The organism is Maribacter sedimenticola, from assembly GCF_900188415.1.
Taxonomy (GTDB): Bacteria; Bacteroidota; Bacteroidia; order Flavobacteriales; family Flavobacteriaceae; genus Maribacter; species Maribacter sedimenticola.
Window position 1 is genome coordinate 692,055 of record NZ_FZNV01000003.1, and the last position, 57,671, is coordinate 749,725.

Here is a 57,671-nt window from a genome sequence, read left to right on the forward strand (position 1 = left end):
CGCTGATTGGCTATCGAAAATCCAAAATTCCCTTTGTTTTTTTCTCCGATATTTTTGTAATCGAAAATATCATTTACATGTACTTCAATCTCTTCACCATTTTTGGCTTGTCCTGTTAAAACATATTTAACTCTTACTAATTTACTGGCATTGTCATAAAAATTGAAGGCGCGCAATGGAATACTATACTTATAGTTATATAACTCAATTATCTCATGTTCTTGGCTGTTTTTACATTCGATGGTCGCCTCCACTGAAATTGCAGAAGCTTTATTATTAAAAAATACAATAACGGCATTGTTTAAAATTAGATTTTCTTTTTGATGAGTATGTGTTGTATCTACATTTCGATAATATTTTTGCCTTTCGAATTTGGAGGGAGAATTAATTAGAAATTTCGTTTTATCCTTTAAAACTATGGTTGCAGCATCTTCATCAACAAATTTATCAACGCCTTCTGTAGTTTTTTGGACCTCTGATTTATCATTTTCTATTAGACTATTTACTTTATCCAATAATTGTTCTAGATAAACCCTTTCTTCTGGTCTAACCAAACTGTCATTATCGAAGGCGCTATCAACACCAGATTTAATTGTAAAATCAATAATTGCATCAGCTAACATTTGAGGAAGTATTTTATGATTAAAGCCTTGTGTTGGACCATGACAACTATCTATAGTGCTAGTGCAAATTTTCGCCTTAAATTCTCTTTGAAAATTTTTAACTTTCACCTTATATACACGTTTGTTTAATGAAATGTTGTCTACGGTTATATACTCATCTTTTTCTTCTGTAGATTGGGCCGCTATTAAAATGGGAATTAATAATAGGATAATTGTTATACGCTTAACCATAACTGATTTAAATAATTATTATGCTAAAATTATATTGAACAATATTTTTTAACAATACCCACTAATAGGTATTTTTAATCCAAATAACTGTTAATTAGTTAGTTGCATAAGAAATGCTTAATGCCAATTAAAAATGAATTGTGAGCTTTTATTTTTAGTAGCTTATAAAACCTCCAGCACGAATACCAAAAAGCAATCAAAATTCTTTTCCCCGAAAACGGTATCTTCGAGAGCCATACCTAATGCATTATGCCCAAAAACACTACATCGCAATCTTGGGTTGCTACATTAATTGAACTGGTGGAAGTCTTTTTTACCAGTTTTCGCCAAAGTAAAAGAGGTAGAACGTGGCACCAACATGTGGTGCCTTATAAAAATGCTTGGGCCGTACGGCGCGAAGGGAACAAACGTATTACCTCCAAGCATAGGCTACAGCTTACGGCAATCAACAAAGCCAAGCGATTGGCTCGTAAATACAAGGCAGATGTGATTATCCATAGAGAGGACGGCACCATACGAGACCGTATCAACTATGAGTAATTGGGCATAGAATAAAAGGGAGATGAGAAGTATTTTACAATCTCAAATTTTATACTTAGTTCTGCTTTGCATAGCCCAAAAACAATGTCTTTATAAAGAGGCCGCTGAAACTCCCTTTGGGTAAAAAATAGATGTGTTTAATAAAATGGTTTTCTATCCTTATTTTAGGTTGTCCGCTTATTATAAAACTATGTCCCCTTGTATGAGGTAGTCGGTCAGCAAGGAGCGCATGGCGTTCTGGTCCAAGCCTACCGGAGTTTCGGTACGATAGAGGGTCTTAATGATCTCCTGGTCAAAGGTGTTAAATTGGTCCGCCGGCCCGGAGCACATAACACTGGTTGCCTCGGTGTCGCAGTATTGGTCCGAGGTATGTCCCAAACCAATTATATGGCCAAACTCATGTTTAAAGAGGCCTTCATCTGGACCACGCATCCATATTCTACCTTTATAAATTTGGTAATCACTATCCGTGTTATAAAGTGCATAACCACCAAAATTTCCATCACTGATCAAGTCGTACATATCGGGCCAAATGGTCACAACAGCGCTAGTTGGACCCATAATTAGATGTACATTGGATTCTTCTGGAGTAGCCACCAATTCAATTGTAGTGCCATCTGTCATCAATACTCTAAATTCTTCCAAATAGTTCTCAACAGTAGCGGCATAATCACTTGGCAAATCTCCTTCAATATATAATTGTACCGCTCCTTGCCATTTTTCACTGAGATTGCCACCACTGGCCGTGGGTGATAATTTATACGTTAAATAAATATATTCGTTTATAAAACTTTTTTGAAAATTGGTCAATGGTCCGTCATCTTTGTCCAATATATCTATGGTAACCGTCGCAATAGTCTTATTTCCTTTTATGTCCTTAGCGCTTACATTAAACGATATTGATTGTGTGGTTTCATAATCAAAAATGGGCGTTCTTTTTGTCCAAATCTCACCTGTGTTAGCACTGACGGTCAGTTCAATATCCGATTCCAATGCATATGTAATTTTATCCCCTTCAGGGTCCTGCGCAGTAACGCTTCCAATGGAAGTTAGCTCAAAAGGGTTTTCATAAATAGTAAACTGCTGATCCGCCATTATAGGACTAGCATTAACCGGAACAGGCTCTTCAATATCCGCTACTTCATCTTTGGCACAAGAGAACATGAACAAAAGACCCACTACGCTAAGAACGTTATACACTTGCTTATTGATTCTCATATACTGTTTTATTACGATTACTATTTATGCTAACTTTCTAAAACTCATACTTCTTCTCTACCGCATACCTCAACAATTCCCCTGCACCGCTCAAACCCAATTTACGGATCATGTTCTTACGGTGGGTGTCTACGGTACTTTTGCCAATAAAGAGTTCGTCCGCAATTTGATGGCTGGTATGGCCTTTGGCAACCAATTGTAAAATTTCGCGTTCACGGGATGAAAGCACACTTTTAGAGCTGTTCCTTTCCGCATCCGGTAAGTGAATCTTTTTATCGAAATAGGTTCTGCCATCGGCAACGGTGCGTATGGCTTCCAATACCACCTCTAAACTACTATTCTTTAAAATATAGCCTTGCGCCCCGGCCGCCAGCATCTGTTTAACGGCATCATCTTGGTCAAACATCGTAAAGGCCACTACTTTGGTATGGGGCAACTCCTTTAATATAATTTTGGTGGCCTCTATACCATCTAGTTTAGGCATACGAATATCACAGAGCACAACCTTGGGCTGCCTTAACCTCACCAACTTCAACAACGCTTCTCCATTATTGGCATGGCCAATTACCGTAATGTCATCCTCATATTTTACATAGGATTTAATGCCGTCTATTAGGGCTTGGTGGTCTTCGGCTATGGCTACGGTGATCATATGGGTATATCTATTAAAATGGAAGTGCCCTTGCCCAATACACTATCTATGGTGAAATGGCCCTCTAAATGTTCTATACGCTTTTCTATATTGGTCAATCCCATACCGTTTTTGCCCTTTACGGCGTTGGTACGGTCAAAACCTTTGCCATTGTCTTCTACAATGATGTTCAAGGTGTCCTTATGTTGGGTTAATTGTATATTTAACGTTGTGGCTTCGGCATGTTTAATGGCATTGGCCACCAATTCCTGTACCGTTCTAAAAAGGCTTAGTTCCAATGAATTTTCAAGTCGGTCGCCCATGCCGAAATCTTCCACGGTTACCTGTAGCGCATTGGTTTCGGTAATTACCTGGGCCATTTTTTTTATGGCGGGCAATAGACCTTGGTCGCTCATTACGCCAGAGTTTTTGCTATGGGCCATACCCCTTACTTTTTGATAGGCCTCTTCCAATAAGGTTTCCGCTTGGTGCAAGGCCGGGTCCTTAAATTTGCTTTTCACGGTGTTGAAATGCAGTTTTATCGTTGCCATTAGACTGCCCAAATCATCATGTAGTTCATTGGCCACCCGTTGTCGCTCCTTTTCCTGGCCCTCTATCATGGCATCTATACTAACGAGCTCTTGCTGCTTTAATAGGTTGTCTACCCGTTCTTGTTTTAGTTGGGTTTCCTGTTCTGCCAATAACCGTTTTTTGGTCGTGTTCTTCTGAAGTAATAGGGCAAAACCAGCACCAAAAACCAATGCAAGTGTAGTAACTATTAGCCAATTCTGAGTTGATTTTCGCTTGTTCTCACTAATAATTTGATCTAATTTTAATTTATCGGTTTGATTTTCGACTGCTAACAAAGAGGATTCCAGTGTATTGTTTTTATACCCTAAGTTATATTCGGCAACTAATGAACGATTTAAATAAAAATAAGCCGAGTCATGTTTAGCTTCAGTTGCAAAAATATCTGCAGCTAGTCTATCGTCATAAAATTGATCTTTTAAATCTTTACTTGTAGTTCTAGATTGCTCTAAGTATTTTTTAGACGCCCTTAAATCCCCTTGCAGAAGTTTGGTGTCTGCCAATTGCCAAATGTTTGAGTTTTTCAAAGACTTAAAATCAAGTTTACTTTTACATAAACTATTTGATTTAATGAAATAATACTCCGCCAAACTATAGTCTCCTTTAATTTTAGCTTCAATTCCTTTTTCATGAAAATAAACTGGATAAAGTATATGTGTATCCGACAATTGATTAAAAATAGAATCTAATTTCAGCACATAATCAAAATAATTAAAATCCACCTTTAATTCTTGGTTTGCCTTCGAGTAAAAAACCAATTGATAAAGCAATAGTATAATTTCATCTTCGATATCTGCCTTAATATCATCGAAATAATTTAGATATAGTTCAAATTGTTTACTGCCGATAAAGATTTCCTCTTTCAATAAATCTAATATGCCAATAAGTGCAGTTTTGGTATAAGCAATGTTTCCTAAGCTTTCAGAGATAGCCAAAGCTTTTGAAAATTCTTGGTAGGCAATAATCGTTGAGTCACCGCCTAATAATTGAGCATTATAGCCAGCTATCATCTTTTTTAGAAATAAAACATCTTTATTTTTAGATGTATTGGTACCTAAATCGACGGGCTTTTTGTGTATACGTAAATTAGATAATTTAATACAATAGCTTCTTACAGAATCGTTCTTTATTTTTTCCGAAATTTTCAGTGCGTTTTCATATTGCCTGTTTTTAAGATTTACTAAAACTGTCTCCGTTGTAATGTCTTTTTCACCTTGTTGAATAAAAATAAACATCAAGAAAATGATTAGACTTTTACACATTATCAATACAATTTATTGTACCCTGTTTTACACCTTAATCCTGGTCTTAAAAAAAAAGAATCAATATTTACTTGAGAACTTCTTTCTTCATAATTTTCTTTTTGAACAATATGGGTTAGGCCATCAAATGCAAAAAACTCCGTATCTACAATGAAATTATTGTGAGGTTTAATTTTAAATGTTCCCAAATCATTTTTAAATGTAAAATCTCCCTGAACATTTTCAAAATCTTCTACTTGACTTTCAATGAACATTGGCATCAGATACTTTTCTGTAACTACAATACTGTTTTGTTTTAACTTTATAATCTCGTCAGTTAACGGTATCTGGCATGAAACTTTTGTAATTGCTTTATTAAATTTTTTTGCTCTCACATATATCTTAAACTTTAAAGAATCGCTCTTAATAGAACAACTGTCTAGAACGGCTTTCTCTATTCCCATAAAAATTTTTGATTTATAATTCATTATAATGAATTCTGCTCCTAGTAATTGTCTGACGCTAGCCTCATCAGTTTCTTTTGATATTAATTTACCATGAATTCCATAATTTGAATTATAGTTCTGGCTTGACATAAATGGCTGAAACTCTTCTGAATTCATAACTAGCGTTCCGTTCAAATTTATTGTTTCTTCTTGAGCACAAATAAGATTAACAATAAGCAAGAAGGAAATTAAAGTCTGTAGTTTTTTCATGGCTTTTGTGTTTTAGTGATTCTTAGTTTTTTGGTTTGGTTAAAATTGAAATAAATTATAAAGAAATAGCATCCCTATAAGTGGGTATTTTAAAACCGCGGTACTTATCATTCATCAATATGAAAAAGACGGCATCACTACAAAGTAGCTATCAAGCAGGGGGAAGGATGATAGGCGTTGCTACTCAATTCATTAACAATTTAATGTTTTATCCGGATATATCACAACGGAAAACACAGTAATCAACTGACCAACAACCCTTTATCGCAATAAACTTTTAGACCACATAGAAAAAGCCCCTATCAAGAGTTCTTGATAGGGGCTTTTTTTATCATATCTAAGATAACGTACTACTCCGCTGCTCCTTCATAAATGGTGTTGAAGATCAATTTGTACGTACCACGGGGCTGTGCCCTAAACTGGGGCCTGAAAGCAAATAATACTACAGAGCCCTTGCCATATTTTGCCTTTACCATGGCCGGTTTCTTGGCAATATATTTCTTTTCGCCCATGGCCCAACCGCTCATAAGCAGGTCTTTTTCCGCATAATTGGCAATTACCTCAATTTCCGGTGCGGGAGCATCGGCTATTTCTTCGGTGCCGCCTTCTCCCTTTTTCCTCTGCTTGATAATCTCAAAGGCACGGCTTTTATTGAACGATACCGCAACGGTATCCTGCATACCAAATGCCAAGGGGTGCGAAGTATCAAAACCTGTCTTGATCAACGATCCCGGTATAAAGAATTGCTTACTACTGGCGCCTTCCGTAGCATCCTTTAAAGGCAGTCCAAATTGCTCGATCACAAAATTACTGGCCTCATCGAACGCCATAAGGGTACCTCCATTTTTTACATAATTGCTCAGTGCCAAGGAACCTTCAAGACCCAAGCCTCCAGTAAACTTTTCTGGCATGGAGAGGGTCGTATGCCCATGTAACAATGATTTTACACGTTGTGACGGTAATATCAGCACATCATACTTGGATAGGTCCGCCGTTTGTATATCCCGGTCATGTAGGGTATCCGTCTCAAAGGTATATTCGTCCATTACAAAGCGGGTCCAGCCTTCATCCATATTGGACACCCAAGATTTATACAGTCCCACTTTAGGGGTGTGTATCTTGACCATATCTACCTTAGGTTTTGAGGATAGGGCCGTAAACTCCAATCCGTATGTATTTGCCAATTCATCTACAGAGGCCGTACCTCCAGAAACTACATAGGAACCTGCCGGATGAGTGGTCTTGCCCAGCTTTAATGCTGCCTTGGTCCTATATGCCGTTCCTCCTCCTTTTAAAATTTTGTTGGTAGCAATGACGGATGCATTGGAATTGGCGCTCAATAGATATCCAAAATCAGCCTTTTTAGGACCGTCCGGTGCATAATACGGTACCAACCCGTCCACTTTCTCCGTAGCAATATCCATGGCCGTAGCAATTCTATCTACAGACACGCCCATTTGTAAGGGCAATGTCCACCCTGCCAAATCATAAGGGGTATCCGGTGGGCCACCGGGATATTGAAAACGGGTAGGATAATTCTGTTTTTCCAAAAGATCCATTAAATAGGGTCTAAATGCCTGTCCGCCATAGATTACATAGGACCCTGCATCATATTTGGTGCCGTCCACTTCAAAAGGTTTGGTAGCTTTTTCAATCTCTATACCGCCCCGCAACAATACGTTCACCAAATTAACGGACTCAAAAGTATCCCATTGGTCCTTACCGATGACATAGGCATAGGGACCTTCCGTTTTTGCCTTTTCAATGGCCGAAGCTCCCATTTTGTAAATATTATGTAGATAATTGCTCTTGCGGTCCGCAGCCAGGTCCAATGTGGCCCAGGTGGCGGTCAACATATAATCTACCGCATCCCTAAAATGTGATTCCCCACCTTTCCATGGGTCGGGATACATGATATCCGTACCGTCCGTAGGTGTACCCCCCGCTACGGTCTTGGGCAATTTCTTTGGGTCATAGAACCGTGGAGTTGGAGTTGTGTGTCCGGTTTCGGTCAAAATACCGATCATATTATGGTAGTAAGGCACGGTACGCCCACCGCCGTTCCAGAACATGGTATAGAAATTATCCGCTATGGCACCCGGCATGTTTTCCAATGAAAAACGCTTGGTCATGGCAGAACCCACCTCACTTACCGCAGCGGTTATGGCCGGGTGGATCTTTGGGTTTACGGGATCTGCATAGGGCGGTAAGGAAATCTTGGTCCACGATGGCGAGGACTGGTGGTGGTTGTATACTATTTGTGGATACCATTCATTGTACAATATCTTGGTTACATTATAGGTTTCCGGCATGGTGTTCATGAACCAATCCCTATTGTTGTCATGGCCCATATAATAGTGGTACAAAATGGGTGGGCGAGAGGTTTCATAGGCGGTACCCAGATTCTTTTTGTACCAGTCCACCACTATATCCAACCCATCTGGGTTCATGACCGGCATTAACAATGTAATGACATTTTCCCTGATTTTTTTCATTTCTGTAGACTCCGAAGTGGCCAAGGTATAGGCCAGTTCCGAGGTCATTTGCCCGTGTGCCAACTCGGTAGAATGCATACCACCATCTATCCAGACAATAGCCTTGCCCTCTTCGGACAAACGCAAGGCTTCCTGTTCATTTACCTGTACCCGTGCCAGTTTGGTGCTGATATCCTTCCATTTATCCAACTGTTGCAGATTCTCTTCGCTAGATATAAAAAGTACGTACATTTTTCTGCCCAAAACGGTTGTACCAATCTCTATTTTTTGCACCCTATTGGATGCCGCATCGAGCTGGGATAAATAATCTTCGATCTGTGAATAATCCGCAAGCTTATAATCATCGCCTACGTTAAAACCATACACATCTTTTGGAGCAGGGACATTTTGCGCCACCGCTAAGGATACACAAAACAAGGCCATTACAACAGCCAACAGTTCGACTTTGCAACTTGTAATTTTTGAAATCATTTCTTTGAGTAGTTTGTTTGGACTAGTAAATTAAGCATTACCACAGAGGAAATTAAATATTACTCAGCAAGAAAATGTTAAAAGAACTGTTAATTTCCATCTGCGTAATTTGAAGGGCGTTTAATTGCCGATTTGAAAGGTCAACCCCCCTCATTAACATTTTGTCAACCAAAGCCCATACACCCTTTAGACGTAATTTTATCTTTTTAAAGGCCTAAAAAAAATTGATGATAGAGGACTTGCCACTGCATATACCTGAGCTTTTAATATGTCCTAGATTGTTAAAACCTATACCAACCCTAAAATAAAATCTTACTTTTAACGGTACCAACAACCATAAAACCAACCAATGACAACAAAGACCAAAACCAAAAGCCTGCTTCATGTAGGTGCTTTTGCAATACTGGTATTCTTTACAGGATGCAAGGACGAAACCAAAACCCCTGAAAAAAAGGCAACCAATAACACAATTCTTAAAGCTCCGAGCGGATTTTCAGTAGAAGAGATAGGGAAAGATTTGGGAGCTGTACGCCACTTGACCGTGGCCAGCAACGGGGATATCTATGCCAATAGGTCCGTGCTTAACGAAGGTAAGGCCATTATTGTTCTGAAAGATACCGATGATGATGGTACCGTGGACACACAGCATGAATTCGCAGACCTGCCCGGTACCGGAATACTGGCTACGGATAAATATCTCTACGCTTCTTCAAATGCTGCCATATTCCGATATGCGTTCAATGATGATCTAGAACTAATGGATACCGATAATCCTGAAAAAATAGTGGACGGCCTTATTGATATGGGTGCGGACAATGCTAAGCCTTTTACCATAGACAAGGACAATACCCTTTATGTGACCATTGGTTCCTGGAACGATGCCTGTAGGGATAACGAAACACAGGAGGGAATGATTCCTTGCCCCATTTTAGAAACCGCCGGAGGTATTTGGAAATTTCAGGCCAATGTTCCTGACCAAACCTTTACAGATGGGGAACGGTATGCAACGGGACTTAAAAATGCGGTGGGTATTACATGGAACCAAAGCACAAATTCATTGTTCGCCACTGATCACGGCCGTGGTGGCCTGCACAATTTTTATCCGGACCTCTATTCCAAAAAACAGGATGGGGAACTACCGGCGGAAACTTTGTACGAAATAAAGGAAGGTGATAATGCCGGATGGCCTTCTACCTACTATGATCCAATACAGAACAAACGTGTACTGGCACCGGAATATGGCGGGGACGGTGATAAAGAGGGAGAAATAGACGCTATTGAACCCCTAATGGCCTTTCCAGCTCACCTAGGCCCCAATGATTTGCTTTTTTACACCGGGAATATGTTTCCGGAAAAATACAGGAACGGCGCCTTTATAGCCTTCCACAACCAATCTCCAGAGCTTAAAATTGGTTTTTTGGTTGCTTTTGTGCCCTTTAAAGACGGTAAACCTAGCGGAAAATGGGAAATATTCCTGGATAATTTTGCAGGATATGACCTAAAAAACCCTGAGGGAGGAACTTTGCTACATAGACCTTGTGGACTGGCTCAAGGTCCCGACGGCGCCCTTTATGTCTGTGACGATTTTGGCGGTAGCATATTTAAAATCACTTATTAAGTATCAACTAAAAAACGAAATCATGAATCAATTAATGAACAAAACGCTAGTATGGGTCGTATTGGCCATGGCCCCCAGTTTGGTGGTTGGCCAAGATGCATCCATCGCCAGTACGTTTATATCCACCTTGACCCATTCTCAAAAAGAACAAACCGTATATCATTTTAAGGCCGAAGATCGGGATGATTGGCATTTTTTACCGTGGAGTTCCTATAAACGCCAGGGCATCCCCCTAAAAGAACTGAATACGGCGCAGAAGGATTTGGTGCATCAGCTTTTACAATCTTCGCTTAGCGATACCGGCTATCAACAGACAACTGAAATTATTGCGTTGGAGCATGTATTGGCCGCAAGTTCCGGTGACCCTGTTTATAGGGACCCCGAGCAGTACTATATTGCCATTTATGGAGACCCGGCCCAAGATGATGTTTGGATGTGGAGTTTTGAAGGCCACCATGTAGCGCTACAATTCACTACCGTTGGTGATACCGTTTCCTATACCCCAAGGTTTTTTGGTTCAAACCCCGGTAGGATCATGGAAGGTGATCGCAAAGGTTTTAGTCCGTTAATCAACGAAGAGGATATGGGCCTGCAACTGATACATATGCTTACCGATGAACAGCAGAAGGTAGCTATTGTCAGCGAAAGGACCTATAATGACATTATTAGCTTTAACACCCCTGTGGCCAAAAAACCGGATTTAGAAGGTATATTGGTCCAAGACATGACGGAGAAACAGAAAAAATTATTGATGGATATTATTTACGAATATGCCTCTACCATACCTGCAGATCAGGCCATGCAACGTATGGGCAGTATCCGCAAAGAGGAGCTTGAAAACCTACGGTTTGCATGGGCCGGTGCCACCGAACTTGGTAAGGCACATTATTACCGTATTCAGGGAAATACCTTTATGATCGAGTTTGATAATAGTCAAAACAATGCCAACCACATACATACCGTATGGCGCGATTTTGATGGTGATTTTGGTAGGGATATCCTAAAGGAACATTATAAGAGCCATACCCACTAAACCTCTACTACATTTTAAAAACCCCTTAAATAACACATTTAATTTATAGGGTTGATGATATATAAAAGGCTGGATGTAAAACAAAAAAACCCTTCAATTGCTTGAAGGGCTGTCCTCGAAGGAAGTGGTCCCACCTGGGCTCGAACCAGGGACCCCCTGATTATGAGTCAGGTGCTCTAACCAGCTGAGCTATAGGACCCGCGAAATGCGGATGCAATATTACTACTTATTTTTAACTGTCACAAACAAAATAAGCGTTACTCTTTAATTTCTTGGCACAACTCTACCAGCACCCCATTGGCGCTCTTAGGATGAACAAAGGCTACCCATTTATTATCCGCACCTTTTTTGGGCTTCTCGTTCAACAATGTAAATCCTTCGTGCTTTAAACGTTCCATCTCCGCTTTAATATCATCTACCTCAAAAGCAACATGATGTATACCCTCGCCCTTCTTTTCCAAAAATTTGGCAATTGGTCCGGTAGGATCCGTTGCTGCCAAAAGCTCGATCTTATTAGGTCCGTTTTGAAAGAAAGAGGTCATTACCCCTTCACTGGCAACTTCTTCCTGTTTATAGGGTGCAACGCCCAATAATTTCTCAAAAAGTTTATTGGAATCCTGCATGTTGTGCACTGCAATTCCCAAATGTTCTATCTTTTTCATGCCTAAATTGCTTCAGAGTGCATTCTATAGGGCTTAAGATACATTTTTCTATGTACTTTTGCAGTATGGAAACGCAAAGACAACGTAAAATAGCTGGGGTCATTCAAAAGGATATTGTCGATATTCTACAGAAGGCCGCCATAGATGGGGGACTACGAAATACGCTTATTTCGGTTTCCAAAGTTTCCGTTACGACAGATTTGTCCATCGCAAAAATTTACCTGAGCATTTTTCCCAATGATAAGGCCGGTGAACTTATGGAAGGCATAAAATCTAACCAGCCTTTAATTAAGCACGAACTATCACAGCGTACCCGAAATCAATTACGCAGGGTTCCAGAACTATTGTTCTACCTTGATGATTCTTTGGACTATATAGAAAATATTGAAAAATCGTTAAAACGCGAGGAAAACCCTATTGAAAACAGGGATTTATTGCCCAAGCGAAAAAAGTCCTGATCGTTTGAATTTTCCCTTATATATCGCCAAACGATATGTGCGTTCCAAAAGCTCACAGAACGCGGTCAACATTATTAATTTTATTACTTTTTTGGTAATCGTTATCGGTTCTGCCGCACTGTTCATTGTACTGTCCGCATTTGCCGGATTAAAAACTTTTAGCCTTTCGTTTACCGAATCCTTTGATCCACAACTAAAAGCCTTACCCATTACGGGAAAGACATTTTCATTGACCCCGGAACAGGAACAAAAATTGCTGGCAATAGATGGCCTGGCACACTATTCCAAAGAACTGGAGGAAAAAGTTTCCTTGGAACATAAAGGGAAGAACCATATTGCGTACATAAAAGGAATAGACAGTAATTATACCAAAGTAACGGGCGTAGATAGTACCTTGTACATTGGTGACTGGACAATTAACGACACCCAAGTGGTATCTGGGTTGGGTATCGCCAATATCCTAGGGGTAACCATAAACCAGTTTAGAAGCCCATTACAGATTTATGCCTTTAAACCGGGTAAGGGCTCTATTTCTCAACAACGCATTTCATCGCTCTATAATCAACTGCCAATGGTAATTGGTGGGGTATATGCGGTGGAGGCAGACCTGGACAATAAATATGTTTTTGCCGATTTACGCCTTACACAGGCCTTATTGGAGAAAGATTCGCTACAGGTATCTGGGGTAAATTTTAAAATGGACGAGGGTATTGACCCCAATACCGTGCGCCCTGCATTACGTGCCGTTTTAGGCCCTAATGTGGTGTTGAAGGATAGGCAGGAACTTAATAGTACGCTGTATAAAATGCTGAATACCGAAAATGTTGCCACATACCTTATTTTCACCCTTGTACTGATCATTGCCCTGTTCAATGTGGTGGGTGCCATTATCATGATGATCTTGGACAAACAACAGAATTCTAAAACATTATACAGTCTAGGAACAACGATAAAGGAATTGCGACACATTTATTTTGTCCAGGGAATATTGGTAACCGGTTTTGGAGGGTTGATCGGAGTTTTAATCGGAGTGCTCCTAATATGGTCCCAACTAACCTTTAGCTGGCTTATGATTACACCTTCTCTTGCCTACCCGGTTAAATTTGAGTTTATCAATATCGTCATTGTACTGACTACAATAGTGGTATTGGGCATCATTGCATCCAAGGTGGCGAGTAGTCGCATCAACAAAAAACTAATTGAAAGCTAGGAAAGGGTAAATTCGTGGTCTCCAAATTTTTCCAATACCTCATCAAAGGCCTCAAATACCGAAGCAGAATCGTCACTAGTGACCATTTTCATACGATACTCCTTAAAATTGGGAATTCCTTTGAAATAATTGGTATAATGCCTTCTGGTCTCGAACACACCCAATGTCTCTCCTTTCCAATCAATGGACATCTGTAAATGACGGCGCGCGGCATCTACACGTTCTTCCATGGTTGGCGGGGCCAAATGTGTGCCCGTTTCAAAAAAGTGCTTAATTTCCCTAAATATCCAAGGATATCCAATACTAGCGCGACCGATCATAGCGCCGTCCAGACCAAATTCATCACGCATTTTCATTGCCGCTTCCGGAGAATCCACATCACCATTGCCAAAAACGGGAATATGCATTCTTGGGTTGTTCTTCACCTCTCTAATGGGGTTCCAATCCGCATTACCCTTATACATCTGCGCACGGGTTCTACCATGTATTGAAATTGCCGCACAACCTACATCTTGTAATCGTTCTGCAACCTCAACGATTTTTATAGAATCATCGTCCCAGCCCAATCTTGTCTTCACAGTAATGGGTAAATTGCTGTGCTCTACCATGGCCTTAGTCAAGGATACCATTAAATCAATATCCTTTAGAATACCTGCACCTGCGCCCCTACTTACTACTTTCTTTACAGGACAACCAAAATTAATGTCTATAATGTCCGGGTTGGATTTTTCAACAATTTCCACGGACTGTAGCATACTCTCCAGATTGGCACCAAAAATTTGAATACCTACCGGGCGTTCCTTTTCATAAATATCAAGCTTCATCACGCTCTTTGCCGCATCACGTATCAACCCTTCTGACGATATGAACTCCGTATATACGACATCTGCTCCCTGCTCCTTGCAAAGGGCACGAAACGGGGGGTCGCTTACATCTTCCATAGGAGCTAAAAGCAACGGGAACTCCGGTAATTGTATGTCTCCAATCTTTGGCACGGTACCTTATATTTTAAGGATGCAAAGTTATATAAAATTACGAGATGCACCTTGGAAAGGATTTGACCACTACCCTAATTGCCAGAACCCTACTTGAGCAGCATGCACGCTCAATTTAAAAGAAAGCGTGTAAATTAGTACTCCTAATTGCTCATAACCGGGCGTACAACTATTAGAATCCATTTTTATTGGACAATACTCCTATGAATAATTCCTTGCTTGTTGTCCCTATCCCTTTTGAGCCTACCGTTTTTGGCGTTACGTTGAACATGCATTTGATTTTGGAATATTTGGCCTTTTTTATCGCCTTTAGGTATTATATCATCTTACGCAAAAAAAAGGGGGATGCCATTTCTTCGGAAAACAGGCTTTCCATAATAATCGGTGCTGTGTTTGGGGCCTTGCTCCTATCAAGACTGGTAGCCTTTTTAGAAAACCCCAACTTACATTTTGAGCAAGGTCTACTTTTTAACCTGAACAACAAAACCATTATGGGCGGCCTTTTTGGCGGATTGTTGGGGGTAGAACTGGCTAAAAAGATAATTGGAGAACAACGTTCTTCTGGGGACCTTTTTACCTTGCCTATACTTTTTGGAATTATCATAGGTCGGTTAGGATGTTTTCTGGCCGGTGTAAAAGAGTTTACCTATGGTAAAGAAACTTCTTTTTTTATGGGGATGGATTTGGGTGACGGGGTTACAAGGCACCCTATCGCATTGTACGAAATTCTTTTTTTGTCCGTACTTCTGATAGTCATCAAAAAACTACAAAAAAACAACGCATTACCTACTAACGGCGACTATTTTAAACTATTTATGGTTAGCTATTTTGTATTTCGTTTTGCCGTGGAATTCTTAAAACCCAACCAGTTTTATATCCTTGGCCTAAGCAGCATTCAAATATTATGTTTAATTTGTTTCCTATACTACCACAAGTTCATTGTTCAAGGAATTGTCTATGCCCGAAAAAAGTTACACGTATTATGATTTTACTATAAGCCTATGCCCAGAATGTCTTAGAAGGGTAGATGCCAAAATCGTTTTTGAAAACGAGAAGGTATATATGCTTAAACACTGCAAAGAACACGGCAGGTCCAAAGTTTTGATTGCTGATGATATTGAATATTATAAGAACATAAGAAACTATAACAAAGCTTCTGAATACCCAAAAACGTTTAATACCCAAACCCACTTTGGTTGTCCGTATGACTGCGGGCTCTGCCCTGACCATGAACAGCATTCGTGCCTAACGGTCGTTGAACTTACAGATCGTTGTAATTTAACCTGCCCTACCTGTTATGCAGGCTCGTCTCCCACCTATGGCCGTCACAGGACCGTGGAGGAGGTAAAACAAATGCTTGACGTTATCGTGAAAAATGAAGGCGAACCGGATGTGGTTCAATTAAGTGGTGGCGAACCTACAATGCACCCCCAATTCTTTGAAATCATGGACTATGCAAAAACATTGCCCATTCGTCATTTAATGTTGAACACCAACGGAATAAAGATTGCCAAGGATTTTGAATTTGCCAAACAATTGGCAACCTATGCCCCTGACTTTGAGATTTACCTTCAGTTCGATTCCTTGAACGATACTATTTTACAAACCTTAAGGGGTGCAGATTTGGCGAATATAAGGTTACAGGCCCTGGAACATTTAAACCGGTTAAACCTTTCCACTACCTTGGTGGTTACCCTGCAGAAAGGCCTTAACGACCATGAAATGGGCAGCACCATAGACTTCGCCTTAAAACAACAATGTGTTCGGGGGGTCACTTTTCAACCCACACAGATTGCAGGTAGGTTAGAAAATTTTGAAGTGGATGAAAATAGGATAACCCTAACCGAGGTTCGAAGAAAAATTTTAGAACAGTCCCCTTTATTTAGTGCAGACGATCTTATCCCGGTACCCTGTAATCCAGATGCCTTGGTCATGGCCTATGCTTTAAAGCTGGGAAATGAGGTTAGTCCGCTAACACGTTATATTAATCCTGATGATTTGTTGAACGAAGGAAAAAACACCATTATATATGAACAGGACGAACAATTGCACGGAAAAATGATCGAACTGTTCAGTACCGGCAATTCCGTAGAAACAGCATCTGAAAACCTAAAAAGCATTATGTGCTGCCTGCCGGAAATCGATGCCCCAGAACTGGGATATGACAACCTGTTCAGAATTATCATCATGCAATTTATAGATGCCCATAACTTTGACGTTAGGGCCATTAAAAAGTCATGCGTGCACATTGTAAACAAAGATTACAAAATCATTCCTTTTGAAACCATGAACCTATTTTACAGGGATGAAAAGGTGGCGCGTTTAAAAGAACTACAAACAGAAGTGTTATGATATTGGAAGTTGGTAACCTTGATGGCATCTTTATACTGATCTTCTTGATCATGTTTGGTCCCGCCCTATTATTCATACTCATTGGAAGTATATTATTTGCCAAAAAAAAGAAAAAGGCCGGCAAGGTTTTTATGATCTTAGCAGGGGTCTATCTATTGATCAGTATTGGATACTGTGGTATATTGATGTCCTCCTAAATCTTTATAATCGTTTTCCCTCATCAGTATTCTTGCGCTTGTAATTATCACGAATCTTGGTATTGCCAAATTTATATCTAAAACCAAATACAAATAGCCTGTTTTCCCACCTGGTACTGATACTGTTTCGTTGGTCAAGATAATTTCTGGTTGAATTATAATTACCGTTGTTAAATATATCCTCCACGGCCAGAGATAAACTGGCCGCCTTGTTCCATAATGTCTTTCTAAAGGCAAGCCCCAATTTACTAAAGGACTCAAATTTGGCGTTACCACTAATACGAGGCGTAAAATGGGTAAACGTTAAATCTGCATACAATGATTTATCACTCAACAAGGTAAAACTGTTCGTTGCTCGGGTATGGGTGGTCCATATATCATTTTCTACGATGAGACCCGTTCCCGGATCTCTAAAACTATCCTTGTCATAGTAATGACTAATGAGGAAGAACAAGTTCCAATAAGAAGTCAGGTTTTTGGAAATACTGGCATCCAGGCCATAATAATAATTGGTTTCCAGATTAATGTATTGGGTACGTAATATATTGGCGGTATTATCCTGAAACACTTGTTGGGATTGCTCATTTGATTTTTTACTGGCAAACAATACTAGCTTATAGGTTTTGTCATACACATAATCTAACTGGAGATAATCACTATATGCCGGTTTAAGTTCTGGGTTGCCCTCTTCAATGGAATTGGCCGAATAATAAAATTGAAAGGGGTTTATATCCCCATATCTTGGTCTGGTAATGCGCCTAAAAGATTTTAGGTAAAAGGCATTTTTATCTATGGTGTATGACACGGACAATGAAGGGAAAACGTTAAAGTATGACCTTGTAGTTGTATTGACCCCAGTATTCAACTCACCTTTAGAATCTGTATATTCCCCTCTAAGACCTACGTTCATTTTCCAATTTTCCCAGTTGTTATTTAGGCTTATATAACCGGCATAAATCTGTTCGTCGTAATTGAAAACCCCAAACTCCGTAGGCTGTACCCCCTCTACTGCAGTATCAAACCCTATTTGTTCAATACCTGCTTCAGAATTTATGGTGGCCAGCCTTAAACCTGTCTCTAAGGTTGTGTGGTCGTTAAAAGGGTACGTTAGATCTGTCTGCAAACTGTATAGGTTAATGATCTGGTCAGATGACACTTCTAAAGTGTTTTCTGAAGTATAGACTGATGCGCCCTGAACAATGTCATTCGTTATAACCTGCTCCCTTTTATTATCATAGTACGTAAAGTGTGCATTGGTGGATAGTGTGGCTCCTTTATCGTTTATTTTATGTACCCAATCTATATAATTAGCACTATTGAACATATCATTGTCCAATGTATTCAATCCTTGCAATTGCGCGGTCAACTCCCCATCAAGGTCCTCAATAGCGGTCTGGGAAGAAAAACGCCTTGCCCTATTGGGGGTAAAACTGCCATTTGAAGTAACGCTAAGGGTGTTTTTTTCATCCAGCTGAATATCTAAAAATACATTAAGGTTATGTTTCTTTTCTTTAGTGACCGATTTTTGCTCGGCGGTCCATTGTTCACTTTCCTGCCCATCTTCAAAAAAACTGGTGATATCCGTATATCGTGCCCAATTGCGGTTATGACTAAAACTATAATTCGTAGAAAAATCTATTTTTCTGCCCTTAAAGAAATGGTCCATACCTATTGTATGTTTTGGCAGGACTCCTTGGGTGTACCTATTAAAAACGGCACCGTTATATCCTGAGACCAAATTCTTTTTCATTTTAATATCAAGCACCAATCCGCCTTCTGCACTGTACTTGGCGGGTGGACTCGTAATTACCTCTATGGATTCTACGTTACTTGCAGAATTGCCCGTCAGTAGATTAATAATATCCTCTTCCGGCAAATTGATCCTTTTGCCATTGATCATGATGTTTACTTTGGAACTACCGTTAATATACAGTTTGTTGTTCATGACCATTACACCGGGAGTACGTTTTAAAACGTCCCAAATATCTCCCTCTGCCAAAGCGGTGTTTTCAATATTAAAAATATGCCGGTCAGCCAAATGTTCAATCTTAGGTTTTTGATGGGTTACCACTACCTCATCCAACAATTGGGCATTGTTCAACCTCAGCGTAGGCATTTTCATGTCTTTGGTCAATTTAAATACAGGGCTTTCAACCGTATTTTCTATGTAACTGGCCGCTATGCTATACTCGCCTTCGGTTACAGATTTAAACATGTAAAACCCCTTATCATCGGTTACGGTGCCCTTAATGAAATCACCAGTATTGGTCAATAGAATAATATTGGCCAAAACAACCGGTTGCTCCTCGGAATCCATGATCAAACCGGTAATCGTAAAATCTTGCGAAAAGGCTAGGGATGTTGTAAAAAGTAGTAATAGTGTGGTAATTAAATCCCTCCTCATTTATGTTGGTTCTTACCACTAAAATAGGAAAGTAAATCGGAAATGTCTGACAGAAATGTTAAAAAATTAACAGGAAAAATTACTAAATTTTTAAAATTGAATCTGTACTCAATTATCCAGGCGATCACGCTCTATTTTATCGATATCCCTTTGATTATCCTCTAAACGGAAATTACCAAAATTATAGGTGAACCCAAATTTAACGTACTGGGTTTCCGGGGTAGACAGAAACCTATTGTCCTGGTTGAGGTAAGTGGAAGTAAAATAGGTATTGTACTTGTTTAAAAGATCATTGGCGCTTAGACTTAAAACCATTCTATTTTTGTTAAAGGATTTTCTAAGTCCCAAGGTCAAATTCATTAATTCATCTTGAATATAGGACCCTTGCAAATAGCCCGATAAGTACACAAAGCCCAATTCTCCCTTAAAGGTGCCGTCCTTGGACAGCGTTAGGTAATTGGTCAAATCTACATAAGCTCCTTGATAATCAAGAGCGAACGAATTTTCATTGCTCTGTACGGCCAAGAATGTTTCGTCCTCATGAAAGAGAGATATGTAGCTGTACAAGTACCAATTGTTGCTGATAGACTTTCCATAGGTGAAGTCTATGCCGTAAGAGGTGCTTTTCAACACATTCTGGGTTACGTCCCGTACCACCAAATTGGTATTGTCCTGAAAGGTCAATGTTGAAATGTACCTACCATTATCCCGGTAATAAAAATCAAAAAAGTATTCTTGTTGTAAGGTATAGTTAAGATTAAAATTATGGCTAAAATTTGGGGTCAGGTTAGGATTGCCCTCCTCAAAAGTACGTTCGTTGATATATGTTCTGAACGGGTTTAAATCATCATATCTTGGCCGTTTCAACTTCCTGGAATAGTCCAATGAAATACTATGGTCATCATTTATGGTATGTAATACGAACACGGAAGGGAAAAACTCCAGGTATTCCAGATCATTAATTGTGGTAACACTTGCAGATACGCCCGTACTTTTAGTTTGCTCTGCACGTAACCCAGATTTAATACTCCATTTCTCCCAATCTTTGGACAGACTAACATAAGCGGAATACACATTTTCATCATACGTGTAATCATCTGACAGATTGGCTATGAACTGGGAGCCATTATTCTGTAAAAAATAATCAAGGGTACTTTTTGAATCTATAAACGATCCCTTGACCCCGGTTTCAAATGAAATACTGCCAAAATAATTGCTATAATCCAATTGTGCGGTTTTTATATCTATTTGCTGGTCCGCAATCGTAAAAAAATTATACTCGCGCACAAACGACCCGTCAGGTAAAAAATAGTCCGAACCCACATCCTGGCCACGGTTAAAATCAAAATACGTGTAATGGGCATTTGCGTTTAAACTGCCCTGGTCTTTAAAGGTGTGCTTAAAGGTTAAATCACCCGAAAGGTTAGTTTTTTTCTCGTCCAAATAACTGTTTGTAGTAAATGTGGAATCTATAATACCGGCACCGTTCCTTATTATGGTTTCTTGAAAATACTCGGCATCCCGCTTGGGCTGTAATTGGGTATTGGTCGTAAGGCTTAAGACATTTCTGTCATCTATCTCATAATCAATGTTCAGTGCGGCAATATGTGCCTGGGTACGTATTATTTGGTCAAAATCAGTGTGCCAAATGGAAAAAACACCTCTCTCATCCTTAAAATTAATGGTATTCAACAAACCCTTATATTCCTTTTTTGGTACATAATTATAATTGGCATTCACATTCAGTTTATTGGTCTTATAAAAGTGCGATGTGCCAAAATTATACTTTGGAAATACTCCTTGGGTATACCCTGCACTAACATTGCCTTTATACCCCAATGAAACATTTTTACTGGTAATGATGTTCAGCACTGAGCCCCCTTCCGCATCATAACTTGCGGGCGGATTATGAATGACCTCTACCGATTTTATATGCTCCCCTTGATAGTTTTCCAAGAGACTACGTACTTCTTCTGCCGATAGTTGTACTTTTCTATTGTTAATATATACAGTAGTGGCTTGGTTACGAACCTTTAATTCATCATTGTTCACGATTACTCCTGGAGTCTGGCGCAATATATCCCAAGAACTGTTTTGGGACAACGCCGTGTTTTCCACGTTAAAAACTATACGGTCTACCTTACGTTCAACGGCTGGTCTATTGCCCACCACCGTAACTTCATTTAACTCTTCTGCACGCTGGGGTATAAGGATGGCACCTATTCTGGTGTCCATAAAAATTTCCAATGCCAAATATTCTGAAGTTTGACCAATATAAGAGGCCTGTAAAAAGTAAAGGCCTTCATTGATATTGTCCATTATGAAAGCTCCATCTTCATCTGCAGAAGTTCCCTTGACCATAGTAGAGTCAGAAACTTGTAATAGAAATACTGAAGCAAAAGGAATGGGTTCTTGGTTTTGATCCTTGATACTACCCTTTAATTCATAGGTTTGTGCAAGAATACTTTGGGTTATACCCAATACAAACAACAAGGTGGTCAATAGTATTTTCAATGCTAACTTGGGGTTATATATCAAATCTAATTAAAAAATTGATGTTTTCAATTACAAATACTGTAATCCAAAAAGAAACTTAAATACATTAAATAGACCAATACGGCAAAGTTTAGCGCTTTAATTTAGATTATATTTGCAGTCGCTCAATATCAACAGCGATCGTACCGTTGTTGTTTTGGCCTTTTTATTATCGTAATCGCTATGAAAAACATTAGAAATTTCTGCATAATTGCCCATATTGACCATGGTAAAAGCACCTTGGCCGATCGTCTTTTGGAGTTTACCGGTTCTGTTACGGACCGTGAAAAGAAAGAGCAATTATTGGATAGTATGGATCTTGAAAGGGAACGTGGTATTACCATTAAGAGCCATGCCATACAAATGGACTATATCTATAAAGGTGAACAATACGTGTTGAACCTGATAGATACCCCGGGCCATGTGGATTTTTCCTATGAAGTTTCGCGCTCCATTGCTGCCTGTGAAGGGGCTTTGTTGGTGGTAGATGCGGCACAGAGTATACAAGCACAGACCATTTCTAACCTATATCTGGCGTTGGAGAACGACCTGGAGATCATACCGGTTTTGAACAAGGTAGATTTGCCCAGTGCCAACCCAGAGGAAGTTACGGACGATATCGTTGACCTGTTAGGTTGTAAGGCAGAGGAGGTCATACCTGCCAGCGCAAAGACCGGTATAGGTATAGAGGAAATTTTGAGCGCTATTATTGAACGTATTCCCGCTCCAAAAGGTAATCCTGACGAAGCACTACAAGCGTTGGTGTTCGATAGCGTTTACAATCCGTTCAGGGGAGTGGAAACTTACTTTAGGGTAGTAAACGGTTCTATTAAAAAAGGGCAAAAGATAAAATTCGTAGCTACGGATAAAAGCTATTTTGCCGATGAGGTAGGTACCCTAAAATTAACACAACACCCTAAAAAAGAAATTAAAGCTGGTGACGTAGGTTATTTGATCACCGGTATCAAGGATGCCAGGGAGGTAAAGGTGGGTGATACGATTACGGATTCCGCCAATCCTACAAAAAATCCCATTGGTGGTTTTGAAGATGTAAAACCTATGGTATTTGCAGGTATATACCCAGTGGATACCGAAGATTTTGAAGAATTGAGGTCCTCCATGGAAAAACTACAGCTGAACGATGCCTCTTTGGTATTTACTGCAGAAAGTAGTGCTGCCCTCGGTTTTGGATTTCGTTGCGGATTCTTGGGAATGCTGCACATGGAAATTATACAGGAGCGCTTGGAGCGTGAATTTGATATGACCGTTATTACAACGGTACCCAACGTAAGTTATCATGCGTTTACCCGCAAAGACCCTACGGTGCCTTTGATCGTAAACAACCCCAGCGACCTGCCAGACCCTTCTACCATTGATCGTGTAGAGGAGCCTTATATAAAGGCAACCATAATAACAAAGTCTGATTTTGTGGGCAACGTCATGTCCCTTTGTATTGAAAAGCGTGGGCAAATTACCAATCAGACCTATTTGACCACAGAACGGGTGGAACTTAATTTTGATATGCCCTTGGCCGAAATTGTTTTTGATTTCTATGATCGTCTAAAAACAGTTTCCAAAGGTTACGCCTCATTTGATTATACCCCTATAGGTATGCGCCAATCTAAATTGGTACGTGTGGATATCCTGTTAAATGCCCAGACCGTGGATGCCCTCTCTGCGCTGATACATTTTGATAGCGCTACCACTATTGGTAAAAAGATGTGTGAAAAGTTGAAAGAATTGATACCAAGACAGCAGTTTGATATTCCTATACAGGCGGCTATTGGATCTAAAATCATTTCCAGGGAAACCATTAAGGCCCTTCGTAAGGATGTTACCGCCAAATGTTATGGTGGTGATATTTCACGTAAGAGAAAGCTTTTGGAAAAACAGAAAAAAGGTAAAAAACGTATGCGCCAAGTGGGTAATGTGGAAATTCCACAAGAAGCTTTTATGGCCGTTTTAAAACTTAACGATTAAGGCTTTTCTTTGTTATCGTCCTTTTTTTCCGAATCATCTGTAGGGAACATTTTGCCTAAATAGGCCAATTTGTACCCTTTTTGAATATCGGTAAAATCCTTGCTGAAAGCCGTAATGATCTGTATATCTCCCTCTAAATCCTTTAGGAACAATGGAATAATGTCGTTATCCGCCTTGGTAATCTCGATCAAGCCTTCATAGTGTTCCGTATCATGAAGTTCTATCTCATGAATGGCAGGAAATTTCCTGGCCGCCTCGGCAAGTTTTATAAAATCATCTGTATGGGAGAACAATCCTTCCTTAGGGTTTTTCTCGGGATCGTTCATTTCATCTGCATCTACCAGTCTAAAAGAACCATTTTCCCCAAAAGCATCCTGAAATTTATTGATGGCATATTTGTTAATGTCTGAATTTCCTGTCAATGCCATTAAATATCCAATATCGTTCAGTTCAATATTGTCCGTCAAATTATCGGAATATACGTTCGCAGAAAAGGCTTCTAGACCGAGCTTGCTGGCCTTGTCAATGTTTGTCTGGTTATTGTCGATCAACACTACATGCCTATCGTTCTTGTGTAAATATTCCCCAATTAACCTTGATGCCTTAGAAGCTCCTAATATCAAAATCCCTTCTGATTTGTTTAAGAACACTCCCACCATTTTGGCAAAGATACGGGCAGTGGTGGCATTTAAAAGCACAGTTCCCAAAACAATCATAAATACCAGAGGGGTAATGTACTCGGCACCGGGCTCTCCTCTGGACAAAAGTTTGGAGCCGAACAAAGAAGCAATACCTGCTGCAACGATACCACGCGGTCCTACCCAACTAATGAACATTTTTTCATTGAACTTTAAGTTAGAGCCTATGGAACTTAAAAATACCCCTAGCGGCCTAATAATCAACACAATACTTAGGAACAGGGCAATGGTCTTCCATGTAAATATTAATTGAAGGTCCGTAATATTTATATTGGCTGATAGTAATATAAAAAGTATGGAAATCAACAGGATGCTCAACGATTCCTTAAAGTAAAGCAATTCCTTTATATTGGGCAGTTCCGTATTGCCCATAACCATACCCATGACCACAACGGCCAATAAACCGGATTCATGGGCAAATAAATCTGACATGACAAATACCCCAAGGACAACGGATAGGGTGGCAACGTTTAATAGGTAATGAGGAATAGCATTCTTCTTGATTAAAAAAGTCAACGCATGTGCAAAAGTGAAACCAAACGTAAAACCGAACAACAGGATTTTACCAAATTCTATTAACGCCGTCATAGTATAGGCCTGCCCTTCGCCAACACTTATGAATTCATACACCAGTACCGCGGCCAAAGCACCTATTGGGTCTATAAGAATACCTTCCCATTTTAATATAGCGGATACATCCTTTTTAAGGGGTATATTCCTTAATATGGGAGTAATTACCGTTGGGCCGGTCACGATAATCAAGGCGGAGAACAAAAAACATAATTGCCATGAAAGGCCAAAAAGAAAATAGGCGGCCAAAGCTGCACCAAAAAAGGTTGTTACACTACCCAGTGTTATCAGTTTCGTAATTACAGGGCCTATGCTTCTAATTTCTGAGCGCTTTAAGGTGAGTCCACCCTCAAATAAAATTATACTTATGGCCAAAGAGACAAAATAATACAGACTTTCTCCGGGAAACAATCCTTTTTCCCCATTCCAAATAGGTGCTATGATTTTTGAACCATCTTCCGTATATAGTGTAGATAAAGGCCCTACCAGAAGACCTATAAGAATGAGCGGTAAAATTGCAGGAAGCTTTAAACGCCATGCCACCCATTGTGCAAGTATTCCCAAAATAATGATTCCTGCCAGTTCTAGCATATTCTGTATTTTGGTTAAAAATAACAATTTAACGGTATTAAACACCATAAAGTCTTATCCTAAACCTAGCATTTTTGACGCTTTGAAAAATTGTAGCAATTTTGTCTGCTAATTTAAAAGAATCAAAGGACGTTAAATCATTCCTCTCCTTACTTACAAAACTTTATAGTTCATTTCCATTCGGGTTATCTTCACCTTCACATAAGACCAACTTTTTCGGAAACCGCGCATATTGTAAATTTTCTTACAGAAAATGTTTGTATTACCAAAAATAGTGGCATTACCAAGGAGTACCGCTCTTGATAATTAAAATTCCCCATCTGAAGATTAGAATATTGGCTATAGAAGATAACGAAGCCAGAAACCGTATTTATTAGAGGCATTACCCGAGCTTACAACCGTAATACTTGATTTTCAATATAGCGTTAATTATCAGGGATATTCAGCTAATTGCCCGTAGATTTTAATACAATTATTCTACTTAACAATAATTTTTAAACCCCTATAGACCACTAATAAAACACCCACCTCGTTTTAAATTTTATAATACGCTTTGTCTTACAAATTTCGCAGAAATTACCTGTAGTTAAAAATCATTTTTTAACTTTACTTATGTTCTCCCCAACATAATAAAAATTAATACTTATGAACTAATATGTTGGCAGAACCCAAATTATATTTCAAAACATTCTTAAATGTTTGAAAAAAAATATTTTTCCATATTTAAAAAACCCCTCTTAATTGGGTTCTTGGTATTTCTGCTTTCCTTCATTATTATTCAAGCATTTATATATCAAAGGGTTCAATTACAACTAAAAGAAGAGCAGCAGAGGGTTCATAATAGGGCATTGAAATTAAAGGGCGACCTTAATTTTGCCATGGGACAAAGTTATTTGACCACCCAAACGTTGTCCTATATCGTTGAAAATTATGGAATACCGAAAAACTTTGATAGTATTTCCAAACTTTTGCTCAACAACAATGCCTATGTAGATGCACTGGAATTGGTTAATGGCGAGGGGACCATAACCCATATTTATCCTTTAGCGGGAAATGAAATTTTAGGGTTCAATATCTTTAAGGATTCCGTTGCCAAAAAAGGGGCCCTGTACAGTAAGGAAAAAAATGACCACTTTACCATTGGACCAATTAGATTAAAACAAGGCGGAGTAGGTTTTGTATCTAGAAAACCGTTGTATAAAGAAAATCAATTTGCAGGTTTTGCCGCAGCTATTATACGGTTATCCACTATAGTGGAACTAGTGGAGTCCGCTTCAGAAGACCTAACCGCTTTTTCGTACCAACTAGCAAAAATAAACGAAGATCAAACAGAAGAGGTCTTCTATTCTTCAAAAAATATTGCTCTGGACAATGCAGTTAATGTACCCATAACTACCCAACAGGGAGAATGGAAGTTATATGTAATATCTACCGACCCCCATTCCTTTGCTGCTTTTTGGCCCATATCAATGCTTGGTTTTGTTTTTTCTTTCATCTGTGGCGCTTTTATCTGGTTTATTACCCGCCAACCTATAAAATTGAACCAAATGGTCCAAGAAAAGGTGCTCTTGCTAAAAGAAAACCAACACAAATATGAAACCTTGGTGGAGCAAGCTTCAGACGGGATCATTGTTTCTAACAAAGCGGGAGATATTTTGGATATCAATGAAACAGGTACCGCAATGTTCGGGTATACCAAAAAAGAAATATTAGAAAAAAACTTTAATGATCTGGTGTCCCCAGAAGATTTGGCCAAACTACCGCTACGCTATCATAAAATTACAAAGGAAAAGCCCTTTGTGTCCGAGCGGAACATGATTCGTAAAGATGGCAGTACATTTTCTGGCGAAATAAGTTCCAAGGTTTTACCGGACAACACCGTACAAGGCATAGTAAGGGACGTTACGGAAAGAAAAAATCTGGAAAAAATTGCGCAGAACAACCTAAAAATTTTCAGCAAGGCGTTTAACAATAGTACCATTGGTATGACCATTAGGGACGAAAACAATCTTTTAGTGGACGCCAATACATGCTTTTTAACATTAACGGGGTATAGCCTAGAGGAAATAAGGGGGAAATCCATATCTGAACTGGGACTGGTCAACACCAAAGATTTGAACAGGGAAAATACTGCTGCCCATTCCTTGACCAGTGCGGATAAAATCGACAAAATGGAGGTCGACATCTTTGATAAATCAGGCAAAACTTTGCATGTGCTGGCTTCTGTAGAACCTTTTGAGTTTGAAGGCAGAAACTTATGTCTTTCTACCTTTATAGATCGGACAGAAACCAAAAAAGCACATATAAGCCTGCGTCAACGGGAAAAGGAGTATAGACAGTTGACCGAGCGAATTTCCGATGCCTTTGTTTCTTTTAATAGGGAATGGAAGTTTAAGAGCATCAATGCCAAGGCGGCAAAAATTGTAGGTATGAAGGTCGAAAAAATGATCGGCAAAAATCTGTGGTCTACGTATCCCGAATTTAAAGACTCTGACGCTTATGCTGTTTTTACAGGCGCAATGGAAACTCAAGAGTACACCCATTTTGTACAATATCATGCCACACATGATAGTTGGATCGAAAACCATTTGTATCCATCAGAAGATGGGCTATCCATATACTTTAGGGATATCACCAAAAAGAAACAGGCAGAACTTGAAAAACAGCAATTAATAGCCTTGGTTGAGAACAGTCCCGGTTTTATTGGATTGGCAACCTTAGAAGGGAAATCTATCTATGTGAACAAGGCCGGCAAACAATTAGTGAGTATTGCTCCCGATGATGATCTTTCCCAAATAAATATTTTAGATTATTTTCCTATAGAATATAGGGATATTGTTGCTTCCAGTCATTTACCCTCTGTTCTTGAAAACGGTATTTGGACCGGTGAGATTGCTTTTAGAAATTTTAAAACCAATGAACCTATACCCTTAGAACTATCCAGTTTTTTAATCCATGATAGCGCCAATAATCCTATAGCAATAGGCTGTATTGCATTTGATCTTACAGAGCATAAAAAAGCACAAAATGAAATACTTGACCTTAAAAGTAAAATGGACACGGCAATACGTATTGCCAAAATAGGGTATTGGGATTGGAACCTTGATACCGGGATCATTGATTGGTCGCCAAGGATGTATGAAATTTATGACGTTACCCCCGGGACCTTAATTACGGCAGATATGGTTGAAAAATTAGTTCACCCAGATGACCTTGACCACCATAAAAATATCTTGGAGCAGTTAAGCCCAAAAAATGAAGGTAGCTCTTTTACCTACAAAACCATAAATGCTGCCGGTAAAATTAAATATGTGCTGGTAGAGATGGAAGTGGAAGAGGATGAAAACAACAAACCCATTCGATATAGGGGAACTGTAATAGATATCACAAAACAGAAAGAATCAGATAATAAGATAATTGACCTACAGGCAAAAATGAACGCCGCGATTAGAATAGGAAAATTTGGGTACTGGAATTGGAATATGGACTGTGATATTGTAGAATGGTCACAAGAAATGTACAGCATTCATCATATTGAACCCAACACCCCAATGACCGTTGATATGGTCAAAAACGTCATATATGAAGATGATAGGTCTATTCTAGAAAATAGGTTAAATGTAAAAATGGGTGAAAAAACAGATTCACCAAGTGTTTATAGAATTTTACTAAAGGATAAAACGTTTAAGTACATTCTGGCATTTTCTGAATTAATTTATGATAAAAACGGTAAACCAATACGGTACCATGGTACTGCTATGGATATAACAAATAGTGTCTTGGCCGAAAGAGCATTAAAGGAAAGCCAAGAGAAGTTTGAAAAGGCCTTTCAGACAAACCTAATGGGTATGCTCATCATAGATTCCAACAGAAGGGTTCTAGAGGTAAACTCAACAGTGCTTACACTCTTTCACCTTAATAAAAATGACCTTTTAGGTAAAACTATATTGGAGAGCGGCGCTGTTGTTATGAACGATTATGACGATAATAAAAGAGCAAAATTATGGTCAAAGTTTACAGAAGAGGGTAGATTAAAGAACTATGAGTTTAAAGTAAGCTTGGCCAACGGTCAACGAATAACCTTGCTTGTCTCCATAGAACCCCTATTTTATAACCACAAGGAAAATTATCTGGTTACACTAATAGACGATACCAAACGAAAAGATGCAGAAGACGCTTTGGCCCTGCAAAACGTACAACTAAAGAAAACGAATTCTGAACTGGATAGTTTCGTGTACAGTGCCTCTCATGAACTAAGGGCTCCATTAACTTCCGTTTTAGGGCTTATTGACCTTAGCATGTCCGAAAATATTGATCAAGATTTGATGATCAATCTTCAAATGATGGAAAAATCAATTAAAAGATTGGACGATTTCATAAGGGATATCATTGAATACTCAAGAAACAAACACTTACAGATCAGCAAGGAACCTATATCTTTCCAGCAACTAATTGAAAGTGCCATAGATACTTTTTGGTACCTTGAAAACACGAAAAACATAAAAATAAACGTTAGTGTTAAAGATGAAATCCCATTTGTGTCGGATACAAAGAGAATTTCAATCTTATTGAACAATTTTATTTCTAATGCCATTAAATACCATGACCTATCCAAAAAGCATCCAATGATATGGATAGATATCACCACCTCTAAAAAAGAAGCGGTGATCGTGATCAAGGATAACGGCCTTGGAATGGAAGAAGCACAAATAGAACGTATTTTTGATATGTTCTATAGAATATCATCCCAAATCATGGGTACGGGTATAGGCTTATTTATCGTTAAGGAAATTATGACGAAACTAAACGGTACGATCAATGTTACATCATCCTTGGGAGAAGGATCAACTTTTACTTTAAAATTACCAAATGAATCAAGAACAAACTAATAAAGCACTTTCGGTATTGTTAATTGATGACTCCGATGTCGACAACTTCATCAATAAGGCGATCATTTCAAAAGAAAAATGTGTGGACTCTATAATAATCAAATCTTCTGGAATGGATGCCCTAGCTTATTTGAACAGTGTTGCCGATAATCCAGATACGCATCCGGATGTTATATTTTTAGATATTAGAATGCCTAGAATGAACGGCTTTGAATTCTTGGACGAGTATATAAAACTGCCCGAAGAATTAAAAAAACATCCACAAATATTTATTTTAAGTTCTTCATTGGATCCCGTAGATAGTGAAAACGCGGAAAAATATGATTTTATAAAAGGCCATCTATCCAAACCATTGGCACATCATAACCTTACCGAACTTTTACTAAAGGAGGCATAGCAAACATTTTGGACTTATAAACCCGGCCATTTCAATGTCAAATTTAATTTTGGCCCAAATACATAAATGATAATATATTCTTAATAATCCTATCATTTCATGTGCTTTTATTATTTTGCCCTTTATGAAAATTTATCCTGTAGAAACCGGCAACTTTAAATTGGACGGAGGGGCCATGTTCGGAGTTGTTCCCAAGACTATTTGGCAGAAAACAAATCCTGCCGATGCCAATAACCTTATCGATATTGCCGCCCGAAGCCTTTTGATAGAAAATGGCGACCAACTGATTTTGGTAGATACAGGTATGGGAAACAAGCAGTCCGATAAATTTTTTAGCTACTATAACCGTTGGGGAGATTTTACCCTGGACAAGTCACTTAACAACCTTGGTTTTCACAGAGATGATATTACGGATGTCTTTTTGACCCACTTGCATTTTGACCATTGTGGAGGAGCCATACAATGGAACAAAGATAGAACAGGTTATGAGCCCGCCTTTAAAAACGCAAGGTTTTGGTCCAATGAAAAGCATTGGAAGTGGGCAACACAGCCAAACCCTAGGGAAAAAGCTTCTTTTTTAACGGAAAACCTTATGCCTTTGCAAGAAAGTGGTCAATTACATTTTATAAAAGAAACGGAAACCGCTTTTTCATCTAACAACTCGTTGGATTTTGATATTCGCTTTGTAAATGGGCATACGGAAAAACAAATGTTGCCACAATTTACGTATAAGGAAAAGACCATGGTCTTCATGGCTGATCTTATACCTACCGTAGGACATATTCCATTGCCTTATGTAATGGGTTATGACACCAGGCCGCTGTTAACCATGCAAGAAAAAGAACGTTTTTTAAACGAAGCTGCGGAAAACCATTATTACCTTTTCTTTGAACACGATGCCCACAACCAATTATGTACTTTAAAACATACCGAAAGAGGTATACGCCTAGACCAGCTTTTTACTTTTAATGAAGTATTTGGTCAAAATTAACTGTAAATCTTAAAACTAATTCAATACCCATATATGACAAATACATATTTAAAACCCCTGATAATTACTTCCTTGGTTGCCCTATTAACAAGTTGTGGCAGTACCAGCCCTGCTTCCAGTGGCGGATTAATTCTTACCCCTGTTGAAAACATTGATGCTACACCTCTAAAAATTTCTAATCTAACCGATGATGAAAAGAAAAATTGGGGACACTTAGACCTTGTAGCCGATACCATACCGGGTATGAGCGTCAACAAGGCTTACGATGAAATCATTAAAAATAGAAAAGGGACCAAGACAATTGTTGCGGTGCTTGATTCTGGAATTGATTTAAACCATGAGGATTTGGATGGTGTTTTATGGACCAATACCAAAGAAAAGGCAGGAAATAACATTGATGATGACGGTAATGGTTATATAGATGATATTCATGGATATAATTTTCTGGGCGAATCTTACAATGAACAATTGGAGTATGTACGTATGCTCCGCTTAAATATTGGAGACGCCGCAACCTTGTCCAAGGCAAAAGCAGAATTGGATAAAAAATATAACGAAGCCCTACAGGGCAAGCAACAATATGAGCAAATCTATCAGGCCGTAAAAAATGCGGATGCTGAGGTCAGGACATATTTAAAAAAAGATGTCTATACCAAAGAAGACCTTGCGGGTATTGAAGCAAACAGCGAATCAATGCAAAGAAATTTGGCTATCCTAAACCAAATGTTCAGTATTAAGGATTCCATACCAGAGGTATTAAAGGAATTGCAAAATGGTATAAAGCATTATACGGAACAACTTAATTATAATTTAAACAAAGATTTTGACGGTAGAGCCGTCGTTGGTGATGATGCTTATGATATTACAGATACAGATTATGGCAACGGCAACCCACAAAATAGGGTAGATGACGAGAGCCATGGAACGCATGTTGCTGGTATAATCGCTGCAGAACGAAACAACGGCATTGGTGTCAACGGTGTGGCCAACAATGTGGCTATTATGAGTATTAGGGCGGTTCCTAATGGGGATGAATATGATAAGGATATTGCACGTGGAATACGCTATGCGGTAGACAACGGTGCCAGAATCATTAACGGTAGTTTTGGTAAATCATTTTCGCCCAAGGCAGAATGGGTATATGAGGCTATCAAATATGCGGCGAAAAACAATGTGCTTTTCGTACATGCGGCAGGTAATGATGGCGCTAATTTAGATGATCCAAACAATGGAAATTATCCTAATGACCAAATAAACAACGGTCCAGAAATTGCGGATAATGTATTGACAGTTGGTGCCCTAAATCCAAAATACGGTTCCGAGCTGGTAGCCTCATACTCTAATTATGGCGATATCAATGTAGATGTTTTTGCTCCAGGCACTGATATCTATTCAACCTATCCCAACAATTCATACGAGTTTTCACCAGGTACCTCTATGGCAGCTCCGGCAGTGGCAGGTATTGCAGCCCTTGTTATGTCTCAATATCCGTCATTGACAGCGGCACAGGTAAAACAAATCATATTAGAGTCTGGCCTGCCTATAAAATCAAAAGTAATTTTAGGTGGGGACAATAGTAAAAATGCTTCTCTAAAGGAAATATCAACTTCTGGAAAAATTGCCAATGCCTATAATGCATTGGTAATGGCAGGACAAGTTGCTTCTGGAAAGCTTAAATTATAATACGAATACAACGTTATGATAAAATCACTTTTTACCTTATTGACCGTTTTTGGTTTCGCTTTTGCAACAGCTCAAAACAAGACCGACTATTGGCAACAACATGTAGATTATACTATGGATGTCAATATGGACGTAGACACCTTTCAATATACCGGAACCCAAAAATTGGTCTACACCAATAATTCTCCAGATGAATTGAACCGGGTATATTTTCATTTATATTTCAATGCCTTTCAACCCGGTAGTGAAATGGATATTAGGTTACAGACCATTCCAGATCCAGATAGTAGAATGATCACCGAGGAAAAGGTTAGTAGAATATCCACACTTACAGATTCCGAAATGGGATATCTTCATGCCACGTCTTTGACCCAAGATGGCAAACAATTAAACTATTCAGAAGAAGGTACCGTATTGGTCGTTAACCTTGCTACTCCTATTGCGCCGGGGAAACAAACTACCTTTAATATGGAATTTAAAGGCCAGGTGCCTTTACAGATCAGAAGGTCAGGTAGAAATAGTGAAGAAAACATTGCCCTATCCATGAGCCAATGGTATCCAAAACTTGCGGAATACGATTTTGAGGGGTGGCACGCAGACCCATATATTGCAAGGGAATTTCATGGTGTCTGGGGAGATTATGACGTAAAATTGACTTTAGATAAAAATTACACTGTTGGCGGTACCGGTTATCTTCAAAATGCAGATGAGATCGGCCATGGTTATGAATCTCCGGGCACAAAAATAAAAAAGCAAAAAGGGAAAACACTTACTTGGCATTTTAAAGCCCCAATGGTACATGATTTTATGTGGGCTGCCGATCCAGAATATATACATGATGTGCAACAAGTACCTAATGGGCCAACATTACATTTTTTATATAAGGACGATCCAAAATTATTGGAAAACTGGAAAAAACTTCAACCCAAAACGGTTGAGGCTATGGAGTTTTTTAGTAAAAACATAGGTGAGTACCCGTATGACCAATATTCCGTGATTCAAGGTGGTGACGGTGGTATGGAATATGCCATGTCCACATTAATTACCGGTGACCGTAAATTTGGTAGTCTTGTAGGCGTTATGGCCCATGAATTGGCCCATTCCTGGTTTCAGCACATTCTTGCCACTAATGAGGCCAAACATGAATGGATGGATGAAGGCTTTACCTCTTTTATCTCTAAACTTTGTATGGGTGAGATAATGGACCTTGACAAGGAAAATCCTTTTGAGGGCACGTACAAAGGATACAGGAACTTAGCGCTTTCAGGTAAGGAACAACCCCAAAGTACCTATGCTGATCGCTATGCGCTTAATTTTGCCTATGGTATTTCTGCCTATAGTAAAGGTTCCATATTTCTGTCCCAATTGGGTTATATCATTGGTCAGGATAAATTAATGGAAACCATTCGTAAATATTATACCGATTTTAAATTTAAACATCCGGTCCCAAATGATTTTAAAAGAGTTGCAGAAAAAATATCCAACATGGAACTGGACTGGTATTTAACAGATTGGACCCAGACAACGAATACTATAGATTATAGTATCAAAAATGTAGCGGACAAGGAAAAGAGTACCCAAATTACTCTAGAGAGAATTGGACTTATGCCAATGCCTTTAGATATTCTAGTGGTATATGAGGATAATACGAAAGAAACATTTTATGCTCCTTTAAGAATGATGCGTGGGGAAAAAGACAATCCTTATTCCGGTATTGAACGAACAGTGCTGGAAGATTGGCCTTGGGCATATCCTACTTATACCTTTGCTATTGAGAAACCAATGTCGTCCATTAAAGCCATTGTTATAGATCCTTCTCAGCTCATGGCAGATGTTGACCTTGAAAACAACGTTTGGCAAGCAGAATAATAAGCATAGATAAAGAACGCCCCTGCATTTAGGGGCGATTCTTTGATTTTAATTTATATAAATGGACCAAACTTTCGGTAAAAAGGAAAAGCTTAAAAGTAAAGTGCTTATCACCAAACTGTTTGATGAGGGCAAGGGTATTTCCAGTTTTCCGTTAAAGTTGATTTATTTGCCCGTTACCAACCACTCCGTTTCTTTTAAAACTGGCGTTACCGTTTCTAAACGAAACTTTAAAAGTGCGGTAGATAGAAATAGGATTAAGCGTTTGCTTAGAGAGGCCTATAGGCGTAATAAAGCGCTGGTTTTTAACAATACGGAGGGTAACTATGCGTTTCTATTTTTATACCTTGGTAAGGAAATGCCATCCTTTGAGCAATTAGATCATAAAATGAAGCTCGTTTTAAATAAGTTTAAGCTACAGATCAATGAAAAAAATACTCAGTAAAAAAATACTTGTTCCCATTATTGCTGTTGCCTTTCTTTTTATAGGTAGTAGTTATAAAAGTGATTTTTTTGAAATAGCCAAGCAAATAGAAATTTTTACAACACTGTTCAAAGAATTGAACATGAACTATGTAGATGAGACCAACCCTGCAGAATTAATGGATACCGCCATTAAAAATATGCTGGAAGAGTTGGACCCCTATACCAAATTCCTAAATGAACAGGATGTTGAAACTTATAGAATAAACAATGCGGGGGAATATTCCGGTATTGGTGCCTTGGTACGTACCTACAAAGATAAATTGTTGATCATAGAGCCACATGAAGGTTATCCTGCGGATAAAGCCGGTTTAAAGGCCGGTGACGAGATAATACAGATCGGAGATGTCAAAGTGGCGGATTTTGAAGATAATGCAAGTGAGCTTTTAAAAGGGGCTAACGGGTCTTCTATTGACGTTACATATAAAAGACAAGGAGCTTTAAAAACGACCACCATTACACGAGAAGGAATAGAAGTAGATGCCGTTCCCTTCTTTAAACTTATCAATGACGAGACGGGTTATATTGTCCTATCAAAATTTAATGCAAAAGCAAGTGAACAGACCAAGGCCGCTTTGTTGGACTTAAAGGAAAAAGGGGCAAAAAAAATTATTTTGGACCTAAGGGACAATCCAGGCGGTTTACTTTCCGAAGCTATAAACGTAACCAATTTATTTGTTCCTAAAGGGGAACTGGTCGTGACCACAAAATCCAAGGTCAAAAAATTCAACAGGGAGTACCATACCAAAAACCAACCTGTTGACGAAAATATACCATTGGTGGTTTTGGTAAACGGCAGTAGTGCATCTGCAAGCGAAATTGTATCTGGAAGTCTCCAAGATTTGGATAGGGCCGTGGTCATGGGAGCACGTAGCTTTGGAAAAGGCTTGGTTCAGCGCCCATTAAAATTAACATACGGTACGCAACTTAAGGTTACCATCTCTAGATATTATACCGCATCCGGCCGTTGTATACAGGCACTTGACTATTGGAACAGGGATGAGGGCGGAAATGCAGTTAGAAATACACAGTTTAATGATTTCTTTACCAGAAACGGTAGAAAAGTACAGGATGGTGGAGGTATCTTACCTGATATTGAAATAGCTACGGTCAAAACCAATGACCTTACCATGGCCTTGCTTCAAAACAATGTAATTTTTGATTATGCCACTAATTTTCATTATCAGAACACGTTTGATAAGGTAACCGACTTTAAATTTACCGATGCTGATTTTAACGCGTTCAAGAACTATGTACAACAAAGTAACTTTTCTTTTGAAACAAAAGCGGAAATAGCCATCAAAAAAGCACTCTCAGGTGATGAAAACGATTTTTTAGGTACTGATGTCAAGGATAGTTACAAGACACTACTGGCCAATATTGAAAAGGGAAAAATCAACGCATTGGATAAATACCAAAGCGAAATTCAAAAAAACCTGGAAGACGAAATCGTTAAGCGCTATTTTTATAGGGATGGATTATATCAATATTACCTTAAAAACGATGATGCCATATTGGCCGCTACGGAATTATTGCAAAATACCTCCAAGTATACCAGTATATTAAAATAAATGCCTATTTAATTCTAATAGGCGCAAGATGCCGCATCGTCAATTACATAATAGTCCCTATAGTTTTTTGCTTTAGGGTCTGTACACCCCTTTAGATTCTTGATCTTGATCGACCTAAAATCTATTGGTTGACCTTCGCTCTGCAAAGCAATCAATCCTTCTTTTAAAGGTTTCCCATCTTGTTTTAAATTGGCATCAAACCCATTGACCACCCCGCCACCTATTTGTGGTTTAGTATATTGTAATACCGTCTTGCCATTAATGATATGGGTAATCAAAGAATCATGTAGTACTATCAGTTCAGCTGTTACCCATTCATCCCCATAATACGTATCAGAGGTAGAGTTTATACAGTGCCTAGGGTCTATTTTACCTTCATACACCACATCTGTGCCCGGAGAGCACATGTTACCTGTAGGACGCTCTTTACCCTCTTCTATACCCGCCAAAAACTGCATTTCTACGGAAATTGGCCAATCTTGTTCTTTTAGCATTGTTCTTGGGTCTTGGGAGTGGAACATAATACCACTGTTAAGCAACGTGTAATCCGGAGCACCTGGGTGTAATTCTCCCACAAATCTATATTGCAAGGTCAAATGAAAATCTGAAAAAGGTTTATCGTAATACAGGTGAGAAAACCGGTCGTTGAATTCCCCTTCATAACCATCGTATCTTACTTTAACCATACCGTCCTCGGCCCTAAAGGTATCCCCATAATTGTCCCCTACTTCATAATGGTGGATCTTGGTTGTCCATCCTTCAAGATCTTTACCATTGAACATGGTTTCCCAACCATCTGTACTTTGAGATTGTAAGGTGGTACATCCTATAGCCAACATCAATACGGAACATAAAAAATCTTTCTTTACCATTTATATTTTCATTTGTGCATTTGCTTTATACTATACTAATCTTTAAACTCTTTTAAATTCATTATTAAGGGGTCTTTTTCCTTAAGCAATCTTTTTGATCTTAGGTATCTACCAACATTATAGGCATCATAATTTTGGGCATTTTCATCTACACTGCTTACCCGTACCATATCCGATGAATGTATGAATTGTTGGTCTCCTATCCACATTCCTACGTGAACCACTTTTTCTGCAGTGGAATCCGTTGCCTTTTTTCCAAAGAACAATAAATCACCTTTCCTTAATGCATTAAAATTTGCCAAAGAATCTACAGAACTACCTGTATGCACTTGTTGAGAAGCATCTCTTGGAATAACCATCCCGTTCAAAAAATAAATTGTTTTTGTAAAACCGCTGCAATCTACTCCTTTAGTAGATGTACCTCCCCATAAATAAGGGACCCCCATTAGTGTTTTGGAAGTTTCTACCAGAGCTTCTTCCCCTACATTTAAATTTCGTAACCAAACATTATATTCCTGGGCTTGGGTCATAGGTACAAAAGCCGTTCTGCCATCAGGAAATTGAACTTTGTAATTCCCTGAATCCATTTCCAATAATTTAAGTAAACTACCGGCAACTAAATCAGATATCCGGTTTGTTCCGTTTACCGTATCAATAGCATGTGCATAAGTGTTGGTAACTATAATCTTGTTACTATTGGTCCATTGGGTTAAATCAGTTTCATTCAATAGAACGATACCACCAGCATCTACCCAGGCCAAATACTGGTCTGGTGTCTGTACCAAATACCAACTTCCTTCTTTTTTTAAAACCTTTACCGTTGTACCCATAATTGCTTGGGTAGCAAGCTCTGCTGAATGTTTGGGACTACTCCTTAAATTAGCTGCAGAAATATTGACCACGGCATGGTTGTAACCCTCTAAATCTATAGAAGGCAAACGTATTATCTCATCCTTAAAATCTATTCCTTTGGATTGGAGGATAGACCTTAAAGAATCTATTGCCTGTGGTTGGTTGCTCTCCCCTTTTAAAACTATCGTTTGTGAACCCTCCAAAACATCAATATCAAAAAGAGCGGTTCTTTTATCAGGTGCCGCATATTTTTTAAGAACAGCAATCTCCTGTTCAATCATTTCCTTTTCATTACCTGTATTACAGGACATTTGTACAGTAATCAAAATCAGTATAAATGCTTTAAGGAATTGTATTTTCTTCATACCCATTATATTTTGGTAGTATTTCCCTCGTGAATTTATGTAATTTTATCGCAAATGAAGAAACTTAAGGTTATAGAACTTTTTGCCGGTGTAGGCGGTTTTAGATTAGGACTGGAAGCGACCGGTAAATTTGAGGTGGTGTGGAGCAATCAATGGGAACCGAGTACTAAGAAACAACATGCGTCCTTGGTCTATGAAGCTAGATTCGGTAAAAAAAATCATAGTAATACAGATATATCAGAGGTACCAACACATAAAATTCCAGATGCAGATATTTTGGTAGGCGGTTTTCCTTGTCAGGATTATTCCGTTGCGACCACATTACAGAATTCCAAAGGTCTAATAGGTAAAAAAGGTGTGTTATGGTGGAGCATCCATAAAATATTATCGGAAAAAAAGAATCCCCCAAAATATCTTTTTCTTGAAAATGTAGATCGTTTATTAAAATCGCCATCTACACAACGTGGAAGAGATTTTGCCATAATGCTAAAAAGTCTGGATGATTTAGGTTACGCCGTGGAATGGAGAGTTATCAACGCTGCAGATTATGGAATGCCCCAAAGGCGCAGGCGTATTTTCTTTTTAGGATATCATAAATCTACATTGCGCTATAAAACGCTCAAAAAAGCGAGCGCATGGGATTGGATATTCAAATCTAGTACTATTGTAAATGCTTTTCCTATTACAAGTACTACCTCTAAAATAGATTCCTTTGAAATTACGGATGACCTTGTTTCACTTTCAGAAAATTTTAATATAGGAGAAAAATTATCGCCCTTTAAAAATACTGGTTACTTTGTAAACGGAACAGTTTATACGACAAAGACAACTCCTACCTATGAAGGTAAACGAACAGTATTGGGCGATGTTCTAGATGAAGAACCCGTAGCGGAAGAATTCTATATACCTAAAAATGATTATGCAAAATGGGAATACCTGAAAGGTGCAAAAAAAGAAGTGCGTACCGCCAAATCTGGTTTTATATATAACTATAGCGAAGGTAGTATGGTTTTTCCCGATGCATTGGACAATGCATCACGCACAATAATTACGGGTGAAGGAGGTAAAAGTCCGTCTAGATTTAAACATGTAATACAGACCAATAATGGTTTGCGTAGATTAACTCCAAAAGAAATTGAACGTTTAAACATGTTTCCTGAAAACCATACTGCACTAGATGGTATATCCAATACCAAACGTGTGTTTTTCATGGGAAATGCCTTGATAGTTGGTGTGGTCGAAAAAATTGGAGAATCACTTATAGAAAAAATTCATTTATCGTGAAAAGTACTTTTACATCTGATTTGAACAAAGAAAGAAAACTTTCAGTTCTATTGGATGTGTACTATACTAAATATTTGACCCAATACAACACTAAACGTATAGTTGATTATAAACAACAATTGGCCGGTATAGATGTTATCTTTACCCATAAAAAAACCAAGGCTGTCTATTATATAGATGAAAAAGCCCAGTTAGATTACGTTAATGATGACCTGCCTACATTTGCTTTTGAATTATCTTATTTCAAAAATAATTACCATAAAGAAGGATGGCTTTTTGATACAAGAAAAAAGACGGATTTTTATGCCTTGGTCACTGCAATATATGAGGATGAACCTTCTATTTACACAACATGTAAAATAACATTGGTAAATCGTAAAAAACTTTGCTCCTTTTTAGAAGCACGGAAAATTACCAAGACTTCTTTAGCATCCTATTTTAAAAATAGCAACGTTACTCAGGGTAAACTAATAATTAATGAACTTGACCACCGTACGGAAGGTTACCTTTATTTTTCTACGAACACCAAAGTTGAAAAACCAATAAACCTTATTCTAAGATTAGACTTTCTTATTGAAAACGGTTTGGCAAAACGATTGGTGTAAGCCATTAATATATCTTAACATATTGTTAATCAGTATATAAAATTTGTAATTCTCCTAAATTATGATATCTTATAAGGTATGGTAAAAGTAGAAAAGTCAGAAAACACGGAATTTTTAGAAAAATCTATACAACATTTAGAAGCCACAGGTTTTGAAAATATCAAGGCAGATATAGAGGGTTATGAAACTCCTAAATCATATTCGAGAAAAGGAAAAGATGATAATATTACACCTGATATCGTAGCTGTTAAAAATGGTAGAAAATATTATTTTGATATTAGTCTAAAATCGCACAGTACAAGATTATTAAAATCTAAATGGCTTTTTTTGGATACATTAAGTAGAATGAATTCCAATAGATTCAGAATAATAACTACCAGGGGGCATTACAAGTTTACGGATACAATGCTTGAAGATATTAACCTAAGTAATAAAACACCCATTAAAATTTAATAATAAAATTTATATCAACTAAAATGCCGCAATGTTGCGGCATTTTTTTTTAATTCATAATCATTTTAATATGAGGTATACCATCTTCTAAATATTCCTCGCCTACCTTTTTAAATCCTAAAGAAGAATAGAATTTTATCAGATAGGTCTGCGCAGATAATTGAATGGTATCTATATTAAAATGTTCCTGTACCCCCTTTATAGAACTTTCCATTATTTCCTTTCCATAACCAAAACGTCTATATCGTTTATCTACAGCTACCCTGCCAATACTAGCTTCCTTAAAATAATCTCCAGGTCCAAATATTCTAGTATAGGCCACTATAATGTTGTCCCGAATACCAATAACATGAAGTGCTTTTTTATCTTTATCATCCAAATCTTGATATACACAGTTTTGTTCCACTACAAATATCTCACTCCTTAATTTCAAAAGTTCATAAAGTTCAGATGTGTTCAGTTCATTGAACTTTTTAATGTGGATATGAAGCATATATAGGACTACTAACGGGTTGTGTTTATATCTTTAGAGATTAACTGTTTATATTTCAGTTATTTATATAATAACAAACAAGGTTATGAACATAATAATTTCTATACCGGTATCTTTTCAACCCTACGTTCATGTCTACCCCCACTAAAAGAAGTAGCTAAAAAAGTCCTCACCATTTCCAAAGCTTGGGGCAAGGAAATATAGCGGGCCGGTAAACTTAATATATTGGCATCGTTATGTTCCCTGGCCAATTGGGTAATCTCTTTGTTCCAACATAGGGCAGCTCTTACATTTTGCTGTTTATTTGCTGTCATACAGGCCCCATTGCCGCTTCCACAAATAATGATTCCCATATCTACATTACCTTTTTCCACATCATAGGCTACAGGATGTGCATGATCAGGGTAATCCACACTGTCCGTACCGTCCGTACCGTGGTTAATAACTTCAATCTGCATTGATTTCAATAAACCAATTATAGCTAATTTGTATTCCGTTCCCGCGTGGTCATTACCAATAGCTACTTTCATAAGCGTATTCATTATAGGTTAATAAGTTCATAGATAATATCCTCAGGGGAAAGATAAAACCTTGCTAAAGGTACGATAATCAGCTATTGACAACAAAATTTAAGTACTACACAACATTTATTACTAACTTAAATTTAATCGTTGTTAATTACTTCGTTATAAGCAAGATTAGTACATGCATAAATTGTTTAAAAAAAAATGCTCAAAAACTTGCATTTAAGATTTGATAGCTGCTTACACTTTAATTATAAATAAGACGAAATAAATTTTTAGAAAGTGTTAGTGGATTTTCACCAAAAATAAGCTTCACGTTAACATAAAATTTACATTTAGTTATTAAAAAATTCATGTTAATAGTAGTTATAAACGTTTACTCATAACTTCCCAAAATTCTGATTTCCAATTATATTTAAAATGGATAGCATGTCAACAACTTTTGGTATGTCATAAAATCAAGAAAATTATCGATAAGTTATACCAGTTATGAACAAGCTATAATAACCATTAATATTTAATTTAATTTAAAAGAAAAACTGTCTATTATATTATAATTGTTGATAACAGTAAAGTTCTTTATCCTTTCAATAAGAGTTGGTTTATTGGTAGTGGATTATAATTCGTAATTTTCCAACAAATAAAAAGATGAATGTCGAAAAGAAATAAGAAGGCGAAGAACCATAGGACCAATGAAATTACCAAAGGTATTTTTACTGTTCTTGAAAATGAACCGAACAAAAGCTTTAATTACAAGCAAATAGCTGCAAAGATAAATGTTACCGATGCCCAAGATAGAAATACCCTTATAAAAAGATTAACCCAATTAAAGGAAAAAAAGCGTATTCAAGAGGTTGATCGTGGGCAATATAAGGTATTGGAAAATTCAAAAAGTGTACATGAAGGTACCGTAGATGTTACCGGAAAGGGTAATGCATATATTATTGTAGAAGGTATGGACGATGATATTTTCATACCTGCTCATAAATTAAACAAAGCCTTTCATAAGGATAAGGTTGAAGTATATATCTATCCTAAAAAGAAAAGTAAAAAACTTGAAGGAGAGGTTGTTAAGATTTTAGAACGTTTTAAAACAACCTTTGTTGGCATAGTGGATATGCAAAAGACCTTTGCTTTTGTAAGACCTTCTGATTTTAGAATGTATACGGATATATTTGTATCCAAAGATAAATTGGGTGGTGCCAGTGATGGTGAGAAAGTATTAGTTGAAATTACGGATTGGCCAGATGATGTAGATTCACCTTTTGGCAAGGTAACGGAAGTTTTAGGTGTACCTGGAGAACATGATACTGAAATTCATTCCATACTTGCAGAATATGGTCTTCCCTATTCTTTTCCTCCAGAAGTTCAGCATTTTGCAGATCAACTGGATACTTCCATTAAAAGAGAGGAAATTTTAAAACGTAAGGATTTAAGGGATGTTTTGACATTTACGATTGATCCCAAGGATGCCAAGGATTTTGATGATGCCCTTTCCTTTAAAAAATTGGAAAATGGTAATTTTGAAATAGGAATACATATAGCAGATGTGTCCCATTATCTTGAAAAAGATACCATACTGGATGAAGAAGCATATAATAGGGCTACCTCTGTATATTTAGTAGACCGTGTTGTTCCTATGTTACCTGAAGTATTATCCAATAATGCGTGCTCGCTGCGGCCAAATGAAGAAAAGTATACTTTTTCGGCAATTTTTGAATTGGATGATAAGGCTGTTTTAAGAAATCAGTGGTTTGGTAGAACGGTAATCAATTCCAATGAACGTTTTGCTTATGAAGAGGCACAGTATATAATAGAAAATGGAAATGGTGCCATTCCAAAAGAGGTTTCTATAAGGGAAAATGGTGCCTACAAAGTTTCTGATGAGGTTGTAGAGGCTACATTGACCATGGACCGTTTAGCTAAAATAATGCGTGAAAAGCGTATGGATAAAGGGGCTCTGTCTTTTGATAAGGTAGAAGTTCGTTTTAACCTAGACGAAAATAGCAATCCGGTTGGGGTATATTTCAAGGAATCTAAAGATGCCAACAAACTAATAGAAGAGTTTATGCTCTTGGCCAATAGAAAAGTGGCAGAATTTATAGGTAAGCAAAAACCTAAAAAGACTTTTGTATATAGGGTTCATGATGATCCGGATCCGGATAAATTAATGGCTTTAAACGGTATTGTATCTAAATTTGGTCATAAACTGGATTTTAAGGATAAAAAATCCATTAGTTCTTCATTAAATCAACTTTTACAGGATGTAAAGGGTAAAAAGGAACAAAATATGGTAGATACCTTGACTATACGTAGTATGAGCAAAGCTATATATACCATAGATAATATTGGTCATTATGGTTTGGCTTTTGATTATTATACCCATTTTACTTCACCAATACGTAGGTATCCAGATGTTATGGTGCATAGATTGTTACAACATTATCTAGATGGTGGTAAATCTGTTAAGGATGAGGAATATCAAAAGAAATGTAAACATTCTTCAGATATGGAATACTTAGCTTCAAGTGCAGAGCGAGATTCTATAAAGTACATGCAGATCAAATTTATGCAAGATCATAAGGATGAAGAATTTAGGGGCGTCATCAGTGGTGTTACCGAATGGGGTATCTATGTGGAAATCATTGCAAATAAATGTGAGGGCATGATAAGAATCAGGGACATAAAAGGAGATTATTTTATCTTTGATGAAAAGCAATATGCCATTATTGGAGAAAGAACTAAAAGAAAATATCAATTAGGTGATGAAGTTACTGTAATGGTAAAAAGTACCGATTTAATTAAAAGGCACCTTGATTTTGCTTTGATTCCCGATGAACAGAAATAATTTGGAACGAATTTTGGTATAAGGTCGCTGAATAAGGGAATTTTTTTTACAAATCCCTATTAAACAAGTTTATACGTAAAGAATGAAACAAATAGCAATTATAGTGTTTCTCTTTGGTTGTATTTTGGTAAATGGCCAGGATAATAAAGTAACCCAGAATCTTGATGCTTTTAAAGAAATTAAGGGTTTTGATGGGTTATCTATCAATCTGATAAAATCAAATGAAAACAAAGCGGTTATTACTGGTGAGAATACATCCAGTGTGGCTATTGTTAATAATAATGGTGTTCTAAAGATTAGAATGCAAATAGGTAAAATTTTTAGTGGTTATAAAACGTTCATAGATGTTTATTATTCCAACCCTTTGGTAGTAATAGATGTTAATGAGGATGCTAGAATTATTACTGAAGATATCATACAGCAAGATGTTCTTGAACTCAAGGCCCAAGAGGGCGGTGAACTTATTGTTCAGGCAGAGGTAGAACAAATGTTGATAAAGTCCGTTTCTGGTGGTATTATAAAAACATCAGGAAATGCCAATCTACAAGATGTGCAAATAAATACAGGTGGTGTTTATGAAGGAAAAAATTTTGAAACCAATTTTTCTACCATTAATGTAAATGCAGGTTCTAGGGCAGAAATTAATGCAAGGGACTATGTAAAGGCTACCGTTAAGGCCGGTGGTGAGGTACTTGTATTTGGCAATCCTAAGAAATTGGAGGAAAAAACCGTTTTTGGTGGAACTATAAAAAGAATGTAAACTTACATGTTAGAAGATATCCAGGCTGCAATTCCTTTAGGCTTTTTTCTAAGCTTTATGGTAGGCCCTGTTTTCTTTGTTTTATTACAGACTAGTGCGGTAAAAGGATTTAGGGCTGCAATAACCTTTGATTTAGGTGTTCTTTTGGCCGATGTTTTATTTATAATACTTGCTTACTTTAGTAGTTTTCAGCTTCTTGAAAATTTAAGTAACCAACCGGGTCTATACGTTTTTGGCGGTGTTATTTTATTGATATATGGTGTATTTACTTTTTTTAAAGTGGGTAATATTACCTTACCGGATGAGTCTAAACGTATTAGAAAATCTGATTTTCTCGGATTGTTTATTAAAGGTTTTCTTTTAAATTTTATCAATATAGGTGTTCTGGTATTTTGGCTAGGTATCATCATAATAGTTGGACCTAATTTGGATAACCAACCTAATAGGTTCATAACTTTTTTTGCTACCGTATTGTTGTCTTATTTTGTAACGGATATTTTTAAAATATTACTTGCCAAGCAGTTAAAGAGAAAACTTACGGTAAATCGTATTAAATGGATAAAGAAGATAATTGGGATTATATTGATAATATGTGGTATAGTTTTGATTGTAAAAGGATTTTTACCTAAAAACCAATTTGATATAGAAAAGAGGTTGGAAAATCTGGAATATAGTATAGTAGAATAAAAAAAGCCGGTAGAATTACCGGCTTTCTTAAATATTTTGGAAGATTACTTCTTGTATTTATCGTTTAATATTTTAACAATTTCATCGGTTAAATCATTAGCTTCCGTACCATAAAGAACACTTCCACCATCTCCGCCACCTAATATATAGGAATAACCATTGGCTTTACCATAAGCCTTTATTTCTTTTTTTACGGAAGATACAATACTATCCATTTCAGTTTGTCCTTCTATTTGAAGTTGTTGATCTTGTTGCTGTAATTGTTGACCTATCATTTGGCCTTTTTGCTGCATTGCTGCATATTCTTCTTGGGCCTTGCTTTGAGACATAGATTGTGCCTTAGTTTGAAAGGCTTGTGCTTCCATTTGGAAAGCCTGTGAAATACTATCTCTTCTTTTAGCAAGTACATCTGCCCTTTCTTTAAATTTAGCTTCAACATCGATTTTTTGTTGATACTCGTCCATCAATTTAACATTATCGACATATCCTATTTTTTCTTGCTGGCAAGATGCCAATAATACAATTGCCAATAATACAATTACGTTTTTCATTTTTTTCATTTTTAGATGTTGCAAAAGTAGTAAAGCTTTTTAGATTGGTAATTGTATATTAAATAGATATCTACTAGAAATTTAGTAATTATTGATATTAGTTATTATAAATTATTTTAATATAAGTAATACTGATAATATTTTACGTTATATAATGTATTTTAATGGGTTTTTTATAATTAGCTATATAAATACCTACTTTATTAATAAATATTCGTTTAAATAGCTTTAAAATGGATTTTATACTCTTTGTAGGGTATAAATTAATGAAGAATACTCTCCTGTGCGCCTAGCTTCTAAATTTGATTGCCATCCTCTGTACATAGCATTAAAATAATTAATTTTTCCATTTTTATATTTTTCGGATAAAATGGATACGTAATAGGAGTCAAAATACATAGGGGTGATTTTTTTAATGTTCAACCCTTTTTTGTTAAAAAGTATTTTTATGGAGTTTTTAGAAAAATGCCATAGATGTCTGGGAACATCAAAAGCGGCCCAATGATGTTTGTAATACTTTGCATCATAGGATTTATAATTTGGTACAGCTATGATTAAGGTACCTCCTACTTCAAGCAAATTATCTAGCTTTTCTATCTGTTCCTCTAAATTAGGAAGATGTTCTAGTACATGCCATAAGGTAATAACGTTGTATTTTTTATCACCTAAATGTTCTATGGATTTTAAAATTTCTAGTTCTTTACTTTGAGCTTTTTCTCTAGCAATAGGATTAATTTCAATTCCGGTCGTTGTCCAGTTTTTTCTTTTGGCTTCATTTAGAAAATCTCCTGTTCCTGTACCAATATCCAATAACGTTTGTGATTCATTTTGGTATTGTGAGATGAATTTAATTTTTTTATTTAGTGTGTATTTTTTTACAATAAAATAGATTTTATCTAAAAATAGTTTTGATTCATCTTTATGTGAAATGTAAGATTCTTCTTTATAATATTTTGAAATATCTTTAGGTTGAGGCGTTGTTATAAGCATATCTAAAGAGGGTTCGTATTCTAATATAAACGATTCTTTACTTATAGAATAGTCCTTCGTTTTAATATAAACCTTTTTTTCGGACATAAAATTGCTGTTGTTTATTTTCAAATTTTAATCAATGTTCCACGTGGAACAATTTCCCCTACCGGCCTAAGAAAACCAAAAGTACACTGATGTCGCTTGGAGTAACTCCACTAATTCTTGATGCTTGCGAAATTGTTACCGGTTTAATTTTGGATAATTTTTCGCGCGCTTCAAAGGATAATGATTTTAATTTGGTGTAGTCAAAATTATCTGGAATTTTAACAGCTTCCAGTCTATGCAATTTATCAGCATTAACTTTTTCCTTTGCTATATATCCAGAATATTTTATTTGTATTTCTGCTTGTTCCAGCACCTCGTTATCTAAATTATGAGTGGTAATGTAGTCAGATACTATGGGTAATGTTTTCATGTGGTCCATAGTAACATTTGGTCTGGAAAAAGGTTTGTACATTTTATCGGATTGTTTCACAGGTGCTGAATCTACTTCTTTTAAAATGGGATTTATATCCTTTGGCAATACACTGGTTTCCTTAAAGAAATTTACTAAAGCTTCGGATTTATTAAGTTTTTCTTCCATTCGTTTCATCCTATCTTCATCAGCTAATCCTATAGCATAACTTAAAGGAGTGAGACGTAAGTCTGCATTGTCCTGTCTTAATAATGTTCTATATTCTGCTCTAGATGTAAACATTCTATACGGCTCTTCAGTCCCTTTTGTAATTAGGTCATCGATTAAAACTCCAATGTAGGCCTCATCTCTTTTTAATATTAATGGGGATTGTTCATTATTTTTTAGATGTGCATTTATACCGGCCATTAATCCTTGGGATGCAGCTTCCTCATATCCTGTTGTTCCGTTTATTTGTCCTGCGAAATAAAGATTTTCTACCAATTTAGTTTCTAACGTGTGTCTTAATTGAGTTGGTGGAAAATAATCATATTCAATAGCATAACCAGGTCTAAAAAATTTCACATTTTCAAACCCTACCACAGAACGCAATGCTTTAAATTGTACGTCTTCCGGTAGTGAAGTTGAAAACCCATTAACATAAACTTCTACCGTTTTCCATCCTTCGGGTTCAACAAACATTTGATGGCTATCCTTATCTGCAAATCGATTTATTTTATCTTCTATGGAAGGACAATATCTAGGTCCTAAACTTTTTATTCTACCATTGAACATTGGGGAACGGTCAAATCCTTCCCGTAACAGATCATGTACCAAAGCACTTGTATGTGTCATGTGGCAATCTCTTTGGTGTTGTAGTACTTGTGTATTTGTATACGAAAATTTTTCTGGTTGCGCATCACCTGGTTGAACAGACATTTTTGAATAATCTAACGACCTGCCATCTACTCGTGGTGGTGTACCAGTTTTCATCCTACCACTTTCAAACCCTAATTCTACCAATTGCTCTGTTATACCGGTAGCGGCTTTTTCTCCAGCCCTACCTCCACCAAATTGCTTTTCACCAATATGTATTAATCCGTTTAAAAAGGTACCGTTCGTTAAAATAACAGATTTAGATTTTATTTCAATACCTAAAGAAGTTTTGACTCCGGCTATCTTACCGTTTTCAACTAATAGTCCGGATACCATTTCTTGGTAAAAATCAACATTTGGTGTCCCTTCTAGCATTAGTCTCCACTCTTCTGCAAATAGCATTCTATCATTTTGGGTTCTTGGACTCCACATTGCTGGTCCCTTGGATTTGTTGAGCATTTTAAATTGTATGGCAGATTTATCGGAAACAATTCCGCTATATCCACCTAATGCGTCAATTTCCCTAACAATTTGACCTTTTGCAATACCACCCATAGCGGGGTTACAGGACATTTGTCCAATATTTTGCAAATTCATGGTGACCAAAAGAGTTTTTGACCCCATGTTGGCGGCTGCGGCTGCAGCTTCTGCGCCGGCATGACCACCTCCTACTACGATTACATCATATTTTTCTCCAAACATATCTTTATTGTTCCACGTGGAACAGCTTTATTTTTTCGTCTTCTTTAAAACGCATCTCTGTTTTTGCCGAATGCGTTTTATCTGAATAACCCATTAAGTGTAAAACACCATGTACCATTACACGCTTTAATTCATTATCAAAAGTAACATTAAACTCGTTCGCATTATCCTTTATACGATCTATGGAAATATATAGGTCGCCAAATAAGGTTTTTCCTTCCACATAATCAAACGTAATTATATCCGTAAGGTAATCGTGCTGAAGGTAGTCTTGATTAATTTTTAAAAGATAATCATCATCACAAAAAATATAGTTCAGCTCTCCTATTGAAAATCCTTCGCTAATACAAACGTTAAACAACCAATTAGAAAATAATTCTTCTGTGTTTAAATGAAAATCAGTTAGATAATTGAAGTTTATCATGGGCTTTGAAGTACTCTTTTACCTTTGTTCTAAAATTTTGGCGCAAAGGTAAGCTTTGCCTATTTAAAATTTCTACTTCATTGCGATAATTATCTAATAATGAGGGTTTAGTAGTAATAGGATTCGTGAAGTTTTTTAGGTTTGTATTACTTTCCCGTTCAGATTTTTTTCCTTGTTTTAACGCAGCATTTTCTAACTTAAGTAACTCATATTGAATGTTATTTGCTTTGTTGATAGTGCGTTGTGTAATTCCGTTTTCCAATAAATCATTCTCAAAATCTTCCATTTGGCGTACTAATTTTTCTCCTAATTTCTGGTCACCACCGTTAATCATGTTTTTAAGTTGATCTTCTAAAGCTTGCCTTATTTTTTGCTGACTTTGATAGATTTCAAAAAGTTCTTTCATCTCTTCCTCGCTCATTTGATCTTGAGCGTTTCCAGAAGTGGAATTTCCATTACCATTTTGACCATTTTGTCCCCCCTGGCCATTTTGTCCACCTTGTCCATCTTTGCCTTTTCCTTGTTTGCTATTTTTACCGGAACCTTCTTCACCTTTATCACCCTGTTCCCCTCCTTGTCCATCTTTGCCTTTTTCTCCGGATTTTCCTTTGTTCCCTTCCCCGCTCTTTCCATTTTTACCCTCTCCTTCAGCTCCTTTTTGACCATTCATTTTCTGACCAATATTTTCTTGACCTTCTATAATATCGGGTAGTTGAAATTCATTTTCACTATTTCCGGTCCCTTTTCCCATTTGCATGTTTTGCTGCATATTGTCCATTACTTCTGCAAGAAAATCTGCTAGACTGTTTGCGGCTGTAAGAACATATTTTTGATGTGATATACCTTGGTAAACCTGACCATCTGCCAATGTTTGTAGAGATTTGTCAATATTATAATATACTTCTGTAATCTGTTCATTTACAAATTCAGATAATTCTGCCTGTCTTAAGGAAAGCGCAAAAAGACTATCGTCTACATGTTCAAATAGTCCTTTTAATTCATTTTGGTCCTTTACGGTTTTAGAGTATTGATTGGCATCATAATCTTTTTGGGCGCTTAACCGATCATAAAGGTTTTCTTGCTTAAAAGAAAAAATAATTAAATTATCCAATATCTGACGTAACATTTCTGCATCTTCAGATAAGGAAGAACCACCCCCTCCACCTGCAGATGAAGACGACAAATCTTCACTCATTTCTTTCATTTTATCTGATGCGGATTTTTGTTTTTCCGCTGCTGGATTTTTCTCAGATTGGTTTATATCTTGTTCTTTTTGTAGTTCTTTTAAAGCATCATCTTGGTCTTTTTGAATACCATCTTTTTTGCTTTTTTCTATTTTTAAATCAATTGGTTTTTTTAATGCCTCATTGTCCTTTTCCAAATCATCTAACTCTGCTTCGATGGCATCAAATTTTTTGTTCAATTTATCTTGTGATTCAACTTTGTTTTTGTCGTTTACTTCCGTGGATAGTTTTTCCTGTTCTTTGGCCAAATCCTCAAGGTCTTTAGCTAATTGCGCTGCTTTTTCGGTAACATAATACCTCTTTGTCAGTTCTAACAATTGTTCCAGACTGCGCTCACTGTTTTGTTGATTTTTAGCTAGTTCCTCCAACTTCTTTTTTAACTCCTCCTTGTTGATTTTATCAGCTATCTTATTTAGTTCTTCCAATAATTTTTCGTTCTTTTTTGCTTCTAGTTCTTGCCGTTCCAAACGTTCTTGTAACAATTGGTTTAATTTGTTATCTTGGTTACTTTTTTTAAGATTTTCTTTCAACTCTTTGCTGAACTTTTGCATTTGTTGTTCTTGTCTTTCTTGCTTTTTCAGAAAATCCTTTATTTCGTTTTGATCACTAAAATTGAGACTGTTTTTTTCTTTTTGGTTTTGGTTGAGTTCTTCCAAAGATTCTTTTTGCTCTTTTGCGCGTTGTAAGGTTTTATCCAAGTCCTTAATCAATGTTTGTTGTGATTCCAAATCCTTATTTCTTAATTCATCATCATCTAATAAAGTTTGTTGAAAAACCTGTGTTTTAGCAGATTTACCTGCATGTATGGCATCATTGTCCGTAACTTGAAAATAGTAACTATAATCTTTACCCGCATCAAGGTTTAAACCGGAGGGAAACGTATAATAAAATTGTTCAAAATTGTTTTTGGGTCTACTCAATTCCAGTGTTTGTGATTCTTTTTCATTTGCAGTTTCGTAGTAGACCAAAGTAATATTGTCCAATCCATAATCATCTGATGCATTTCCTGTAAAATAGGACACGTTCAGGTTTAAGGAGTCAAGGATTTGGGTTACCTCTATTGTAGGATAACCATCTTTTATAACGGTTAGTGCATAGGACAACTCTTCATAATCACTTACATTTTCGTTACTGGTAGTTAATTGATATTTTAGATTGTTATAAATTCTTTTATTGATATTAAATAGTTCTTCATTATTTTGTAAGACTAATGATGTATCACTAGTAATCAAATTAATCTTCTCGGTATTTTTTGCGTTAATTTTCCATGAAACCTCGGTACCTTCTGGAATTACAGCGTTTCCCGTTCCTTTTATTGTTTCATTTTTTTTACCTAAGTATGTAGGGTAGTTCAACTGTAAACTAAAATCCAATATATACGGTGTGTCCAAAGAAGTTAAGTTGTAGGTAGCTGATGTAACATTGTTCGCCGTTAAATGAAACGATGTGTTTTTTAAGGGAGGTTTAAAGGTATGCGTGTAAAATCCGTTTTCATATGGTAACAAAACCTCTTTCCCTTCAATATTTATAAATACATTTTCTGGTTTAATAGATCCTTTGGTCGTTACATGAACAGTTAATGAGCGGTCCTCCAATACATTTAGATTTTTGTTCATTAATTCAAAATGAAATGGAGCAGGCTTTTCAAACGCTAACTGATAATTCACTACCCTATCATAAGTACCAAAAAATGAATTCCAATTTCCGGATATGTAGACTACTGCCAAAATACAAAGTGGTATAATGGCATATTTACTATAACCAAAAGCTTCTTTATAGTCTATAGCATTTGTAAAGGGAACCGGGTTCAATTGTTTGGAGCGTTGGGCAATGCTGGCTAATAATAATTCTGATTGTTGTTTGTCATCTGCAAGTTCTATCAAATTGGTTAGTTTGTCGCCAACTTCAGGAAAGTGCTTTCCAATAAGAACCGCAGCATCTTTTGGTCCTATTCCTTTTTTAATTCGAAAAAGGTAAAATATGGGGGTTAAGATATATTTGAACAGTAAAATTGATTCTACCAACAAAAAAATACCGAACAGAATAAACCTTCCTGTGGTATTGAGCCAAAAGAAATATTCTACACCTATAATGAGTAGAAAAAACAGTAATCCAAAGGCAATGAACAGCAACAAACCTTTGAGTAGAATCTTTGAATAATGTTTTTTTATAAACTGGTTTAGCTTATCTAATATGTATTTATAATCTTGCAATGGTTCTTTTTTATACCAAGATAACGGTTATACCCTATGTTTGTTGGGAATAAATTGTTAAAACCCATGAGACAACCAGTTTTGAATATTTATTTTAGGTTTTGTCCAAAATTGGGAATATGATTTTGTTTAGCAAATAAAATACATGGGGTTATGTATCTTTGCACCCTTAATATCAAATTATGTCTTCTAAAGTTCGCGTTCGTTTTGCTCCCAGCCCTACTGGCCCCTTACACATAGGTGGTGTTCGTACGGCCTTGTTCAATTACCTTTTTGCCAAAAAACATGTAGGCACATTTATTTTGCGAATAGAGGATACGGACCAGAATAGATACGTAGAAGGTGCGGAACAATATATTATCGATGCCCTTAATTGGTGTGGTATTCCTTTTGATGAAGGAATAGGAAAAGACGGAGGTTTTGGACCTTATAGACAAAGTGAACGTAAATCACTTTATAAGGAATACGCACAAAAACTGATAGATAACGGTAAGGCATATTATGCTTTTGATACGGCCGAAAAATTGGATTTCCACAGAAAGGACCATGAACAAAAAGGAAAAACTTTTATCTATAATTGGCATAACCGTTTAAAACTGGACAACTCCCTTTCATTAATGCCAGAGGAGGTTCAGCAGCGTTTGGATAATGGAGAGGATTATGTTATTCGATTTTTAACGCCACCCGATGAAAAATTACACTTAAAGGACATTATTCGTGGTGATATTGAAATTGATACGAATATTCTTGATGATAAAGTTTTATTTAAAAGTGATGGAATGCCAACCTATCATCTGGCCAACATAGTGGATGACCATTTAATGGAAATAAGCCATGTTATACGTGGTGAGGAATGGTTGCCATCCTTGGCCTTGCACCAACAACTATATGATGCATTTGGGTGGCAAGCTCCTAATTTTGCGCACCTACCTTTAATTATGAAACCGGTTGGCAAAGGTAAATTGAGCAAAAGGGATGGTGAAAAAATGGGTTTCCCTGTCTTTCCATTATCATGGCAAGAGTCAGAAGGGTATAAGGAAGCCGGGTATTTTCCAGAAGCCGTAATTAATTTCTTGGCTTTATTAGGTTGGAATCCAGGAACAGAACAAGAGATTTTTACTTTATCGGACCTGGTGGAAACATTTAGTTTAGAACGCGTTAACAAAAGTGGTGCTCGTTTTGACCCAGAAAAAACCAAATGGTACAATCAATATTATTTACAAAAGAGTAATAATGAGGATTTGGCTAAACTGTATTTTCCTACGGTGGATAAATATGCGGATGACGCCAACAGAAAAGAATTGGGCTATATCACCAAAGTCATTTCCTTAATCAAGGAAAGGGCCGTATTTGTATCGGATTTTTGGGAGCTGAGCGATTACTTCTTTATTGCACCATCTACCTACAATGAAAAGGCCGTAAAGAAACAATGGAAAGAAGATACCGCCGACATCATGAATCAATTGATTACGGTTCTCGAATCCATTTCCAATTTTGATTCGGAAAATACGGAACAGTTGGTCAAGGATTGGATCACGGAAACCGAGCTTTCTTTCGGTAAGGTTATGCCCCCGTTACGCCTTTTTTTAGTGGGCGACATGAAGGGCCCCCATATTTTCGACATTATGGAACTACTAGGAAAACAAGAAAGTATTTCTAGAATTCAAATGGCGTTAAGTAAATTGGGTTAATCCGTTCTTAAGAACCATCCGGTATAGTGGTTATAAATGTTCGGTAATTTTTTCCAAAACATCCATCGCCAAACGTGTTTTGTTTTCCGGAACAAAAAGATGATCATGATAGAAGGCCGCAACAACGTTACAGCTAATATTATTTTGGTCAAAGCCCCAGCTATCGCGGCGGTTAAGCCAATAGCCTCTAATGAGGAATGTACGTTTAAAGTTATCCAAGAAGATACAAAGGCATATTCCAATTCGAGTTCTTCTGCTTTTTCTTTAGAAATGATATGGGTTACCCCTTCAAACTCCTTAAATTCAAATATAATATGGGATCGGTCTACATCAAGAGGTGCTTTAGTAGTGATGAAAACATAGGTTCCAGGATTTAATTTTGGATGTAAATCTTTTAATAAGGAATTTAAATCTTTTTCTCCGGCCATACGAACGCTTTTAAGAGGGTGTTTAAAGAATTTGCCCGCCCTAACGCTTAAGGAAAATAAAATCGCCCAAAACGATATGTACGGGTCAAATAAGCCTTAAAAAGGCTATAGATAAATCATATGGGTTTGCACATCATTTCCCTTTTTAAGAATAAGTAGCATGGCCTTATATGATAAAATTATTTTTTAAACTTCCGGGTACTCAAAGTCTTTCGGCAATCTATAAAAATTAATAATAAGAATGATAACTTAATTATCCGTCTTATTTATCCATCGGTTCGCTGCCCAAGATTGCTGTTCTTGTGCAGTTAAAAAGGTCCAAGCCACTATTCTACTTTGTTTGTTTCCTTGTCCCATTGGTATTGTACGGTGTTCAACAGCCCCAATTTCCTCTAAACGGTTATAAAATGTTCTAAGATTGGATTGCTTTGAC

45 protein-coding genes and 1 tRNA gene (2 of these 46 cut by a window edge) are annotated in these 57,671 nt (G+C 37.3%); 23 read left to right on the forward strand and 23 right to left on the reverse strand.

The genetic code is table 11. From position 1 onward, the window contains the following. Window positions 1-854, reverse strand: the 5' end (the start) of a protein-coding gene (locus CHB68_RS12365; RefSeq protein WP_089261183.1) for a hypothetical protein. Its footprint begins 859 nt before the window's first position; only the first 854 of its 1,713 coding nucleotides appear in the window; its start codon is at window positions 852-854; its stop codon lies beyond the left edge, outside the window. A gap of 249 nt (window positions 855-1,103) precedes the next feature. Between CHB68_RS12365 and CHB68_RS12370 the strand changes: the two genes are divergently transcribed. Further along, complete coding sequence (locus CHB68_RS12370; RefSeq protein ID WP_089261184.1) at window positions 1,104-1,394, forward strand: DUF2188 domain-containing protein; 291 nt, start codon at window positions 1,104-1,106, stop codon at window positions 1,392-1,394. Window positions 1,395-1,574: 180 nt separating this feature from the next. On the opposite strand, the gene CHB68_RS12375 is transcribed toward CHB68_RS12370, so the two are convergent. The 5 genes from CHB68_RS12375 to CHB68_RS12395 all read right to left on the reverse strand — a co-directional run bounded on the left by CHB68_RS12375 (window position 1,575) and on the right by CHB68_RS12395 (window position 8,754). Next, entirely contained in the window at window positions 1,575-2,612 is a 1,038-nt protein-coding gene (locus tag CHB68_RS12375) for an Ig-like domain-containing protein (RefSeq protein WP_143815204.1), read from the reverse strand. 37 nt (window positions 2,613-2,649) lie between these two features. Further along, complete coding sequence (locus tag CHB68_RS12380) at window positions 2,650-3,264, reverse strand: response regulator (RefSeq protein WP_089261186.1); 615 nt, start codon at window positions 3,262-3,264, stop codon at window positions 2,650-2,652. Beyond that, window positions 3,261-5,066, reverse strand: a complete 1,806-nt coding sequence (locus CHB68_RS12385) for a sensor histidine kinase (protein ID WP_179213198.1) — start codon at window positions 5,064-5,066, stop codon at window positions 3,261-3,263. The genes CHB68_RS12380 and CHB68_RS12385 overlap by 4 nt, the downstream gene beginning before the upstream one ends. A 29-nt stretch (window positions 5,067-5,095) precedes the next feature. Further along, complete coding sequence (locus tag CHB68_RS12390) at window positions 5,096-5,788, reverse strand: hypothetical protein (protein ID WP_143815205.1); 693 nt, start codon at window positions 5,786-5,788, stop codon at window positions 5,096-5,098. A 350-nt stretch (window positions 5,789-6,138) separates the two neighbouring features. Next, window positions 6,139-8,754: a M14 family metallopeptidase gene (locus CHB68_RS12395; RefSeq protein WP_089261189.1), complete on the reverse strand. Its 2,616-nt coding sequence runs from the start codon at window positions 8,752-8,754 to the stop codon at window positions 6,139-6,141. A 349-nt stretch (window positions 8,755-9,103) separates the two neighbouring features. On the opposite strand from CHB68_RS12395, the gene CHB68_RS12400 reads away from it, so the two are divergent. Continuing rightward, window positions 9,104-10,372 (forward strand): PQQ-dependent sugar dehydrogenase, encoded by a 1,269-nt coding sequence (locus CHB68_RS12400; RefSeq protein ID WP_089261190.1) that lies wholly within the window; start codon window positions 9,104-9,106, stop codon window positions 10,370-10,372. A gap of 22 nt (window positions 10,373-10,394) precedes the next feature. Continuing rightward, window positions 10,395-11,405, forward strand: a complete 1,011-nt coding sequence (locus CHB68_RS12405; protein WP_179213199.1) for a DUF3500 domain-containing protein — start codon at window positions 10,395-10,397, stop codon at window positions 11,403-11,405. 125 nt (window positions 11,406-11,530) lie between these two features. On the opposite strand, the gene CHB68_RS12410 is transcribed toward CHB68_RS12405, so the two are convergent. Then, a tRNA-Ile gene (locus CHB68_RS12410) sits at window positions 11,531-11,604 on the reverse strand. A 58-nt stretch (window positions 11,605-11,662) separates the two neighbouring features. Beyond that, window positions 11,663-12,067 (reverse strand): methylmalonyl-CoA epimerase, encoded by a 405-nt coding sequence (gene mce, locus CHB68_RS12415; protein WP_089261192.1) that lies wholly within the window; start codon window positions 12,065-12,067, stop codon window positions 11,663-11,665. Window positions 12,068-12,132: 65 nt separating this feature from the next. Here mce and rbfA point away from each other — a divergent pair, with 65 nt between their 5' ends. Together rbfA and CHB68_RS12425 are read left to right on the forward strand one after the other, a co-directional pair. After that, on the forward strand, window positions 12,133-12,525 hold the full coding sequence (rbfA, locus tag CHB68_RS12420) for a 30S ribosome-binding factor RbfA (protein WP_089261193.1): 393 nt from the start codon (window positions 12,133-12,135) through the stop codon (window positions 12,523-12,525). Between the two features lie 4 nt (window positions 12,526-12,529). Next, window positions 12,530-13,735: an ABC transporter permease gene (locus tag CHB68_RS12425; protein WP_089261194.1), complete on the forward strand. Its 1,206-nt coding sequence runs from the start codon at window positions 12,530-12,532 to the stop codon at window positions 13,733-13,735. Here the strand turns inward: CHB68_RS12425 and dusB are convergent. Then, a complete protein-coding gene (gene dusB / locus CHB68_RS12430; RefSeq protein ID WP_089261195.1) occupies window positions 13,732-14,730 on the reverse strand; it encodes a tRNA dihydrouridine synthase DusB in 999 nt (332 codons plus the stop codon). The two genes, CHB68_RS12425 and dusB, sit on opposite strands and share 4 nt — an antisense overlap. Window positions 14,731-14,933: 203 nt before the next feature. Here dusB and CHB68_RS12435 point away from each other — a divergent pair, with 203 nt between their 5' ends. From CHB68_RS12435 to CHB68_RS12445, 3 genes are read left to right on the forward strand one after another with little or no spacing between them, the layout of a single operon-like run. Continuing rightward, a complete protein-coding gene (locus CHB68_RS12435; RefSeq protein ID WP_089261196.1) occupies window positions 14,934-15,716 on the forward strand; it encodes a prolipoprotein diacylglyceryl transferase in 783 nt (260 codons plus the stop codon). After that, window positions 15,688-17,082, forward strand: coding sequence for a radical SAM protein (locus tag CHB68_RS12440; protein ID WP_089261197.1), 1,395 nt, complete (start codon window positions 15,688-15,690; stop codon window positions 17,080-17,082). The genes CHB68_RS12435 and CHB68_RS12440 overlap by 29 nt, the downstream gene beginning before the upstream one ends. Continuing rightward, complete coding sequence (locus CHB68_RS12445) at window positions 17,079-17,279, forward strand: hypothetical protein (protein ID WP_089261198.1); 201 nt, start codon at window positions 17,079-17,081, stop codon at window positions 17,277-17,279. The genes CHB68_RS12440 and CHB68_RS12445 overlap by 4 nt, the downstream gene beginning before the upstream one ends. Before the next feature lie 4 nt (window positions 17,280-17,283). Here CHB68_RS12445 and CHB68_RS12450 read toward each other — a convergent pair whose 3' ends face one another. Further along, window positions 17,284-19,683, reverse strand: coding sequence for an outer membrane beta-barrel family protein (locus tag CHB68_RS12450; RefSeq protein ID WP_089261199.1), 2,400 nt, complete (start codon window positions 19,681-19,683; stop codon window positions 17,284-17,286). Window positions 19,684-19,791: 108 nt separating this feature from the next. Further along, window positions 19,792-22,197, reverse strand: a complete 2,406-nt coding sequence (locus tag CHB68_RS12455; protein ID WP_089261274.1) for an outer membrane beta-barrel family protein — start codon at window positions 22,195-22,197, stop codon at window positions 19,792-19,794. Window positions 22,198-22,401: 204 nt separating this feature from the next. On the opposite strand from CHB68_RS12455, the gene lepA reads away from it, so the two are divergent. Continuing rightward, window positions 22,402-24,198: a translation elongation factor 4 gene (gene lepA, locus CHB68_RS12460; RefSeq protein ID WP_089261200.1), complete on the forward strand. Its 1,797-nt coding sequence runs from the start codon at window positions 22,402-22,404 to the stop codon at window positions 24,196-24,198. On the opposite strand, the gene CHB68_RS12465 is transcribed toward lepA, so the two are convergent. Beyond that, the gene (locus CHB68_RS12465; protein ID WP_089261275.1) at window positions 24,195-26,057 is read right to left on the reverse strand and encodes a cation:proton antiporter; all 1,863 of its coding nucleotides are present in this window, start codon (window positions 26,055-26,057) and stop codon (window positions 24,195-24,197) included. The genes lepA and CHB68_RS12465 overlap by 4 nt on opposite strands. Window positions 26,058-26,752: 695 nt before the next feature. Between CHB68_RS12465 and CHB68_RS12470 the strand changes: the two genes are divergently transcribed. The 7 genes from CHB68_RS12470 to CHB68_RS12500 all read left to right on the forward strand — a co-directional run bounded on the left by CHB68_RS12470 (window position 26,753) and on the right by CHB68_RS12500 (window position 37,940). Next, entirely contained in the window at window positions 26,753-30,946 is a 4,194-nt protein-coding gene (locus tag CHB68_RS12470; RefSeq protein WP_089261201.1) for a PAS domain S-box protein, read from the forward strand. Beyond that, window positions 30,927-31,343 carry a response regulator gene (locus CHB68_RS12475; RefSeq protein WP_089261202.1) on the forward strand — a complete coding sequence of 139 codons (417 nt, stop codon included), beginning with the start codon at window positions 30,927-30,929 and terminating at the stop codon, window positions 31,341-31,343. Before CHB68_RS12470 ends, CHB68_RS12475 begins: the two co-directional genes overlap by 20 nt. A 124-nt stretch (window positions 31,344-31,467) precedes the next feature. Beyond that, window positions 31,468-32,334 carry an MBL fold metallo-hydrolase gene (locus tag CHB68_RS12480; RefSeq protein WP_089261203.1) on the forward strand — a complete coding sequence of 289 codons (867 nt, stop codon included), beginning with the start codon at window positions 31,468-31,470 and terminating at the stop codon, window positions 32,332-32,334. A gap of 33 nt (window positions 32,335-32,367) precedes the next feature. Next, window positions 32,368-34,017 (forward strand): S8 family peptidase, encoded by a 1,650-nt coding sequence (locus CHB68_RS12485; RefSeq protein WP_089261204.1) that lies wholly within the window; start codon window positions 32,368-32,370, stop codon window positions 34,015-34,017. Between the two features lie 15 nt (window positions 34,018-34,032). After that, window positions 34,033-35,886 carry a M1 family metallopeptidase gene (locus CHB68_RS12490; protein ID WP_089261205.1) on the forward strand — a complete coding sequence of 618 codons (1,854 nt, stop codon included), beginning with the start codon at window positions 34,033-34,035 and terminating at the stop codon, window positions 35,884-35,886. 61 nt (window positions 35,887-35,947) lie between these two features. Beyond that, the gene (gene rnpA, locus CHB68_RS12495) at window positions 35,948-36,331 is read left to right on the forward strand and encodes a ribonuclease P protein component (RefSeq protein WP_089261206.1); all 384 of its coding nucleotides are present in this window, start codon (window positions 35,948-35,950) and stop codon (window positions 36,329-36,331) included. After that, complete coding sequence (locus CHB68_RS12500) at window positions 36,312-37,940, forward strand: S41 family peptidase (protein ID WP_089261207.1); 1,629 nt, start codon at window positions 36,312-36,314, stop codon at window positions 37,938-37,940. The genes rnpA and CHB68_RS12500 overlap by 20 nt, the downstream gene beginning before the upstream one ends. Window positions 37,941-37,954: 14 nt before the next feature. Here CHB68_RS12500 and CHB68_RS12505 read toward each other — a convergent pair whose 3' ends face one another. Both CHB68_RS12505 and CHB68_RS12510 read right to left on the reverse strand, forming a co-directional pair. Continuing rightward, window positions 37,955-38,812, reverse strand: a complete 858-nt coding sequence (locus CHB68_RS12505) for a 3-keto-disaccharide hydrolase (protein WP_089261208.1) — start codon at window positions 38,810-38,812, stop codon at window positions 37,955-37,957. Window positions 38,813-38,847: 35 nt separating this feature from the next. Next, window positions 38,848-40,029, reverse strand: a complete 1,182-nt coding sequence (locus CHB68_RS12510) for a C40 family peptidase (protein ID WP_245838929.1) — start codon at window positions 40,027-40,029, stop codon at window positions 38,848-38,850. Window positions 40,030-40,083: 54 nt separating this feature from the next. On the opposite strand from CHB68_RS12510, the gene dcm reads away from it, so the two are divergent. The 3 genes from dcm to CHB68_RS12525 all read left to right on the forward strand — a co-directional run bounded on the left by dcm (window position 40,084) and on the right by CHB68_RS12525 (window position 42,371). After that, complete coding sequence (dcm, locus tag CHB68_RS12515; protein WP_089261210.1) at window positions 40,084-41,313, forward strand: DNA (cytosine-5-)-methyltransferase; 1,230 nt, start codon at window positions 40,084-40,086, stop codon at window positions 41,311-41,313. After that, window positions 41,310-41,918, forward strand: coding sequence for a hypothetical protein (locus tag CHB68_RS12520; protein WP_089261211.1), 609 nt, complete (start codon window positions 41,310-41,312; stop codon window positions 41,916-41,918). Before dcm ends, CHB68_RS12520 begins: the two co-directional genes overlap by 4 nt. Window positions 41,919-41,996: 78 nt before the next feature. Continuing rightward, entirely contained in the window at window positions 41,997-42,371 is a 375-nt protein-coding gene (locus tag CHB68_RS12525) for a hypothetical protein (protein WP_089261212.1), read from the forward strand. A 49-nt stretch (window positions 42,372-42,420) separates the two neighbouring features. On the opposite strand, the gene CHB68_RS12530 is transcribed toward CHB68_RS12525, so the two are convergent. After that, window positions 42,421-42,864 carry a GNAT family N-acetyltransferase gene (locus CHB68_RS12530; RefSeq protein ID WP_089261213.1) on the reverse strand — a complete coding sequence of 148 codons (444 nt, stop codon included), beginning with the start codon at window positions 42,862-42,864 and terminating at the stop codon, window positions 42,421-42,423. A gap of 101 nt (window positions 42,865-42,965) precedes the next feature. Beyond that, complete coding sequence (locus CHB68_RS12535) at window positions 42,966-43,394, reverse strand: RpiB/LacA/LacB family sugar-phosphate isomerase (RefSeq protein ID WP_089261276.1); 429 nt, start codon at window positions 43,392-43,394, stop codon at window positions 42,966-42,968. A 646-nt stretch (window positions 43,395-44,040) separates the two neighbouring features. Between CHB68_RS12535 and rnr the strand changes: the two genes are divergently transcribed. The 3 genes from rnr to CHB68_RS12550 all read left to right on the forward strand — a co-directional run bounded on the left by rnr (window position 44,041) and on the right by CHB68_RS12550 (window position 47,683). After that, on the forward strand, window positions 44,041-46,236 hold the full coding sequence (rnr, locus tag CHB68_RS12540) for a ribonuclease R (RefSeq protein ID WP_089261214.1): 2,196 nt from the start codon (window positions 44,041-44,043) through the stop codon (window positions 46,234-46,236). A gap of 82 nt (window positions 46,237-46,318) precedes the next feature. Further along, window positions 46,319-46,996 (forward strand): head GIN domain-containing protein, encoded by a 678-nt coding sequence (locus tag CHB68_RS12545; protein WP_089261215.1) that lies wholly within the window; start codon window positions 46,319-46,321, stop codon window positions 46,994-46,996. A gap of 6 nt (window positions 46,997-47,002) precedes the next feature. Beyond that, window positions 47,003-47,683: a LysE family translocator gene (locus tag CHB68_RS12550; RefSeq protein ID WP_089261216.1), complete on the forward strand. Its 681-nt coding sequence runs from the start codon at window positions 47,003-47,005 to the stop codon at window positions 47,681-47,683. A gap of 44 nt (window positions 47,684-47,727) precedes the next feature. Here CHB68_RS12550 and CHB68_RS12555 read toward each other — a convergent pair whose 3' ends face one another. From CHB68_RS12555 to CHB68_RS12575, 5 genes are all read right to left on the reverse strand, one after another. Continuing rightward, window positions 47,728-48,234, reverse strand: a complete 507-nt coding sequence (locus CHB68_RS12555; protein WP_089261277.1) for an OmpH family outer membrane protein — start codon at window positions 48,232-48,234, stop codon at window positions 47,728-47,730. Window positions 48,235-48,474: 240 nt separating this feature from the next. Further along, window positions 48,475-49,311, reverse strand: coding sequence for a class I SAM-dependent methyltransferase (locus CHB68_RS12560; RefSeq protein WP_089261217.1), 837 nt, complete (start codon window positions 49,309-49,311; stop codon window positions 48,475-48,477). Between the two features lie 58 nt (window positions 49,312-49,369). Further along, complete coding sequence (gene mnmG, locus CHB68_RS12565) at window positions 49,370-51,238, reverse strand: tRNA uridine-5-carboxymethylaminomethyl(34) synthesis enzyme MnmG (protein WP_089261218.1); 1,869 nt, start codon at window positions 51,236-51,238, stop codon at window positions 49,370-49,372. Between the two features lie 4 nt (window positions 51,239-51,242). Beyond that, on the reverse strand, window positions 51,243-51,662 hold the full coding sequence (gene ybeY / locus CHB68_RS12570) for an rRNA maturation RNase YbeY (RefSeq protein WP_089261219.1): 420 nt from the start codon (window positions 51,660-51,662) through the stop codon (window positions 51,243-51,245). After that, window positions 51,637-55,119, reverse strand: a complete 3,483-nt coding sequence (locus CHB68_RS12575) for a DUF4175 family protein (protein WP_089261220.1) — start codon at window positions 55,117-55,119, stop codon at window positions 51,637-51,639. Before CHB68_RS12575 ends, ybeY begins: the two co-directional genes overlap by 26 nt. A 182-nt stretch (window positions 55,120-55,301) precedes the next feature. Between CHB68_RS12575 and gltX the strand changes: the two genes are divergently transcribed. Continuing rightward, window positions 55,302-56,810, forward strand: coding sequence for a glutamate--tRNA ligase (gene gltX, locus CHB68_RS12580; protein WP_089261221.1), 1,509 nt, complete (start codon window positions 55,302-55,304; stop codon window positions 56,808-56,810). Here the strand turns inward: gltX and CHB68_RS12585 are convergent. Continuing rightward, window positions 56,807-57,238, reverse strand: a complete 432-nt coding sequence (locus CHB68_RS12585; protein ID WP_245838930.1) for an ACT domain-containing protein — start codon at window positions 57,236-57,238, stop codon at window positions 56,807-56,809. The genes gltX and CHB68_RS12585 overlap by 4 nt on opposite strands. A gap of 249 nt (window positions 57,239-57,487) precedes the next feature. Continuing rightward, window positions 57,488-57,671 carry the 3' portion of a 23S rRNA (adenine(1618)-N(6))-methyltransferase RlmF gene (rlmF, locus tag CHB68_RS12590; RefSeq protein ID WP_089261222.1) on the reverse strand. 797 nt of this gene lie beyond the right edge of the window, so the window shows 184 of its 981 coding nt (coding positions 798-981); its start codon lies off the right edge, out of view; its stop codon occupies window positions 57,488-57,490.

Bases quoted from the DNA above. Each gene is read 5' to 3' on its own strand.
- CHB68_RS12545 (WP_089261215.1), top strand. From the start codon at position 46,319: ATGAAACAAATAGCAATTATAGTGTTTCTCTTTGGTTGTATTTTGGTA.
- CHB68_RS12445 (WP_089261198.1), top strand. From the start codon at position 17,079: ATGATATTGGAAGTTGGTAACCTTGATGGCATCTTTATACTGATCTTC.
- CHB68_RS12480 (WP_089261203.1), top strand. From the start codon at position 31,468: ATGAAAATTTATCCTGTAGAAACCGGCAACTTTAAATTGGACGGAGGG.
- CHB68_RS12530 (WP_089261213.1), bottom strand. From the start codon at position 42,864: ATGCTTCATATCCACATTAAAAAGTTCAATGAACTGAACACATCTGAA.
- CHB68_RS12490 (WP_089261205.1), top strand. From the start codon at position 34,033: ATGATAAAATCACTTTTTACCTTATTGACCGTTTTTGGTTTCGCTTTT.
- rbfA (WP_089261193.1), top strand. From the start codon at position 12,133: ATGGAAACGCAAAGACAACGTAAAATAGCTGGGGTCATTCAAAAGGAT.
- CHB68_RS12585 (WP_245838930.1), bottom strand. From the start codon at position 57,238: ATGGCCGGAGAAAAAGATTTAAATTCCTTATTAAAAGATTTACATCCA.
- CHB68_RS12510 (WP_245838929.1), bottom strand. From the start codon at position 40,029: ATGAAGAAAATACAATTCCTTAAAGCATTTATACTGATTTTGATTACT.
- ybeY (WP_089261219.1), bottom strand. From the start codon at position 51,662: ATGATAAACTTCAATTATCTAACTGATTTTCATTTAAACACAGAAGAA.
- CHB68_RS12505 (WP_089261208.1), bottom strand. From the start codon at position 38,812: ATGGTAAAGAAAGATTTTTTATGTTCCGTATTGATGTTGGCTATAGGA.
- CHB68_RS12465 (WP_089261275.1), bottom strand. From the start codon at position 26,057: ATGCTAGAACTGGCAGGAATCATTATTTTGGGAATACTTGCACAATGG.
- CHB68_RS12375 (WP_143815204.1), bottom strand. From the start codon at position 2,612: ATGAGAATCAATAAGCAAGTGTATAACGTTCTTAGCGTAGTGGGTCTT.
- CHB68_RS12385 (WP_179213198.1), bottom strand. From the start codon at position 5,066: ATGTTTATTTTTATTCAACAAGGTGAAAAAGACATTACAACGGAGACA.
- gltX (WP_089261221.1), top strand. From the start codon at position 55,302: ATGTCTTCTAAAGTTCGCGTTCGTTTTGCTCCCAGCCCTACTGGCCCC.
- lepA (WP_089261200.1), top strand. From the start codon at position 22,402: ATGAAAAACATTAGAAATTTCTGCATAATTGCCCATATTGACCATGGT.
- CHB68_RS12555 (WP_089261277.1), bottom strand. From the start codon at position 48,234: ATGAAAAACGTAATTGTATTATTGGCAATTGTATTATTGGCATCTTGC.
- CHB68_RS12560 (WP_089261217.1), bottom strand. From the start codon at position 49,311: ATGTCCGAAAAAAAGGTTTATATTAAAACGAAGGACTATTCTATAAGT.
- CHB68_RS12440 (WP_089261197.1), top strand. From the start codon at position 15,688: ATGCCCGAAAAAAGTTACACGTATTATGATTTTACTATAAGCCTATGC.
- rnr (WP_089261214.1), top strand. From the start codon at position 44,041: ATGTCGAAAAGAAATAAGAAGGCGAAGAACCATAGGACCAATGAAATT.
- CHB68_RS12370 (WP_089261184.1), top strand. From the start codon at position 1,104: ATGCCCAAAAACACTACATCGCAATCTTGGGTTGCTACATTAATTGAA.
- CHB68_RS12525 (WP_089261212.1), top strand. From the start codon at position 41,997: ATGGTAAAAGTAGAAAAGTCAGAAAACACGGAATTTTTAGAAAAATCT.
- CHB68_RS12470 (WP_089261201.1), top strand. From the start codon at position 26,753: ATGTTTGAAAAAAAATATTTTTCCATATTTAAAAAACCCCTCTTAATT.
- CHB68_RS12475 (WP_089261202.1), top strand. From the start codon at position 30,927: ATGAATCAAGAACAAACTAATAAAGCACTTTCGGTATTGTTAATTGAT.
- CHB68_RS12500 (WP_089261207.1), top strand. From the start codon at position 36,312: ATGAAAAAAATACTCAGTAAAAAAATACTTGTTCCCATTATTGCTGTT.
- CHB68_RS12485 (WP_089261204.1), top strand. From the start codon at position 32,368: ATGACAAATACATATTTAAAACCCCTGATAATTACTTCCTTGGTTGCC.
- CHB68_RS12395 (WP_089261189.1), bottom strand. From the start codon at position 8,754: ATGATTTCAAAAATTACAAGTTGCAAAGTCGAACTGTTGGCTGTTGTA.
- mnmG (WP_089261218.1), bottom strand. From the start codon at position 51,238: ATGTTTGGAGAAAAATATGATGTAATCGTAGTAGGAGGTGGTCATGCC.
- dcm (WP_089261210.1), top strand. From the start codon at position 40,084: ATGAAGAAACTTAAGGTTATAGAACTTTTTGCCGGTGTAGGCGGTTTT.
- CHB68_RS12550 (WP_089261216.1), top strand. From the start codon at position 47,003: ATGTTAGAAGATATCCAGGCTGCAATTCCTTTAGGCTTTTTTCTAAGC.
- mce (WP_089261192.1), bottom strand. From the start codon at position 12,067: ATGAAAAAGATAGAACATTTGGGAATTGCAGTGCACAACATGCAGGAT.
- CHB68_RS12435 (WP_089261196.1), top strand. From the start codon at position 14,934: ATGAATAATTCCTTGCTTGTTGTCCCTATCCCTTTTGAGCCTACCGTT.
- CHB68_RS12405 (WP_179213199.1), top strand. From the start codon at position 10,395: ATGAATCAATTAATGAACAAAACGCTAGTATGGGTCGTATTGGCCATG.
- CHB68_RS12400 (WP_089261190.1), top strand. From the start codon at position 9,104: ATGACAACAAAGACCAAAACCAAAAGCCTGCTTCATGTAGGTGCTTTT.
- CHB68_RS12535 (WP_089261276.1), bottom strand. From the start codon at position 43,394: ATGAAAGTAGCTATTGGTAATGACCACGCGGGAACGGAATACAAATTA.
- CHB68_RS12390 (WP_143815205.1), bottom strand. From the start codon at position 5,788: ATGAAAAAACTACAGACTTTAATTTCCTTCTTGCTTATTGTTAATCTT.
- CHB68_RS12380 (WP_089261186.1), bottom strand. From the start codon at position 3,264: ATGATCACCGTAGCCATAGCCGAAGACCACCAAGCCCTAATAGACGGC.
- CHB68_RS12450 (WP_089261199.1), bottom strand. From the start codon at position 19,683: ATGAGGAGGGATTTAATTACCACACTATTACTACTTTTTACAACATCC.
- rnpA (WP_089261206.1), top strand. From the start codon at position 35,948: ATGGACCAAACTTTCGGTAAAAAGGAAAAGCTTAAAAGTAAAGTGCTT.